The sequence below is a fragment of the Streptomyces thermocarboxydovorans genome, from assembly GCF_039524635.1.
Lineage (GTDB): Bacteria > Actinomycetota > Actinomycetes > Streptomycetales > Streptomycetaceae > Streptomyces > Streptomyces thermocarboxydovorans.
In genome coordinates, this window is the sequence record NZ_BAAAGU010000022.1 from 1 (window position 1) to 57,055 (window position 57,055).

Below are 57,055 nucleotides of genomic sequence, written 5' to 3' on the forward strand. Positions count from 1 at the left end.
CCGGGCAGCCGATCAAGCGGTCACTGACCGCCTACGATCACTGACCGCAACGACACCCCTTGGACTCATTCATCTAGTCCTCGAAGAGCGCCTGCTGCTCGCCCTCCTTGGCCTTGCGCAGCCGCTTGGTGCGGGCGCCGATCACCAGCGCCGTGGCCGCCGCCGTCACTCCGAAGGCCGCCGGGAGCATCCAGTTGCGGTCCAGGACGTGGCCGAGGGCGTGGTCCAGGGAGAGGCGGCCCGCGCCGGTGATGGCGAGACCGGCCGCGGTCAGGCCGAGGGTCGCGGCGTACTCGTAGCCGCCCTCCTGGGCGAAGAAGCCGTTCGGGGTGTGCACGGCCGCCGCGCCCGCCATCGCCCCGGCCGCCGCCGCGCCCGCCGCGGGGGTGGCCAGACCGAGCGCCAGCAGCGCGCCGCCGCCCGTCTCCGCCAGGCCCGCGGCGGTCGCGCTCGCCTTGCCCGGTGAGTAGCCGACGGTCTCCATGAACTGGCCGGTGCCCTCGATGCCGTGCCCGCCGAACCAGCCGAACAGCTTCTGCGTGCCATGGGCCATCAGCACGCCGCCCGCCGCCAGCCGCAGCAGCAACAGGCCCACATCGCGCCGGCCGGGGCCGGAGTCGTCTCGTCGCTCGCAAAAGATCACAGTCGCTCTCCCGGAGGCAGGCGGCCGGCGCACGGCGGCCGGAGCGGTCGCTTCGCCGCGACCACCGTCGCATCACCGCCCCGGTGCGGCCCGTCGCCGGACGCCGTTCGGGTGGCTCCCGGTGGCGGGTCCGGACGGACGGTACGACGCTGCCGGACATGACCATTCAGACCACCCGCCTGAGCAACCCGGCCGTCCGCGCCTTCGTCACCGCCGTCAACAACCACGACCGCGAGGGCTTCATGGCGCTGCTCGCGCCCGGGGCCACCATGGCCGACGACGGCACCGAGCGGGACCTCGCCGACTGGGTCGACCGCGAGATCTTCTCCTCCAACGGCCATATGGACGTCGAACGCGAGTCCGGCAACGGCCGCACGCTGCTCGCCAACTACCGCAACGACACCTGGGGCGAGATGCGCACCCGGTGGTCCTTCGAGGTGACCGACGACGGCCGGATCTCCCGCTTCGAGACCGGCCAGGCCTGACACGGCAGCCGTTCCACGCCCCGGTGCGTACCCGCGGTCCCGCGCGGGTCCACCCCCACCCGATGGCGTGGAACGGCTGCCGCCTCCCCCCTGGACATGGCCTGTGCGGGTCTCCGGCGAAGCCCCATTCTCCAAGTGTGAAGCTTTTGTGGAGAGAAGTTGAGCATACGGCCTTCACCGGGGGCAATGGTGCGGTAACAACTATTCCGCTTGTGCAGAAAGCGCGTGCGGAACGAGCGGTGCCCTGAGAGCGCCGGGCGGCCGGGAGCCCTCAGCCCCGCCCCACGTACGGCATCGTCGTCGCCAGCACCGTCGCGAACTGCACATTCGCCTCCAGCGGCAGCTCCGCCATGTGCCGCACGGTGCGGGCCACATCGGCGACGTCCATCACCGGCTCCGGGACCACCTGCCCGTTGGCCTGCAGCACGCCCGACGCCATCGCCTTCGTCATGTCCGTCGCCGCGTTGCCGATGTCGATCTGGCCCACCGCGATCCGGTACGGCCGCCCGTCCAGCGACAGCGACTTGGTCAGGCCGGTCAGCGCGTGCTTGGTGGCGGTGTAGGCGACCGAGTGCGGGCGCGGCGCGTGCGCCGAGATCGAGCCGTTGTTGATGATCCGGCCGCCCTGCGGGCGCTGCTCCTTCATCTGCCGGTAGGCCGCCTGGGCGCACAGGAACGCGCCGTTGAGGTTGGTGTCCACCACGTGCCGCCAGGCGTCGTAGGACAGGTCCTCCACCGGCACCCCGCCAGGACCGAACGTCCCCGCGTTGTTGAACAGCAGGTCCACCCGTCCGAAGCGCTCCACCGTGGCCGCGAACAGGGCGGCCACGTCGTCCGGTTGCGAGACATCGGTGCGGACGGCGAGCGCGGTGCCCTCCGGGACGAGGGCGGCCGTCTCCTGAAGCGCCTCGCCGCGGCGGCCCGCCAGAGCCACCGACCACCCCGCCCGCAGCAGTTCCACGGACACCGCCCGGCCGATCCCGGAACCCGCGCCGGTCACCACGGCGATCCGCCGCTCCTCGGTCGTGCCACCCGTCATCACGCCCGCCTCTCCTCGCTGCCTCTCACTCCGCTTCCCGCACCGGCTCCGCCGCCGGTTCGCAAGCTGTTCATGACCTCGCAGCGTACGTGCGCGGTCACCGCAGGCCGCTCAAGCCGGCGTGGCCACCGGCCCCTGAGCCTCCTGAGCCCCCTGAGCCTTTTCCGCGGGCTGCTCGCCCGGGTAGCAGGCGTCCGCATCACCGCGAGCGTGCCGTCCAGCGGCACCAGCGGCGACTCGGCCACGTACACCACGTCGACGTCCTCGTCCCGCGCCAGCGCCCCAGTCGCCGTAGGCCCGCCCGATGCCGAACCGCCCGGCGAACGCCCGCGCCGAGTCCTGCGAACGCGAGGCGACCGCCACGACCTCCGCGTCGGGAAGATCGACGAGATCCGCCGTGAACGTCGCGGCCATCCTCCCGGTCGCGAGGATCCCCCAGCGCACCTTCCGCCCTGCCGTCCGTCCCACCCCTGCTGTGTCATCGGCCACGCGTACGAGCTGAGAGCATAGGGACCGGACGATTCGGAGAGGGAGGGGCCACATGCCCGAGGGCGGGGCGTCCACGACCGGCCCGGCAGGGAGACCGGCGGGAGCGGGCGGGGGAGGAGGACCGGGGGCCGCGGCGCGCCGCACCGGACTGTTCGTCACGCTCGTCCTCGGCGGGCTGACCGCCACGCCCCGCTGGCGATGGACATGTACCTCCCGGCGCTCCCGGAGGTCACCCGGTCCCTGCACGCGCCCGCCGCCACCGTCCAGCTCACCCTCACCGCCTGCCTGGCCGGCATGGCGCTCGGGCAGCTGGTCGTCGGCCCGATGAGCGACCGCTGGGGGCGCCGCCGCCCGCTGCTCGCCGGCCTCGCGGTGTACGTCGTCGCCACCGCCCTGTGCGCCGTCGCGCCGACGGTGGAGCTGCTGACGGTCCTCCGGCTGGCGCAGGGACTCGCGGGCGCGGCCGGCATCGTCATCGCCCGCGCCGTGGTCCGCGACCTGTACGACGGCGTGGCCATGGCCCGCTTCTTCTCCACCCTGATGCTGATCTCCGGCATGGCCCCGATCGTGGCGCCGCTGATCGGCGGGCAGATCCTGCGGGTGACCGACTGGCGGGGCGTGTTCGTGGTCCTCGCCGCGGTCGGGGCGCTGCTCGGCCTCGTCGTGTGGGCGAGGCTCCCGGAGACGCTGGCGCCCGGCGACCGGCACGCCGGCGGGGTGGGGGAGGCGCTCGGCGCGATGCGCCGGCTGCTCGCCGACCGCACCTTCACCGGCTATCTGCTCGGCGGCGGCTTCGCCTTCGCCGCCCTCTTCGCCTACGTCGCGGCGTCCCCCTTCGTCGTCCAGGAGATCCACGGCGCCTCCCCGCAGACCTTCAGCCTGCTGTTCGGGCTGAACGCGGTCGGCCTGGTGACCGTGGGCCAGATCAACGGCAGGATCCTGGTCGGCCGGGTCCGCCTGGACCGGGTGCTGGCCGCCGGCCTCACCGTCGTCGTCCTCGCCGCCACGGCGCTGCTGCTGATCTCGCTCGGCGGGTTCGGCAGGACGGGGCTGGTCCCGGTGGCCGCCGCGCTGTTCGTGCTGATGTCCGCGATGGGCATCACCCTGCCCAACACCCAGGCGCTCGCCCTGATGCGGGTGCGGCACGGCGCGGGCTCCGCCTCCGCGCTGCTCGGCACCTCGTCCTTCCTGATCGGCGCGATCGCCTCGCCGCTGGTGGGGATCGCCGGCGAGGACACCGCCGTGCCGATGGCCGTGGTGCAGCTCGGCGCCGCGCTGGCGGCGACCGCCTGCTTCCTGGGCCTGTGCCGCCCCTGGCGCACCCGGCAGGAGGAGACGGGGCACGATGGAGGGCATGACGGCGCGCATGACGGCGTGCGCGAGGAGACCGTGAGGGCAGAACGCTGAGCGCTCCGAGACTGCGCCACGGCTCACCGGAACGGGCCGGGCTCGACCCCGCAGGACTGCGCCGCCTCGCCGGCCACGTACGCGTGCTCACCAGCGGGGACGACCCCTGGGCGGCGGGCGTCGTGGTGGTCGCCGGACGCGGACCGGTGATCGCCCTGGAGGAGGCGGCGGGCTGGGCCGTGCGTTACGCCGCCTGGGACGAGCGCACCGGCACGGCGGTGGAACTCCCGCCGGCCGAGCGCGTCCCGGCCACCGCGGACACCCCGTTCGACCTGGCCTCCGTGACCAAGCTGTTCACCTCGGTCGCCGCCGTGCAGCAGCTCGAACGGGGCACCCTCGGCATCGACGCCCGTGTCGGCGCCTACCTGCCGGACTTCACCGGCGCCGGCCGGCCCGGCATCACCGTGCGGCAGCTGCTCACCCACACCTCCGGGCTCCGCCCCGAACTGCCGCTGTACGACTGCGCCGACGACGCCGAGCGGCTGGCCATGCTGCGCGCGGAGGAACCCGTGGCGGCCCGCGGCACGTACTGCTACTCCGACCTGAACATGCTGCTGCTCCAGCACGTGCTGCAGCGCATCACCGGCCGCACCCTGGACACCCTGATCCACGACGGGATCACCCGCCCCCTCGGCATGACGTCGACCGGCTTCGGCCACTGCCCCGGCGCGGCGGCCACCGAGGACCAGCGCAAGCCGTGGGCCAAGGCCGACCGGGGCATGCTGCGGGGCGAGGTGCACGACGAGAACGCCTGGGCGCTGGGCGGAGTCGCGGGCCACGCCGGGCTGTTCTCCACGGCCCGGGACCTCGCGGTCTTCTGCCGCGCCCTGCTGGCCGGCGGCTCCTACGGCCCCGCCCGCATCCTCGGCCCCGACTTCACGGACCTGCTGTTCACCCCGCCCGGCCTGGGCTTCGCCATGGACCAGCCCTGGTTCATGGGCGAACTCGCCGGCCACGGGGCCGCGGGCCACTGCGGCTTCACCGGAACGTGCCTGATCCTGGACCGCGCCACGGACACCTTCCTCGTCCTGCTGGCCAACACGGTCCACCCCCGCCGCCGCCCCGCGGACAACGCCCCCAGGGCCACCGCGGCGACGGCCCTCGCCAGGGCGGTCCTCCCGGGCCGGGGGAAAGGACCACAGGGGGAGGTCTCCTAGAATCTCCGGGTGAACGCCGCCGACGACCTCCGCTCCGCCCTGGCCGGCCTGCTGGACGGGCTTCCGCCGCGCCAGGCCGCCCAGGCCGTCGAGCGGCTGATCTCCGCCTACCGCGGCGCCACCCCCACCCACGCCCCGATCCTGCGCGACCGCGCCGATGCCGCGGCCTACGCGGCCTACCGGATGCCCGCCACCTTCGAGGCGGTGCACCAGGCGCTGACGGCGTTCGCCGAGGCCGTGCCGGACTGGACGCCGGGCAGCCACACCGACCTCGGCTGCGGCACCCTCGCCTCCGCCTGGGCGGTCACCGCCACCTGGCCCGGCGAACGCCCCGTCACCGTGCTCGACTGGGCCGAACCCGCCCTCGCCCTCGGCCGTGAGCTGGCCGGCGCCAACCCCGCCCTGGGCAGGGCCGAGTGGCGGCGCAGCCGCATCGGCCCGGCGCTCACCCTCGAGCCCGTGGACCTGGTCACCGTCTCCTACGTCCTCAACGAGCTGACCGCCCCCGACCGCGCCGCCCTCGTCGACACCGCCGCCGAGGCCGCCGGGGCCGTCGTGATCGTCGAGCCCGGCACCCCCGACGGCTACGCCCGCGTCATCGAGGCCCGCGACCGGCTGATCGCCGCCGGCTTCCGCATCGCCGCCCCCTGCCCGCACAGCGCCGCCTGCCCCATCGCGCCCGGCACCGACTGGTGCCACTTCTCGGCCAGGGTCAGCCGCTCCTCGCTGCACCGCCAGATCAAGGGCGGCTCGCTCGCGTACGAGGACGAGAAGTTCAGCTACGTCGCCGCCACCCGGCACCCAGCCGAACCGGCCGCCGCCCGGGTCGTCCGCAAGCCGCAGATCCGCAAGGGCCAGGTCCTGCTCGACCTGTGCGAGACCGAGCCGGCCCTGCGCCGCGCCACGATCACCAAGCGCCACGGCGACCTGTACCGCGCGGCCCGGGACACCGACTGGGGCGACCCGTGGCCCCCGGCCGGACACCCACCGCCCGGCGACCACGCGTAGCCCACGCAGCGACCGCCCCGGCGACCACTCGGCGACCACCACTCAGCGACCACTCAGCGACGACTCAGCGACGACTCAGCGACGACTCAGTGACCGCTCACTCCCGCACCTCCTGATCCGTGTCCGTCCGCCCGGCCCGCTGGGCGCGTTCCGCGCGCTGCTGCTGCAGCCTGCGCAGCAGTTCCCGCTTCTGGGCCTGCGGGTCGAGCCCGCCCCCGATGCGGCCGCCGCGCTCTCCTCCGCGCAGTGCCTTGCGTCCGAGGTGCTGCCGCGTGCCCCCGACCCCCAGCAGATTTCCGGCTCCGCCACGCGTCATGGCGTTCTCCCTTCCGCCCGGACTTCCCGGACACTCCGCGGTAACGCAACGAGACGGTTCGTCTCGTTCGCTGTCCCTGTCACTGTCCAGCGAGACGCTCCGTCTTGTCAACCTGATAAATTCGGCTGCATGGCCAGCAAGCAGTCCACGCCCGACGTCTCACGCCGCAGCGAGCGCTCCCGCCGCGCGATCTTCGACGCCGCCCTCGCCCTCGTCGCGGAGGTCGGCTATCCGAAGACCACCGTCGAGGGCATCGCCGCCCGTGCCGGCGTGGGGAAGCAGACCATCTACCGCTGGTGGCCGTCGAAGGCCGACGTACTGCTGGAGGCCTTCCTGGACCTGAGCGAGCAGGCCGCCGAGGCCGCCGGGCAGGTGCCGTACGCGATCCCGGACACCGGCGATCTCGCCGCCGACCTCAAGTACGTCCTGCGGGCCACGGTGGACGAGCTGCAGGACCCCGCCTTCGCCGCACCCTCCCGCGCCCTGGCCGCCGAGGGCGTGGTCAACGAGGAGCTGGGCCGCCGCTTCGTGGCCAAGCTGCTGCTGCCGCAGCTGGAGCTCTACGCCGACCGCCTGCGCTCCGCCCAGCGGGCCGGGCAGGTCCGCGCCGACGTCGATCCGCGCATCGCCCTGGAGCTGTTCGTCTCCCCGCTCGCCCAGCGCTGGCTGCAGCACACCGGCCCCATCAGCCACGAGTACACCGACACCCTCGTCGACTACGCCCTGAACGGTCTGGCCCCCCGCTGAGGAACCGGAACGGTCCGGCCCCCGCTGAGGAATGATCCCCCCTCGTCCCACCTGGGCGGATTGTGGGCTCCGGGCCCCCGATGCGCACGATGGTGGGACCATAGGGCATGCTGGACCGCACGACGGCGAGGGGACAGAGGCGAGGGGATAGATGAGCGCGGACTTCCATGGCCGGACCGGCCGGCAGGGCAAACTCTCCCGGTGGCTGCGAGGACGCCGCCCGAAGCAGGCCGCCGACGACGGCGGCCGTGAGGCCCTGCTGCTCGCCGCCGCCGCCGTGGGTCTGCCGCTCGCACCCGCCGCCCACCCCGTCGGATACCGCTGCTCCTGCGACCGCGTGGGCTGTCCCACCCCGGCCCGGCACCCGGTGTCCTTCGCCTGGCAGACGCAGTCGACCACCGACCGCGCCCAGATCGAACGCTGGGCCCGCCATCAGCCGCAGGCCAACTTCATCACCGCGACCGGCATGGTGCACGACGTCCTCGACGTGCCCCACGTGGCCGGTCGCGAGGCTTTGGAGCACCTGTTCGCCGCCGGGGTCGAGGCCGGCCCGGTCGCCGAGAGCGACGACGGGCGGATGTTCTTCTTCACCCTCACCCGGGGCACCCCCGAGGACGAGGACGAGTGGTGGCCCTGCGAGCTGGACTGCCACCCGGAGACCATGGACGAGCATCCGGGCCTGCGCTGGCACTGCCGGGGCTCCTACGTCCTGGTCCCCCCGGCCCGCCTCCCCGGCGACGACGGCCCCTCGGTCCGCTGGATCCGCGGCCCGGAGCACAAGCTGCCGGACCCGCTGACCATCCTGGAATTCCTCACCGACTCCTGCGCCCGGCACGCCGAGGCCGTCCCCGACTCCGCGGGCACGACCTGGCCCCTGCGCCACCACTGACGGCACCCGGCACCCCGGGCGCGCCCCCGCCGACGCTCACCGGCCGACCTGCCCGCAGGCCGACGGGCGAGAGCTGACCTGTGCCCGAGCGACGTGCCCCCGAGGCGCCCTACTCGCCCTTCGCGGACACCAGCCCCTGGATGCGCCCCAGGACCTCCACCTCGCCGTCCCCCGCCGGGTCCAGCGCGACCTCGTTCGAGATGAACTGCATCGTCAGCGACTGCCGTATCTCCCCGGTGGTCAGCGCCAGCACGTCCTTGTTGGGCGTGGGCACCGTCGCCCCCGCGGCGGCCGTCTGCTTCTCGAAGTGCCGCGTGGTGAAGAACACCAGCGCGCCCCCGTCCTCGGTGCGCAGCGCCAGCGGCCGGTAGTCGCCGTTCGTCACCGGCTCGTCGACGTACTGGGTGGCCAGCCCCGGCCGCTCCGACCTCTTCTTCCGCAGTGCCCGCCAGGCACTGGTGTGCGGCCCCACCGCGAACGCGTCCCCGCCGTCCTTCAGGTACGTGGCGTACTTCTGGCTCAGCTCGCCCGGCGCCACCGTCACATCGGTGGCGTTCGCCGGCACCGCCTCCGCCCAGCCGTCCTTGTCCGTCTTGAACCGCGGTATCTCGTCCGGGTCGACCAGCGTCAGATAGGCGACCTGCCACGGCTCGTCCAGGGAGTCGCGGGTGAACACCAGCAGCCAGCGGGCCTCGCCGCCCTTGTTCCCGGCCGCGTCGGCGAGGAACCAGCGGGGCCAGCCGGCCTTCTTCGGGATGGTGAACTTCGCGTCGCTCAGCCTCAGCGGGGTGTGCGAGGGATTGCCCTCGGGGTTGTTGGCCTTCCCCGCGGTCAGCCGCGCCTTGTCGATGTCGCCGAGCGGCCCGGTGGTGTACTTGGCGTCCAGGGAACTGTCGTACGCCTCATCCGCCTTGTTGTACGCGGTGGTGAACTGCTGGAGCGCCTTCGCGGCTTCGCCGCGGGTGGTCGCCGGAAGCACCTCGCGTTCGCCGTGCACCACCACACAACCGCTGGTGGCCACCGACAAGGCGGCCACCAGCAGCACGCACTTCTCAAGCCTGCGGTGCCTGCGGAGCCTTCGAAGGCCGAGATCCCTGCTCATCCGGTTCCTTCACCTTCCCCTTCCCGGAGGCGAACCCTACCGGGGCGAGGAAAAGGGCGAGCGTCGGGATCAGGTAGAGCAGCCACACCGTGACCTGGAGCACGGTCGGGTCGGGCTGGAAGTTGAACACGCCCTTCAGCAGCGTGCCGTACCAGCTGTCCGGCGGGACGGCGCCGCTGATGTCGAAGGCACGGTTCGTCAGGCCGGGCAGCAGGTCGGCCTCCTGCAGGTCGTGGAAGCCGTAGGCCAGGACGCCCGCCGCCACGACGACCAGCATGGCGCCGGTCCAGGTGAAGAACCGGGCCAGGTTGATCCTCAGCGCCCCCCGGTAGAACAGCCAGCCCAGCAGCACCGCCGTGGCCAGACCCAGCGCCACGCCGATCAGCGGGCGCGGGCTGCCGTCCCCGGCCGCGTGCACCGACGCCCACACGAACAGCGCCGTCTCCAGGCCCTCCCGGCCCACCGCGAGGAACGCGGTGGCGACCAGCGCACCCGTGCCCATCGCCAGCGCGGCCTCCAGCTTGCCGTGCAGCTCCGCCTTCAGATGGCGGGCGGTGCGCCGCATCCAGAACACCATCCACGTCACCAGGCACACCGCGAGGACCGACAGCGAACCGCCGAGCGCCTCCTGCGCCTCGAACGTCAGCTCCTGCGAGCCGAACTCCAGCACGCAGCCGAAGCCGAGGGCCAGGGCGACCGCCACGCCGATGCCCGCCCACACCGGCCGCAGCGCCTCCCGCCGGTCCGTCTTGACCAGGTAGGCGATCAGGATGCAGACGACGAGGCTGGCCTCCAGGCCCTCGCGCAGACCGATCAGATAGTTGGAGAACACCTCTCATGCCTCCTCGGAGAACAGCGACCGGCCCCACCAGTCGTCCTTGTCCCGCACCCCGGGCGGAATCGCGAACACCGCCGAACCGACGTGCTGGATGTACTCGTTGAGCGCGTCGGCCACCAGGCTGCGCTGGATCGGGATGAAACCGGTGCGCGGGTCGCGCTGGTAGGCGAGGAAGAACAGGCCCGCGTCCAGGCGGCCCAGCCCGTCGGTGCCGTCGGTGAAGGAGTAGCCGCGGCGCAGGATCGTCGCCCCGTTGTTGCTGTCCGGGTGGGCGAGCCGGACGTGCGCGTCGGGCTTCATCGCCTTCAGGAACGGCTCGTCGTGCTCCTTGGCCTTGCCGACCGGCGCGCCCTCGCGCTTGTCCCGGCCGAAGATGTCCTCCTGCTCCTGCAGGGAGGTCCGGTCCCAGGTCTCGATGTGCATCCGGATGCGCCGGGCCACCAGATAGGACCCGCCGGTCATCCAGGCGGGGCCGTCCTTCTCGCCGACCCAGACGAACTTCCTCAGCCGGTCGGTCTCGTGGCCGGCGATATTGCGGGTGCCGTCCTTGAAGCCGAACAGATTGCGCGGGGTCTGCGCCTCGGGCGTCGTGGACGAGGTCTTGCCGAAGCCGAGCTGGGACCAGCGCACCACGACCTTGCCGAACCCGATGCGGGCGAGGTTGCGGATCGCGTGCACGGCGACCTGCGGGTCGTCCGCACAGGCCTGCACGCACAGATCCCCGCCGCTGCGGTTCGGGTCGAGGTTGTCCCCGGGGAACTTCGGCAGGTCCACCAGCGCGTCGGGACGCCGGTCCGCGAGGCCGAACCGGCCGAACAGCGACGGACCGAAGCCGATCGTCAGCGTCAGCCGGGACGGCTTGAGCCCCAGGGCCTCCCCGGTGTCGTCCGGCGGCGCCTCGGGCAGACCCCCGTACGCCCCTTCACCGACCGCCCGGCCCGCCGTCATCCGGCGTGCCGCCTCGGTCCATTCCTTCAGCAGCGCGATCAGCTCGGCGCGGTCCTCGGTCTTCACGTCGAACGCGGCGAAGTGCAGCCGGTCCTGCACCGGCGTGGCGATGCCCGCCTGGTGCGGGCCGTGGAACTCCACCGCCTCGCCGGAGACGGCGGCCGGCACCTCGTCGGCGGTGCGCGCCATCGCCACCGCTCCGCCGGCCGCTGCGGCGCCCAGCGCCAGTCCGGCACCGCCCCAGCTGAGCAGCGCCCGCCGTGAGGGCGCAGGCGCCCTGCGTTCCGTGTCGCTCACGAGGTCCTCCCTCCGCCCGTCGCTGCCCGTCTCGTCCGTCTGGCTCATCTCGCCTCTCGCGCCGGTCACTCGACCACGGCCGCGGCGAGCCGGGACAGGGGCTCGGCCAGGGCGTTCACCGCGTCCGAGAGTTCCTTCCGCTCGGCCTTGCCGACCTTGTCGTAGGGGGTGAAGTCGTACGAGTCCTTGCCCGGCCGGTACTTGTCCAGCAGCGCGTTCAGCGCCGCGAACTGCTTGTCGAGCTCCTTCACCAGCCGGGCGTCGTTCTCCTGCGCGACCGGCTTCAGCAGCGCGTACGACTTCTCCGCGCCCTCGACGTTGGCCTTGAAGTCGACCAGGTCGGTGTGCGAGTAGCGCTCCTCCTCGCCGGTGACCTTGCCGGTGGCGACCTCGTCGAGGAGCTCCTTGGCGCCGTTGGCCATGGACGTCGGGGTGATCTCCGCCCTGCCGACCCGCTTCTGCCAGTCCTTCAGGTCCTTGATGAGCAGACCGGCGAGCTCCTTCTCCTTCTCGCCGATCTTCCCGTCCTGCCACAGCGCCTTCTCCAGGCGGTGCCAGCCGGTCCAGTCGGTGGCCGGGTCCTGGCCGTCCTCCAGACCGTCCTCGCGGACGTCGACCTTCGGGTCGATGTCGCCGAAGGACTCGGCGACCGGCTCGGTGCGCTCCCAGCCGATCCGGGACGGGGCGTAGGCCTTCTTCGCGGCCTCCAGGTCGCCGTCCTGGACCGCCTTGGCGAACTCCTCCGCCTTCGGCAGGGTCTCGTCCGCCTGGGTCTGGACGTACTCGCGGTAGGCGGCCACCGCCTTGTCCAGGCGCGGGTCGCGGCGCACCGCCTTGCCGCCGGTGGCCTTGACGGCCTGGCGGATGCCCTTGCCGCGCATGCCCGGCTTGCAGGCGATCTGGTAGTCGCCGGCCTTCACCTCGGCGGTGACGCGCTGCTTGGTGCCGGGGCCGATGTTCTCCCGCTCGGTGACCACCCGGTCGTCCGGGAAGAGGAGGTAGACCTCGGTGACCTTCGACCCCTTGTTCTCGATGGCGAGCTCGACGTGCCCGGCCGGGAACTCCTTCTCGGACACCTCGCACTTGTCGTCGGTGGCCGTCACCTCGACGACTCCCTCGCCGTCGCCGCCGGCGCCCTTCTCGGTGCATCCGGTGACGGCGGCGAGGGCTGCCACGGTGGCTGCGGCGGTGACGACGGAGAGTCTGGCGGGGCGCATACGGGCTCCTGGACGTGGCCGGATAGTGGTGTGACGTACCCCACTTAAGGAAGGTGAGGCTCACCTAACATATCGAGGGAATTCCCGGTTGATACCCGGGCGTTCTGTGATCCCTCTCTCATGGGCGGTGTATGGACACGATCCGATCACGGTGTCTTAAAACGTACGCCATGTGTAGGTCAAGGCGAGGTCAGCTCGGGTCAAGGAGGCGTCAAGCCGCCCCACGGGCGGCCTCCGGCCGATCTCGTCACCCCGGCCCGCGCGCACGATGCTTGAATGCCCCCGTGACTGACTACGACGTGCTCCGCGTCTTCTGCGGGCCCCTGGGCGGCTACGGCAATGAACTCGGCGTCGTGCGCGACGGTTCCGTCCTGCCCGAGCGGGCCGCGCGGCAGGAGTTCGCGGCGAAGCTCGGCTTCAGCGAGACCGTGTTCGTCGACGACCCCGAGCGCGGGATCATCGACATCTACACCCCCACCCGGCGGCTGCCCTTCGCCGGACACCCCTGCGTCGGCACCGCCTGGCTGATCGACGTGCCCGAACTCGTCACACCCGCCGGGGTGGTGGGCGCCCGGCAGGACGGGGAGTTCTGCTGGATCGAGGCCCGCGCGGAGTGGGTGCCGCCGCGCACGCTGCGCCAGTACGCCACCGCGGCCGAGGTCGACGACCTGCCGGTGCCGCCCAAGGGGGAGTGGATCTACGCCTGGGCGTGGGAGGACGAACCGGCCGGCCGCATCCGGGCCCGGGCCTTCCCGGGCCGCGACGACGGCATCGACGAGGACGAGGCGACCGGCGCGGCGGCGCTGCTGCTCACCCACCAGCTCGGCCGGGCCCTCAACATCACCCAGGGCTCCGGTTCGCAGATCCTCACCGCGCCGCAGCCGGAGGGGTGGGTGGAGGTCGGCGGACGCGTCGTCCTCGAGAAGTAGCGGAGTCGTCCTCGAGAAGTAGCGGAGTCGTCCTCGAGAAGTAGCGGTGCCCGCCGCTCACGCCGAGAGCGGGAACTCCTCGCCCAGTGCCCGGAACACCCCGGTGTTCAGCGCGAACGCGGCCTTGCACTCGGCGACGATCCGCTGCTTCTCCAGGTCGTCCGCCGGCACCGCGTCCAGCAGCCCCCGGTACATCCGCTTGAAGGCGGCCGGGTTCGGGATGCCCTCGAAGACGTAGAAGCGGACTCCGTCGCCCTTCCTGGCAAAGCCCCAGGTCCTCTCCGCCTTGTCGCGGATGATCTGGCCGCCGGACAGATCGCCCAGGTAGCGCGTGTAATGGTGGGCGACATAGCCGCCGGGCCAGCGCTCGGCGCACTCGCGCACCCGGTCCGCGTACGCCCGGGTCGCCGGAAGGGCGGACAGCGACGCCCGCCAGCCGGGGCCGCGCAGATGCTCCAGGTCCCGCTCCAGCGAGGCCAGGCGCATCAGCTCCGGCCGGATGAAGGGGCCCGCCACCGGATCCGCCGCCAGCCGCTCCGCAGCCGTCTCCAGCGCCTCGTACACGAACCACAGCTGCTCGGTGTAACGGGCGAACGCGTCGACGCCGAGCCGCCCGCCCAGCATGTCGCTCATGAACGTCGAGGTCTCGGCCTCCACGTGCTCTTCATGAGACGCGGTGCGGATGAGCGTCGAGAAGGAGTCCATACGCCGATCTTCTGTGGTTAGGCTTACCTAAGTCAATAGGGTTTGCCGACGGCTTGTCGGCAAGAGCCTACCCGCGCGGCACACCGGCGGCACATGGATCAGGGCAGGGTCAGGATCTCCGCGCCCGTGTCCGTGACCACCAGCGTGTGCTCGAACTGCGCCGTCCGCTTGCGGTCCTTGGTCACCACCGTCCAGCCGTCGTCCCAGATGTCGTACTCATGGGTGCCCAGCGTGAGCATCGGCTCGATGGTGAAGGTCATCCCCGGCTGCATCACCGTGGTGGCGTGCGGGCTGTCGTAGTGCGGGATGATCAGGCCCGAGTGGAACGAGCTGTTGATGCCGTGGCCGGTGAAGTCCCGCACCACTCCGTAGCCGAAGCGCTTGGCGTACGACTCGATGACCCGGCCGATCACATTGATCTGCCGGCCCGGCTTGACCGCCTTGATCGCCCGGTTCAGCGCCTCCCGGGTGCGCTCCACCAGCAGCCGGCTCTCCTCGTCCACGTCGCCCACCAGGTAGGTGGCGTTGTTGTCGCCGTGCACCCCGCCGATGTACGCGGTCACGTCCAGGTTCACGATGTCGCCGTCCCGCAGCACCGTGGAGTCCGGGATGCCGTGGCAGATCACCTCGTTGATCGAGGTGCACAGCGACTTCGGGAACCCGCGGTAGCCCAGGGTGGAGGGGTAGGCGCCGTGGTCGCACAGGAACTCGTGCGTCACCCGGTCCAGTTCGTCGGTGGTCACCCCCGGCGCGATGTGCTTCGCCGCCTCCTCCATCGCCTGCGCCGCGATCCGGCCGGCGATCCGCATCGCCTCGATGGTCTCCGGGGTCTGCACCTCCGGACCCGTGTACGGCGTCGGGGCGGGCTTGCCGACGTACTCGGGACGGCGGATGTTTCCCGGCACGGAACGGGTGGGAGACAGCTCCCCTGGGACGAGCAGCGACTGGCCAGACATGCCAGCGAGTCTAAGTCAGCGGCGATGGGGGACCATCTTCGTGGTGAGAGGAGCCGGTCATGCCCCTGTTCAAGAAGCGCACGGTCGGAAAACCGGGCGAGTGGTACTACTGCCTGGAGCACAAGAAGGTCGAGGAGGGCCCCGAGTGCCCCGGCAAGGACCGCTTCGGCCCGTACGCCAGCCGCAGCGAGGCCGAGCGCGCGATGGAGACCGCGCGGGAGCGCAACCTGCAGTGGGAGAACGACCCGCGCTGGCACGACGCCCCCGCCTCCGAGCGCGACGACTGATCCCGCCCGGCACCACGCCGTAGCCGCCCGGCGCTGCGTCCCTACGGCGTGGCCGGGTCAATACACCTAGGGCGATGGGGGTCCCCCCGCTCGAGCGAAGTCGAGAGTGGGGGAGGCACCCTGTCAGCACCGGCAAGCGCGACCCACCCCCGGCCCGCACCAGCACAGGCCGGTCACCACCGCGGCGGAGGCGGCGCCATCAGCAGATCCGCCACATGAGAAAGCCGCTCCCGGAACCTCCGCCGACCCCGCCGGGAGGCACCCGAACCCGGGACCGCATTCTCCCCAGCCGCCGCACTCACCAGATGCTGCACCGTATCCAGATCCAGCTCACCCCCCTCCGGCACCGCCAACGTCTCATGCGCCAACCCCGGCAACTCCCCCTCCTCCGGTCCCAGCGCCAACAACACCGCCCCCGCCCGCCGCGCATCCGACACCCGCTCCAGCAACCCCTCACCCGGCTCCCCCGGAGCAACCACCAGCAGCGTCTCTCCCCGCCGCACCGCCTCCAGCCGCCCCAGCCCCACCGCCAGATGCGCCGGATCCGACGGCCGCGCATCATGCCGCACCAGCGTCGGCGCCAGCTCCGGCGTCCCCGACCACGCCGCCTCGTCCACCAGATGCGCCGCCAGATGCCACGGCTCGTACTCCCGCGTCCCCACCAGCAGCAGTCCGCCCCCGTGCGACACCACCGACCCCCGCAGCGCCCCCGCGAACCTCCGGGTGGCCCCCAGCCACTCCGTCCCGGCGAGCACTTCCCGCAGCAGCGCGACCCGTACCGCATCCATGCGGCGCATCCTGCCCCAACCGGTTCGCGGCGGCCCGGCGTTCGCCCGGGAATCGCCCGTCCGTGGACGGGTCGTAGAGTCGGGCCATGACCTCTACCGACAGTGCAAAGCCGCCCGCCAAGGACCCCTGGGACCTCCCCGACGTCTCCGGGTACGTCGTCGGCGTACTCGGCGGCACCGGCCCGCAGGGCAAGGGCCTCGCCTACCGCCTCGCCCAGGCCGGCCAGAAGGTGATCATCGGTTCCCGCGCCGCCGAGCGCGCCCGGGCCGCCGCCGAGGAGCTCGGCCACGGCATCGAGGGCGCCGACAACGCCGAGTGCGCCCGCCGCAGCGACATCGTGATCGTCGCCGTGCCGTGGGACGGGCACGGCGCCACGCTCGAGGCGCTGCGCGAGGAACTGGCGGGCAAGCTCGTCGTCGACTGCGTCAACCCGCTCGGCTTCGACAAGAAGGGCGCCTACGCGCTCAAGCCCGAGGAGGGCAGCGCCGCCGAGCAGGCCGCCGCACTGCTGCCGGACTCCCGGGTCACCGCCGCCTTCCACCACCTGTCGGCCGTGCTGCTCAGCGACCCGGAGATCGAGCGGATCGAGACCGATGTGATGGTGCTCGGCGAGGTGCGGGCCGACGTGGAGATCGTGCAGGCGCTGGCCGGGCGCATCCCCGGCATGCGCGGCGTCTACGCGGGCCGGCTGCGCAACGCGCACCAGGTGGAGGCGCTGGTCGCCAACCTGATCTCGGTCAACCGGCGCTACAAGGCACACGCCGGGCTCCGCGTCACGGACGTATGACCCGATGGGGGACACTGGGGGTGAAGCACCGACCGTCCGTGTCCCCCGACAGGAGCAGCCCCATGCCCCGCCTCGCCGTCTACGCACTCGTCGTCTGCCTGCTCGCCGTCGCCGCGGCCGTCGTCTCCTTCGTGCAGGGCATGGTGCTGATGGGCGTGGTCTGGGTCCTGCTGGCGGGGCTGTCGTCCAACATGGGCTGGTACTACGTCAAGCGCGGGCGCGACGCCCGCCGCTCCTCCTCCACCACCGGCTGACGGCCTCCACCCCGGACACCGCGCCCGTCACCGGGTGATCGTGGCGCCCGTCACCGGGTGATCGTGCACAGCTCGTCCGTCTGCCAGAAGCGGTACAGCTCGAAGCCGCAGTACGACTCCACGTCCCCGATGCCGAGGCCGCGCAGCACCGCGTCCACCGCGTCGAAGAAGGCGCCGTTGAGCGCCGGCACCCACAGCAGCGCGAAGACGAAGAGCAGTCCGAACGGGGCGAACGGCTCCGCCTGGCGCCGGACGCTGTGCGACAGCCAGGGCTCGATCACGCCGTAGCCGTCCAGTCCCGGCACCGGCAGGAAGTTCAGGATGGCCGCCGTCACCTGCAGCAGCGCCAGGAAGGCGAGCGCGTAGCGGAAGTCGGTGGGCACGCCCTCCAGCGCGTCCAGCCAGAACGGGGCGGTGCACACCGCCGCGAACAGCACGTTGGTCAGCGGGCCCGCCGCCGAGATCAGGCTGTGCCGCCAGCGGCCCCGGATGCGGCCCCGGTCGATGAACACGGCACCGCCGGGCAGACCGATCCCGCCCATGATCACGAACAGCACGGGCAGCACGATGCTGAGCAGGGCGTGCGTGTACTTCACCGGGTTCAGCGTGAGGTAGCCCTTCGCGCCGACCGAGATGTCCCCGCTGTGCAGGGCGGTGCGCGCGTGCGCGTACTCGTGCAGGCACAGCGACACGACCCATGCGGCCGTCACGAACAGGAACACGGCGAGGCCCGGCTGATCCGCGAAGCCCGTCCAGGTGGCCCAGCCGGTGGCCGCCATGACGGCCACGATCCCCAGGAAGACGGGGCTGATCCTCCGGTCGCTGTGGCGGGTGGCGGCGGTGGTCATGGGACTCCCTGGACTGTCGGGCACGCACGGGACGGGCGGTGGGACTGCCCGACCGTACCGGGCGCAACGGGAAAACGTCTCGCGCGGGCCGCCGGTTCCGTCGGAGAGCGGGGCCGGCCCTACGCCCTGCGCCGGGGCCGCGGCCTGCCCCCGGCCGCCGCCGGGACGGAGACCGAGGGGCTGCCCCCGGCCGCTGACACAGCTGCTGCACTTCCTGAGCACCGTGCGCGGGCCGCGGTGACCGGCCCCGGAGCACCGGCGACAATGGACCCCGTGCGATATCGCGTCCTCGGCACCACCCAGGCCCTGCGCCCCGACGGCACCGCCCTCCCCGTGGGCGGTGCGCGGCTGCGTGCCCTGCTGACCGTGCTCGCCCTGCGCCCCGGGCGGGTCGTGCCGGTGCGCGTCCTGGTCGACGAGGTGTGGGACGGCGAGCCCCCGGCCGACGCCACCGGAGCGCTGCAGGCCCTGGTCGGCCGGCTGCGCCGGGTGCTCGGCGCCGACGCGGTCGCCTCCGACGGCGGCGGCTACCGGCTCACCGCCGCGGCCGACGACATCGACCTGCACCGCTTCGAGCGGCTGACCGGCGAGGGCCTGCGCGCCCTGGCCGACGGCGACCCGCAGAAGGCGGCCGTGGTGCTCGACGACGCCCTGGCGCTGTGGCGCGGGCCCGCCCTCGCCGACCTCCCCGACTCCACCGCCGAGGCCGCCCGCGCCGAGACCCGGCGGCTGGAGGCGCTGCGCGCCCGGCACACCGCCGCCCTCGCCCTCGGGCAGGCCGAGCAGTCGCTGCCCGAGCTGACCGCCCTGTGCGACACCCATCCGCTCGACGAACCCCTCCAGGCGCTGCGCCTGCGCGCGCTGCGCGACACTGGCCGCACCGCCGAGGCCCTCGCCGCCTACGAGGACGTGCGGCGCCTGCTCGCCGACCGGCTCGGCTCCGACCCGGGCGCCGAACTGCGGGCCCTGCACGCCGAACTGCTCCGCCCGCAGCCCGCCCCCCGGGCCACACCCGGACCCGCGCCGGCGGGGACGGCACCGCGGCGGGGCAACCTGCGGGCCCGGCTGACCTCCTTCGTCGGCCGGGAGAGAGACATCGAGACCATCCGCGCCGACCTGTCCGCCGCCCGCCTGGTCACCTTGCTCGGACCCGGCGGCGCCGGCAAGACCCGGCTGTCGCAGGAGGCCGCCGAGACCGTACGGGACACCCTGCCGGACGGGGTGTGGCTGGCCGAGCTGGCCCCCGTCGACGACCCCGCCGCCGTCCCCGAGGCCGTGCTCACCGCCGTCGGCGCCCGCGAGACCGTGCTGTACGGCGCCGGCGCCGAGAGCATGCGGGCCGTCGCCGAACGCCACGACGACCCCGTCGACCGCCTCGCCGAGCACTGCGGCCGGCGCCGCATGCTGCTGATCCTCGACAACTGCGAGCACGTCGTCGACGCCGCCGCCCGGCTGGCGCAGACGCTGCTGGAGCGCTGCCCCCGCCTCACCGTCCTCGCCACCAGCCGCGAACCCCTCGGCGTGCAGGGCGAGTTGCTGCGCCCGGTGGAGCCGCTGCCCGAGCCGGTGGCCCTGCAGCTGCTCGCCGACCGCGGCGCGGCCGCCCGGCCCGGATTCCGCGTCGAGGACGATCCGGAGGCCTGCGCCGAGATCTGCCGCCGGCTCGACGGACTGCCCCTCGCCATCGAACTCGCCGCCGCCCGGCTGCGGATGCTCACCCCGCGCCAGATCGCCGACCGCCTCGACGACCGCTTCCGCCTGCTCACCTCCGGCAGCCGCACCGCCCTGCCCCGCCAGCAGACCCTGCGGGCCGTGGTCGACTGGTCCTGGGAGCTGCTCGACGCGGACGAACGCGAGGTGCTGTGCCGCCTGTCGGTCTTCGCCGGCGGCTGCGACCTCGCCGCCGCCGAGGCGGTGTGCGGGCCCCCGGCGCTGGACGCGCTCGCCTCGCTCGTCGACAAGTCACTGGTGGTGGCCGCGCCCTCCGGCGACGGCGAGATGCGCTACCGGCTGCTGGAGACCGTCGCCGAGTACGCGGCCGAACGCCTCGACGAGACCGGCCGGCGCACCGAGGCGATCCGCGCCCACCTCATCCACTACCGGGAACTCGCCCGCACCACCGACCCGTTGCTGCGCGGCGGGCAGCAGCGCACCGCCATCGAACGGCTGGAGCGCGAGTACGACAACCTGCGCACCGCCCTGCGCCACGCGCTCGCCCTGCGCGACGAGCAGGAGGCGCTGTGCCTGACGCTGTCGCTCGCCTTCTTCTGGCAGATGCGCGACCTCAGGATCGAAGCCCGCAACTGGTGCCGCGAGGTCATGGCCCTCGGCCCCGACCCGTTCGCCGAGGTCCGTCCGGCCGCCCCCGTGTGGCAGCGCTGCACCGAGAACCCGCCCCCGATGACCGGCGAGGTGCTCGCCGAGGCCCGCCGCGGGGTGCACCTGGCGCACCTCGCCTGCATGGACACCGAGCTGGACAACTGGCAGACGCCCGAGGCGCAGGACCGGCTGCGGGTCATCGCCGCAACGTACGAGCCCGGCCTGCCGCAGACCTGCCGGTCGCCCGGACTGCTGTGGATCTTCTCGCTGATGCTGACCGCCGACATGAAGCGGCTGCGTCGCGCCCTGGACGCCGCCGTCGACGTCGCCCGGCGCACCCCCGGATACGAGTGGGAGCTGGCCGGCTGCCTGCAGATCCGCGCCAATGTGCTCGCCAACCGCTCGGACCTGGCCGGCGGCGCCGCCCGTGACGCGGACGAGGCCCTGGAGATCTACCGGCGCCTGGACGACGCCTGGGGCACCGCGGAGGCGCTGGCCGCGCGCGGCGAGGCGCACGAGCGCCGGGGCCGCTACGACGCCGCGGCCGCCGACTTCGCCGCCGCGATCGAGCACGCCGAACGGCTGGGCGCCCGCGCCCAGATCGCCGTGCTGTCCGCCCGGCTGGGCAGCGCCCTGCTGGAGGCGGGGGACGCCGAACGCGGGGAGCGGATGCTGCGGGAGATCATCGAGACCACCCGGTGCGGCCACAACGAGGCCATGCCGTTCGCCCGGCTCTTCCTGGCCGGCTGGCTCGGCATGACCGGGCGCACCGCCGAGGCGCGGGAGCAACTGGAGCGGCTGCGCGAGGAGTTCCGCATCGCGCAGTACATCGTGTTCGACGCGTTCATCCTCGGCGCCGAGGGGTGGCTGGACGTGTTCGACGGGGACGACGTCAAGGCGCTGAGCACGTTCCGGCAGGCGTTCGAACGGGCGCAGGACCCGGTGTGCGAGACCGTCGCCCCGCAGATGCGCAGCGGTCATATGACCGGGGCCGCGATGGCCCTCGCCGGAGTCGACGGCGGGCGGCGCGCCGGGGACGCGGCCCGCCTGCTGGGCGCCGCCGACTCCTGGCTGCTGCCGGGCCATGTGCCGGGGAAGGTGGAGGCCACCTGCCGGGCACGCACCGAGCAGCGGATCAGGGCCGCCCTCGGCGACGACGAGGCGTACGAGGCCGCCTACGCGCAGGGCGGCGGCCTCACCCCCGAGGAAGCCGCCGCCCTGCTCTGATCTTCGCCAGTCCTCCTGAGCCTTCGTCAGTCCTTGGTGCGGAACTTGTGGATCGCGACCGGTGCCATCACCGCCGTGATCGCCACCGTCCAGCCCAGGGTCAGCCACAGGTCGTGCGCCACCGGCCCGCCCACCATCAGCCCGCGCGCGGCGTCGGCCAGCGAGGACAGCGGGTTGTACTCGGTGAAGCTCTCCAGCCAGCCCGGCATCGACTGGGGCGGCGCGAAGATCGACGAGCCGAACTGCAGCGGCATCAGCACCAGGAAGCCCATCGCCTGCACCGACTGCGCGTTCTTCATGGTCACGCCCAGCGTGAGGAAGATCCACATCAGGGCCGAGCCGAACACCGCGGACAGGCCCACGGCCGCCAGCAGCCCAGGCCAGTTGGTGATGTCGAAGCCGACCAGCACGCCGACGACCATCAGGATGGTGGTGGCGATCAGCATGCGCGCCAGCTCGACGGCGATCTTGGCGAACAGCACCGAGCCGCGGCCGATCGGCAGCGAACGGAAGCGGTCCATCACACCGGAGTTGAAGTCCTGGTTGAAGCCGGTGCCCACGCCCTGGGCCATGTTCATGCCCATCATGGCCATCAGGCCGGGCACGATGTACTGCACATACGCCTCCTGCCCGCCGCCCAGGGCCTGCCCGATCGAGCCGCCGAAGACGTACACGAACAGCAGGGTGAACACGATCGGGAACAGCACGGCGTCGAACATCGACTCCGGGTCCTGACGGATCCACAGCAGGTTGCGGCGCACCAGGGCGCCGGTGTGCCGCAGATGCCCGCGCAGCGTGATCCGCGCGTCCTGGCCGGCCCGGGCAGGGGTCAGTGCGGTGGCGCTCATACGGCTACCTCCTCGCGGGGCCCGGCGGAACCGGCGGGCTCGGTGTCCTGCAGCTCACCGGCACGGTGGCCGGTGAGCGAGAGGAACACCTCGTCCAGGCTGGGCAGTTCGGTGCTGATGGAGGCCAGGGTGACGTCCCGCGCGGTGACCGCGCCGACCACGGCCGTCAGCTGCTCGTCGCTCAGAATGGGCACGAGCAGCGCCTCGCGCTCGGCGTCCACGGTGACCGGGGCGAGGCCGGTGATGCCCAGCTCGTCCAGGGCCGCGGCCAGCGGGCGCAGCTGCAGCGGGTCCGCCGGGCGGATCCGCAGCGTGCGGCCGCCGACCTTGGCCTTCAGCTCCTCGATGCCGCCCTTCGCGATGACCCTCCCGCGGTCCACGACGGTCAGCTCGGAGGCGAGCTGCTCGGCCTCCTCCATGTACTGGGTGGTCAGCAGCACGGTCACGCCCTCGCCGACCAGCCGCTTGACCTCGTCCCACACCTCGTTGCGGGTGCGCGGGTCCAGGCCGGTGGTCGGCTCGTCCAGGAACAGCACGGCCGGGCGGCCGGTCATCGAGGCGGCCAGGTCCAGCCGGCGGCGCATGCCGCCCGAGTACGTGCCCGCCGGGCGCCGGGCGGCGTCCGTGAGCGAGAAGCGCTCCAGCAGCTCGTCGGCGCGGGCGCGGGCCTCCTTGCGGGACAGGTCGAGCAGCCGGCCGATCAGGTACAGGTTCTCCCAGCCCGGCAGCTTCTCGTCCACCGAGGCGTACTGGCCGGTCAGGCCGATCACCCGGCGCAGCTGCCGGGGCTGGCGGACGACGTCGTAGCCGGCGACGGTCGCCCGGCCGGCGGTGGGGGCGAGCAGGGTGGACAGGATGCGGACGAGGGTGGTCTTGCCGGCGCCGTTCGGACCGAGCACGCCCATCACGGTGCCCTCGCGCACGTCCAGGTCGACGCCGGCCAGCGCCTTGGTCTCCCCGTAGTGCTTGACCAGCCCCCGCACGGTCACCGCGCCTCCGGCGCCCCCGGTGTATGTCCCATTTCGACTCATGCCCCCGACGGTGGCAGCCCCCACCGACAGATCACCGACATCCCACCGACACCCACCGACAGATTTCTTGTCGGCTGCCGTCGGCAGGTACGTGGACCTACGTGCGGCAGCCCGCCGACGGGGGAGGATCGGCGGGCTGCCCGGTGGTACCGCAGTGGCTTCAGTGGACGGAGTGTTCCTCCTGGGGGAACGTTCCGGCGACGACCTCGTCAGCGAACGCCTTCACCGCTCCCGTCATGACGGACCGGAGATCGGCGTACTGCTTCACGAACCGCGGCACCCGCCCCTGCGTGAGCCCGAGCATGTCGGTCCACACCAGCACCTGCGCATCCGTCTCCGGCCCGGCGCCGATCCCGACCGTCGGGATGTGCAGCACCCGCGTCACCTCGGCCGCCAGCTCCGCCGGCACCAGCTCGAGGACCACCGCGAACGCCCCCGCGTCCTGCACGGCCTTGGCGTCCCGCAGCAGCTGCTGCGCCGCCTCCTCGCCGCGCCCCTGCACGCGGTAGCCCATCGTGTTCACGGACTGCGGGGTCAGCCCGATGTGGGCCATCACGGGGATCCCGGACTCCACCAGCAGCTCGATCTGCCGGTGCGAGCGCTCCCCGCCCTCCAGCTTCACCGCACCGACCCCGGCCTCCTTCACCAGCCGGGTCGCCGAGCGCAGCGCCTGCACCGGGCCCTCCTGGTACGAGCCGAAGGGCAGGTCGCCGACGATCAGGGCACGCGAGGTGCCCCGTACGACGGCCGCCGAGAGCATGACCATCTCGTCGAGGGTGACGGGCACGGTGGTGTCGTACCCGAGGTGGCAGTTGCCGGCCGAGTCGCCCACCAGCATGACCGGGATCCCGGCCTCGTCGAATACGGACGCGGTCATCGCGTCGTAGGCGGTGAGCATGGGCCACTTCTCGCCCCGCTCCTTGGCGAGGGCGATGTCGCGGACGGTGATACGGCGAGTGCCCTTGCCCCCGTACAGCGCCTTGCTGCCGTCGGAGGATGCTGACTTCGCAGGCTGCGCGGTCCGCGCAGAAGTCTGGGCAGCCGAAAGCTGCGTCATTGCAACGGCTCCTAACACGTCATCTCGAGGCGCCCTCACGGCGTCCCCGGACCACGTCCATGGTTGCACCTCGAACGGCCGAGGGCCAGAGGTCCCCCCGACGTCCCCCTGTGACGTCCACCGGCCGCCCGTGACGTCCACCCGCCGCCCTTCGGGGGACGGGCGTTCCGATACGAGACGGTGCCGTATCGGAATTCGTGAGACGCTGGCCGTATGAGTACTCCCGCCGCTCCCGCCCGCCGCGTCCCCGAGTCGGTGCACCGGCGCCGCTGGGCGATCCTCGGCGTGCTGATGCTGAGCCTGCTGATCGTCGTGCTGGACAACTCGATCCTGAACGTCGCCATCAGGACGATCTCCACCCCGGCCCCCACCGGCCTCGGCGCCACCCAGAGCGAACTCGAATGGGCCATCAACGCCTACACGCTCGTCTTCGCCGGCCTGCTGTTCACCGCCGGCCTGGTCGGCGACCGCCTCGGCCGCAAGAAGGTGCTGCTCGGCGGCCTCACCGTGTTCGGCCTCGGCTCGGCGCTCGCCGCCTTCTCCGCCTCGCCCGGGCAGCTGATCGGCTGGCGCGCGCTGATGGGCCTGGGCGCGGCCTTCGTGATGCCGGCCACCCTGGCCGTGCTGATGAACGTCTTCGAGCGCGACGAGCAGCCCAAGGCCATCGGCGTCTGGGCGGGCGGCGTGGGGCTGGCCATCGCCATCGGCCCGATCACCGGCGGCCTGCTGCTGGACCACTTCTGGTGGGGCTCGGTCTTCCTGGTCAATGTGCCGATCGTGCTGCTGGCCCTGGCCCTGATGCTGTGGCTGGTGCCCGACTCGCGCGATCCGCACCCCGGCCGGCTCGACCCGGTCGGCGTCCTGCTCTCCGTGGTCGGCCTGGTCCTGCTGGTCTACGGGATCATCAAGGGCGGCCAGCTCGCCGACCTCACCGACCCCACCGTGCTGACCACGGCCGGCGCCGGGCTCGCCGTGCTGGTGGCCTTCGTGGTGTTCGAGGCGCGCAGTGAACACCCGTCCCTCGACGTGCGGTACTTCCGCAACAAGGTGTTCTCCGCGTCGATCGGTGCCGTCGCGCTGGTCTTCTTCGCGCTCATGGGCGTGATGTTCTTCGCGGTCTTCTACACCCAGAGCGTGCGCGGCTACTCGCCGCTGGAGACCGGCCTGCTGATGCTGCCGATCGCCGTCGCGCAGATGTTCTTCGCGCCGCGGGCCCGGCTGCTGGTCGACCGCTTCGGCAACCGCGCCACCACCACCGGCGGCCTGCTGCTGCTCGCCTCGATGCTCGCCGCCTTCACCCTCCTGGACCGCGACACCCCCATCTGGCTGCTGGAGGTCGTCTTCTTCCTCATGGGCGCCGGGATGGCGCATGTGATGACCCCGGTCAGCGTCCTGATCATGCAGGCGCTGCCCCGGGAGAAGGCGGGCCGGGCCTCCGCGCTCAGCAACACCTTCCGCCAGGTCGGCGGAGCCCTCGGCGTCGCCGTGCTGGGCTCGGTGCTCTCCGCGGCGTACCGCAACAGCATCGAGGACGAGCTGGCCGTGCTGCCGCCCGGCGTCCGCCACGCGGCCGGCGAGTCCATCGAGGCCACCCTGGCCGCCGCGGACCGGCTCGGCGCCTCGGGTCAGGCCCTGGCCGGCCAGGCCGGTGAGGCGTTCGTGCACGCCATGCATGTCACGGCGCTGTGGGGCGCGGGCGTCGCCCTCGCCGGCGCCGTCGTCACCGCCCTGTTCCTGCCCGGACACAACCCCGCGCCGCCCGAAAACGGGGAGCGGGGGCAGGAGTTGGTGAAGGCGGCAGACTGAAGCGCCCGACGCGGCCCAGGGAAGGGAACGACGACGTGAGCCTCGCCGACACCGGCACCGGCACGTACGACAGCACGCACACCGGCACCGGCACCGGCAACGGCACCGCCGCCGCCCCGCACACCGGCACCGCCGCCGCCCCGCACACCGGCACCGACGCCGCCCCGCACACCGGCACCGCCGCCGCCCCGCACACCGGCACCGAAGAGGCGAACGGCACCCGGCAGGACGGCGGCCCCGCCCGTGGACGTCCCCGCAGCGAGGCGGCCGAACGCGCCATCATCGACGGTGTGATGAAGCTTCTGGAGGCGGGCGTGCCGCTCGCGGAGCTGTCCATCGAGCGGATCGCCCGCACCGCCGGCGTCGGCAAGGCCACCATCTACCGCCGCTGGAGCGGCAAGGAGGAACTCTTCGTCGACGTGGTCCGCGCCGCCGAGCCCCCGGACCCCGAACTCCCCGGCACCTCCCTGCGCGACGACCTCGTCGTGCTGCTGGAGTCCCTGCGCCGGCGCGGACTCGCCAGCAGGACCTCGGCGATCCTGCACAACGTGCACGCCCAGATGAAGAGCAGCCCGAAGATCTGGGCGGCCTACCAGGCCATCGCCATCGAGCCGCGCCGCCGCCTCGGCCTTCAGGTGCTGCGCCGGGGCCAGGAGAACGGCGAACTGCGCACCGACGTCGACCTGGAACTGCTCAACGACATAGTGGTCGGCCCCATCCTGCTGCGCACCGTGATGCGCCCCGACGCCGACCTCCCCGAGGACCTCGCCGCGAAGGTCGTCGACACCCTTCTGGAGGGCCTGCGCCCCGGCCGTTGAACCCCGGCATGTGCGCATTTCGTCACAGACGGAACTCGTGCCCCGCCATGGCACGTCATCGCCCCCGTACGGCCGTCGAGGGACGGCAGGAAGGGCACCGATCATCCCCTAGGGTCTTTACGGACACGGGAGAGACGGTGTGCACGGCAAGGTGTGAGGCGACGGTATGGCGCAGCAGGCGTACATGACGCAGACGGACAACGGCGGCTCGGACCCCGAGCCCCGGACATCCCGGCTTCAGCGCCTGATCGACGCCCTGACCAGAGGCTGGCGGGACGACCGCCGCATCTGGCGCCGGGGCCTGGTGCTGGCGGCCTTCGCGGTGATGCTCGCCGTGGTGATGCTGGCCCACGCGCACATCCCGAACCAGGTCGGCAACCTGGGCAGCCTGGTGGAGACGTTCCTGCCCTGGCTGGGCGTGTTCATCCCGGTGCTGCTCCTGCTGGCCCTGCTGCGCAAGTCGGCCACGGCGCTCATCGCGACGCTGCTGCCCGTGGTGGTCTGGCTGAACCTCTTCGGCGGTCTGCTCACCGACAAGACCAGCGGCGGCGGCGAGCTGACGGTGGCCACGCACAACGTCAACGCGGAGAATCCCGACCCGGCGGGCACCGCCCGTGAGGTGGCCGCCTCCGGCGCCGATGTGCTCGCGCTGGAGGAGCTCAAGGCGTCCGCGGTCCCGGCCTACCGGGACGCGCTGCGGTCCACCTACCGCCACCACGCCGTGGTGGGCACGGTCGGCCTGTGGAGCAAGTACCCGCTCAGCGATGTCGAGGCGGTCGACATCCGCCTCGGCTGGAAGCGCGCCATGCGCGCCACGGTGAGCGCGCCCGGCGGCCAGGTCGCGGTGTACGTGGCGCATCTGCCGTCGGTCCGGGTGAAGCTGGAGGCCGGTTTCACGGCCCGTCAGCGCGACAAGAGCGCCGACGCGCTCGGCGAGGCCATCGCCGCCGAGCCGCTGCGCAACGTCGTCCTGCTGGGCGACCTCAACGGGACCATGAACGACCGCTCCCTGAACGCGGTCACCTCCCAGATGCGCTCCACCCAGGGCGCGGTGGGCAGCGGCTTCGGCTTCAGCTGGCCGGCGTCGTTCCCGATGGCGCGGATCGACCAGATCATGGTCAAGGGCGCGGAGCCGACCAGTTCCTGGACCCTCCCGCAGACCCCGAGCGACCATCTGCCGATCGCGGCGCGTGTGAAGCTGACCACAGGCGATTCGTAGGCCGGCCGCTCCGCCGGTGTAGCGGGGCCGGTCGCTCCGCCGGTGATCCGGGTCCGACCGCCCCGCCGTTCCGGCGCCCTCGCCCCGGCGCATGCCCGAAGGGGCGCCGGGGCGAGGGCGCCGGGGCGAGGGGGCGCCGCTCACCGCCCCTCGCCTCATCGGCAGCCGGCCGGCGTCAGTCCTGCCGGGCCAGCCACAGGTCCGGGCCGAACACCTCGTAGTGGATGTCGGCCGGCACCACGCCCTTGCCGATCAGCTGCTCCCGCACCGACCGCATGAACGGCAGCGGGCCGCACAGATAGGCGCGCGTGCCGGAGGCCACCGGCACCTCCGCGAGATCCACGTAGCCGGTGTGCGCGCCGGCCGGGGCGTCCTGCTCGTACCACAGGTGCACCGCGGCGTCCGGCAGCTTGGCCGCGTACGCCAGGTGGTCGTTGCACAGCGCGTGATCGGCGGGGGAGCGGTCGCCGTGCACCACGGTGACCGGGGCGCGGTGCCCGCTCTCGGCGAGGTGCGCCAGCATGGCGATCATCGGGGTCACCCCGATCCCGGCGGAGGCCAGCAGCAGCGGCGTGCCGGGGTCCGCGTCCAGCACCAGGTCGCCGTACGCCTCGGACAGCTCCAGCAGGTCACCGGGGTGCACCCGGGCGTGCAGGTGGTTGGAGACCTCGCCGTCCGGCGCGCCGTCGCCGTGCACCCGCTTGACCGCGAACTGCCGCTCCTCGGGGCCGGGCGCGCCGGTCAGGCTGTACTGCCGTATCTGCCGGGCGCCGTCGGGGAGGGCGACCCGGACGGACACGTACTGGCCGGGGCGGAAGTCGCGCACCGGGCCCCCGTCGGCCGGGCGGAGCCGGAAGGTCACCACGTCGGCGGTCTCGGGGATGCGCTCGACGACCCGCCAGGTGCGCCAGCCGTGCCCGCCGCGCTCCTCGTAGAGCCGCTTCTCCAGGGCGATCAGGGCGTTCCCCATCAGCCAGTAGACCTCGTCCCAGGCGGCCGCGACCTCGGGCGTGACGGCCTCGCCGAGCACCTCGGCGATGGCGGCGAAGAGGTGCCGGTGGACGATCTCGTACTGGTCCGCGGTGATGCCGAGGGAGGCGTGCTTGTGGGCGATCCGCTGGAGCATCGCGTCCGGCCGCTGGTCCGGGTGGTCCAGCAGGTGGGTCGCGAAGGCGGCGATGGATCCGGCGAGGGCCTGCCGCTGGGTGCCGGCGGCCTGGTTGCCGCGGTTGAACAGATCGCGCAGCAACTCGGGGTGGGCGGCGAACATCCCGGCGTAGAACCGCTCGGTGATCTTGTCGAGGGACGCGCCGACCGCGGGAAGCGTGGCACGCACGACGGCAGCGGACTGCTCGGACAGCATCAGGTCTCCTCCGACTCGGCACAGCCCGGCGGGGCGCCGGACCGGCTCGGCTGCTTGCCCCCTCATTAAAACTTGCATCTGAGATTCCAATTAAAGCGGGGGTGGGGTTCCGGCCACCTGCGGCCCTGACCTGCAGCTGACCCCGGTGGGTTCCGGAGGCGCATGCGGAGCCGGGCGGCCCCGGCTGTTACGGACGTGGCCACGAACGGGCAAGATGGGCGACAGGGTGGTCGGCAACGCACATGAAACGCTGGTGTGGTGGGATGACCCCGAGCGCCCGACCGTCTCCCGTGGCCCGGGACGACAGGTGGCCTGACCGGCAAGGATGGGGAAGCGGAAGATGGACAAGCAGCAGGAGTTCGTGCTCCGGACCTTGGAGGAGCGCGACATCCGGTTCGTACGCCTGTGGTTCACGGACGTGCTGGGCTTCCTGAAGTCCGTGGCCGTGGCTCCGGCCGAGCTGGAGCAGGCGTTCGACGAGGGCATCGGCTTCGACGGCTCCGCCATCGAGGGATTCGCCCGGGTCTACGAGTCCGACATGATCGCCAAGCCGGACCCGTCCACCTTCCAGATCCTCCCCTGGCGCGCCGAGGCCCCCGGCACGGCCCGGATGTTCTGCGACATCCTGATGCCGGACGGCTCCCCGTCCTTCGCGGACCCGCGCTACGTCCTCAAGCGCGCCCTGGCCCGCGCCTCCGACCAGGGCTTCACCTTCTACACCCACCCGGAGATCGAGTTCTTCCTGCTGAAGGACAAGCCGGTCGACGGCAGCCGCCCGACCCCGGCCGACAACTCCGGCTACTTCGACCACACCCCGCAGAACGTCGGCATGGACTTCCGCCGCCAGGCGATCACCATGCTGGAGTCCATGGGCATCTCGGTGGAGTTCTCCCACCACGAGGGCGCCCCCGGCCAGCAGGAGATCGACCTGCGCTACGCCGACGCGCTGTCCACCGCGGACAACGTCATGACCTTCCGCCTGGTCATGAAGCAGGTGGCGCTCGAGCAGGGCGTCCAGGCGACCTTCATGCCGAAGCCGTTCTCCGAGCACCCCGGCTCCGGCATGCACACCCACCTCTCCCTCTTCGAGGGCGACCGGAACGCCTTCTACGAGTCCGGGGCCGAGTACCAGCTCTCCAAGGTCGGCCGCTCCTTCATCGCCGGCCTGCTGCGGCACGCGGCGGAGATCTCCGCGGTCACCAACCAGTGGGTCAACAGCTACAAGCGCATCTGGGGCGGCGCCGAGCGCACCGCCGGCGCGGGCGGCGAGGCCCCCTCCTACATCTGCTGGGGCCACAACAACCGCTCCGCCCTGGTCCGCGTCCCCATGTACAAGCCCGGCAAGACCGGCTCGGCCCGCGTCGAGGTCCGCTCCCTGGACTCCGGGGCCAACCCCTACCTGGCCTACGCCGTCCTCCTCGCCGCCGGCCTCAAGGGCGTCGAGGAGGGCTACGAACTCCCGCCGGGCGCCGAGGACGACGTCTGGGCCCTCTCCGACGCGGAACGCCGAGCCCTCGGCATCGAGCCCCTGCCGCAGAACCTCGGCGAGGCCCTCACCCTGATGGAACGCAGCGACCTGGTCGCCGAGACCCTCGGCGAACACGTCTTCGACTTCTTCCTCCGCAACAAGAAGCAGGAGTGGGAGGAGTACCGCTCCGAGGTCACGGCCTTCGAGCTGCGGAAGAACCTGCCGGTGCTGTAGCGGTCCGCTGCGGGCAGCGAGCCTACGGCCGCTTCGAGATGGTCAGGAGGAGCGGGCCCGTCGGGGCCGTGGTGAGGTCGGTGATGGTGAGGCGGTCCAGGGAGGCGTAGAAGGCCTCCTGGGCCTGGCGGAGGGCGCCGCGGAGGCGGCAGGCGGGGCTCAGGGGGCAGGCGGCCGTGGTGGCGGTGCCCTCGCAGTCGACGACGTCGCCCTCGCCCTCGAAGGCGCGGACCAGCTCGCCCACGGACGCGGTGCGGCCCTTCTCGGTCAGCGCGAGCCCGCCGCCCCGGCCGCGGCGGGCCGTGAGCAGACCCATGTGCTGGAGTTCGGCGACGACCTTCGCGGCGTGGGTGTAGGGCACGTCCATCGCCGCCGCGACATCACGGGTCGTGGGGTTCGGATCGGGCGTCGCGGCGAGGCGCATCAGCAGGCGCAGGGCCAGGTCGGTGGAGCGCAGCAGCCGCATACCGGGAGCGTAGGTTAATGCTCATCCGGGGTTCAAATTTCTGGCCCCCTACGACGGGCCCCGCCTTCCCCATTACGATCAGCTCACCCGATCGTCCCATCCCTCACCCCCGAAGGGCGCACCCATGGGCTCCGCCAAGAAGAGCAGCGCGGCACGCAAGGCACGCATAGAGGAGATGCGGCGCGCAGAGCAGGCCCGCGAGCGCCGCGCGCGGATCCTCACCATCGGCGCCAGCGTGGTGATCGTCGGCGCGCTCGTGGTGGGCGGTGTGTTCCTCGTCCGCTCCCAGAAGGACGACTCGGACAGCGCCGCGAGCGACAAGAGCTCCGGCAAGTTCGTCACCGGCAAGGACGGCGTGAAGAAGTGGGAGGGCACGCTCGCCCGCAACCACGTCACCAAGTCGGTCAGCTACCCGGTGACGCCCCCCGTCGGCGGCGACCACCACCCGGTCTGGATGAACTGCAACGGCGACGTCTACACCAAGGAGATCAACAACACCAACGCCGTGCACTCGATGGAGCACGGCGCGGTGTGGGTGACGTACAACTCCAAGGCCGACAAGAAGGACGTCGACGCCCTGGCCGCCAAGGTGAAGAAGACGCCGTACACCCTGATGAGCCCGGTCGAGGGGCAGAAGGACCCGATCATGCTGTCCGCCTGGGGGCACCAGCGGACGGTGAAGGGCGCCGACGACCCTGCCGTCGACAAGTTCTTCGCGAAGTTCGTGCAGGGGCAGCAGACCCCCGAGCCGGGGGCCGCCTGCACCAACGGTCTGGCTCAGTGAGGCAGCCGGGTCCATGAAGCACTTCGGGTTGATCGCGGGGGCCGCGGCGCTGGTGCTGGTCGCCGGCGGTGCGCTCGGCTACGCGGCCGTCGCGGGGGACGACGACGGCGGGGGCGCGGGCACGCCTTCGGCGGAGTCGGCGGACGCCGGGTTCGCCCGGGACATGGCCGTGCACCATCAGCAGGCCGTGGAGATGTCCTACATCGTCCGGGACCGGACGAAGAACGAGCAGGTGCGCCGGCTCGCGTACGACATCGCCCAGACGCAGGCGAACCAGCGGGGCATGCTGCTCGGCTGGCTCGATCTGTGGGAGCTGCCGAAGGTGTCGGCCGATCCGCCGATGACCTGGATGGGCATGGGCGGCGAGGGCGCTGCCGGCGAGGACGCCGGCGGTGCGCTGATGCCGGGGATGGCGACCAACGCCGAGATGAAGCGGCTGGGTGAGCTGAACGGCAAGCAGGCCGAGATCTTCTACCTGCAGCTGATGACGGACCATCACAAGGGCGGGGTGCACATGGCCCAGGGGTGCCTCAGCAAGTGCGAGGTCGGGGTGGAGAAGCGGCTGGCCCGGACGATGGTCGAGGGGCAGCAGTCGGAGATCGAGCTGATGGCCGGGATGCTGCGGGAGCGGGGGGCTCGGGCGCGGTGAGGGGCGCCAGGCGCGGGTGAGGGCCCGGCCCGGGCGCGGTGAGGGTGGCTCGGGTGTGATCCGGCGGTTGCCCCCGCGTATTGCGTCGCTTTGACGATTACACTGGGCGCGTGCCTCAACTTCGCCTCGCCCTGAATCAGATCGACACCCGCGTCGGTGACATCACCGGCAACGCTGAAACGATTGTCCGCTGGACCCGGCGCTCCGCCGAGCAGGGAGCGCACCTCGTGGCGTTCCCGGAGATGGCGCTGACCGGATATCCGGTGGAGGACCTGGCCCTCCGGTCGTCCTTCGTGGAGGCCTCCCGCGCCGCCCTGCGCTCACTGGCCGCGCGGCTCGCCGACGAGGGCTTCGGTGAGCTGCCGGTCGTCGTCGGCTACCTCGACCGCAGCGAGACCGCCCAACCGAAGTACGGGCAGCCGGCGGGAGCACCGCGGAACGCCGCAGCCGTGCTGTACGGCGGTGACGTGGTGCTCAGCTTCGCCAAGCACCACCTGCCCAACTACGGCGTCTTCGACGAGTTCCGGTACTTCGTGCCCGGGGACACCATGCCGGTGGTGCGGGTGCGGGGTGTCGATGTCGCGCTCGCCATCTGCGAGGACCTGTGGCAGGACGGCGGCCGGGTGCCGGCGGCGCGCTCCGCCCGGGCCGGGCTGCTGCTGTCGGTCAACGCCTCGCCGTACGAGCGGGACAAGGACGACACCCGTCTCGAACTGGTCCGCAAGCGGGCCCAGGAGGCCGGGGTCACCACGGCCTACCTCGCCATGATGGGCGGGCAGGACGACCTCGTCTTCGACGGGGACTCCATCGTCGTGGACCCGAGGGGCGAGGTTCTCGCACGGGCGCCGCAGTTCGCCGAGGAGTGCCTGGTGGTGGACCTGGAGCTGCCGGCGGCGGTCGAGGACGCGCCCACCGGGGTGGTGGACGACGGGCTGCGGATCGAGCGGGTGGTGATCTCTCAGGAGCCGGTGCCGGCGTACGAGCCGGAGCGGACCGGTGGTTACGCGGAGCGGCTCGACGACGACGAGGAGATCTACTCCGCGCTGGTCGTGGGGCTGCGGGCATATGTGGAGAAGAACGGCTTCCGTTCGGTGCTGATCGGGCTGTCGGGCGGTATCGACTCGTCGCTGGTGGCCGCGATCGCGTGTGACGCGGTGGGGCCGGAGAATGTGTACGGCGTGTCCATGCCGTCGAAGTACTCCTCCGAGCACTCCAAGGACGATGCGGCGGAGCTGGCGCGGCGGACCGGGCTGAACTACCGGACCGTGCCGATCGAGCCGATGTTCGACGCGTACATGGGGTCGCTCGAGCTGACCGGGCTGGCGGAGGAGAACCTGCAGTCGCGGCTGCGGGGTGTGCTGCTGATGGCGATCTCCAACCAGGAGGGGCACATCGTGCTGGCGCCGGGCAACAAGTCCGAGCTGGCGGTGGGCTATTCGACGCTGTACGGGGACTCGGTGGGTGCGTACGGGCCCATCAAGGACGTGTACAAGACGTCCGTGTTCCGGCTGGCCGAGTGGCGCAACCGGGCGGCGGTGGAACGCGGGGAGACGCCGCCGATCCCGGAGAACTCGATCTCCAAGCCGCCGAGCGCGGAGCTGCGGCCGGGGCAGGTCGACACGGACTCCCTGCCGGACTATCCGGTGCTGGACGCGATCCTTGAGCTGTACGTGGACCGGGACAAGGGGGCGGACGAGATCGTCGCGGCCGGGTTCGATCCGGAGCTGGTGGCGAAGACGCTGCGGATGGTGGACCGGGCGGAGTACAAGCGGCGCCAGTACCCGCCGGGCACGAAGATCTCCCCGAAGGGCTTCGGCAAGGACCGCCGGCTGCCCATCACCAACGGCTGGAGCGAACGGGTACCTCCGGCGGTCTGACGGCGATCCGATCCGTGCGTGGGGGTGCGCGTGGCCATGCCTGCGGCGCAACTGCGGCTCCGGTGGGGGTGCGCGTAGCGCCCACGCTGGGTGGGTGAGTCGGGGCCGGGGTGGTGGTATCCGTCCTCGGTCTGGCGCGAAATGGGTTTCCTTTTGACTCCTGCGGTTGACGCGCCGGCCGCTGCGGGCGGACACCACCACCCCGACCCCTCCCGCCCGCGCGCGTCTGCGGCCGCCTAAGACCCGGCCCGCACCCACGCCGGGTGCCCAATCAGGGCGCGCGGGCCCGGCGTTCAGGCCGGCGTGCCGAACCAGCGGGACAAAGGCGCCCGGAGGGACTCCTGTTCCGCGCCGGTCCAGATGACGTGGCCGTCGGGGCGCAGGAGGACTGCGGGGACGTCGAGTTCATCGGTCGTGTCGATCACGTGGTCCACACGGTCCGCCCAGCCGTCGACGGAGAGACGGCCCGTCTGGTCGAGCAGCAGCCCACGACCGGTGTGCATCAGGTCGTACAGGCGGTTCTGCTTGAGGGCGAGGTCGCGCAGACGGCGGCCGAGCAGGGGGTGCCCCTCGCCGACGTCGTAGCGGACGTCGAGTGCGGTGATCTTCTCGACGAGGCGGCGGTTCACCTCGTCGATGTCCATGAGTTCGGAGAACAGACGGCGCACTGCTTGGGGCCCCGGCTCGGTGGAGACCAGTACGGACATGGCGCGGGTGTTGTCCAGCACGGCGGCGGCCACCGGGTGGCGTTCGGACTCGTAGGTGTCCAGGAGCCCGGCCGGAGCCCACCCCCGCACCTCCGCTGCCAGCTTCCACCCGAGGTTGAACGCGTCCTGGATGCCGAGGTTGAGGCCCTGCCCCCCGAGGGGCGGGTGGATGTGGGCGGCGTCGCCCGCGAGCAGGACCCGGCCGCAACGGTAGCGCTCGGCCTGCCGGGTGGCGTCGCCGAAGCGGGAGAGCCAGCGGGGGGAGTGGACGCCGAAGTCGGTGCCCGCGGTGGCCCGCAGTTGGTTCTTGAAGTCCTCGAGGGTGGGGGTGAGGGAGCGGTCCTCTACGACGTCGGCGGCGGGGACGACGACGCGGTGGACGCCGTCGCCGACGGGGGCGAGGCCGAAGCGCTTCTGGGTCTTGCGGACCTCGGCGACCGTGGCTGCCACCGTCTCCGGTGGTGCGTCGACCTGCATCTCACCGAGCAGGGTGTCGCTGGTGCTGGGCTCGCCGGGGAAGGCCACGCCGAGCAGCTTGCGGACGGTGCTGCGGCCGCCGTCGCAGCCGACCAGGTAGCGGGAGCGCAGCCGCGTGCCGTCGGCCAGCTCGGCGGTGACGCCGTCGGCGTCCTGGCTCAGGCCGGTCAGCTCGCAGCCGCGCCGGATGCCGGCGCCGGCCTCGGCGGCGTGCTCCTCCAGCAGGCGGTCGGTGACGGTCTGCGGGATGCCGAGGACATAGCCGTGGGCGGTGTCCAGGTCGTCCGGCCAGGGCGCCTCGATGCCGGCGAAGAAGCCGCCGGTCCGGTACTGCTTCCCGTGGGCCAGGAACCGGTCGAGCAGGCCGCGCTGGGCCATGATCTCGATGCTGCGGACGTGCAGACCGAGGGCGCGGACGACCGGGGTGCGCTCGGTGGCCCGGTCGAGAACCACCACGTCCACGCCGTGCAGGCGCAGTTCGGCGGCGAGCATCAGGCCGATCGGGCCGGCTCCGGTGATGATGACGTCGATCACGGCATTCCCCCAGTTTTGGGCGCAGAGTGGCGCAGAGTGGAGCAGAAGCGGGAGTAGGCCGGTCATTCTGCGCGACGGAGGGGGCCTTGCCGCAAGGCCCCCTCTGCGCTATACGTTGAGAGTGGCGAGGAGTGGTCTCCTCGCCGTTGTCGTGTCGTCAGGCGTTGCGTGCCGCCAGGGCGGCCAGGAGCTTGTGCAGCGGCTCCGTGGTGCGGCGGCGGTACTCCTGGACCGCCCAGCCGTTGCCGTCCGGGTCCTTGAAGTGCATGAAGGTTGCGCCGTCGTCGGGGGAGTACTGGACCGGCTCGGACACGTCCAGGCCGCGCGCGGTCAGCTCCGCGTGGGCGGCCTTGATGTCGGCGACGCAGAGCTGCAGGCCCTGGTAGGAGCCCGGGGCCGGCGTGGGGCCGGGGGTCATCTCCCAGATGCTGTCGCCCAGCGCGATCGAGCAGCCGGAACCGGGCGGGGTCAGCTGGACGATGCGCATGCCCGGCATGACCTCCTGGTCGATGTCCACGTGAAAGCCGACCTTGTCCCGGTAGAAGTCCCTGGCCCGGTCGATGTCGCTGACGGGCAGCGGGATCACTTCGAGGGTCATGTCCATGTGCGCGACTCTTTCGTCAGGTGAACCGCCACCTCGTCTGGCTGAACGGCTCTCCCTTACGGAATCCGAAAACGCACCGGGGCGCCACCGAAAACACCAGGGCGCGTCCGTCGCCGTGGTCGAAGCAGCCGTCGCGCACCTCGAAGTGCCAGACGCTGCCGTACTTCGCCTCCCAGGCCGCGGCCAGCTCCCTCAGCCGGGCGTCGTCGGTGACCCGCACGGCCGCGCCCTCCACCACCAGGTCGAAGCCCTTGTCCCAGGTGCTGGTGCCGGTCGTCAGCACGACGTGCGGGTTGGCGGCCAGGTTGCGGGCCTTGCGCTCGTCGGGTCCGGTGCAGAAGTGCAGCGCTCCGTCCGACCAGACCGCGATCAGCGGGGTCACATGCGGGCGGCCGTCCGGGCGGACCGTCGAGATCCAGAAGTGTTCCGCCTTGTTCAGCAGTGCCTCGGCCTCGGACCAGGGGGTCGCGGCCGCGGTGGGGTCGCTGTAGCGGGGGTCGAGGCTGGTCTCGGGTGTGGGCATGGCCTTCCCTTCCTTTCTGCAGTGAGGACTCTGCACGGCCGGGGAACTCATCGCGCGGGGCCGCGGGCCGGCACTGGGGCTAGGCTCATGGCCGTACGACCCTGATCCGAGGCATGAGGGAGGCCGGGGATGACGTCGGCGCCGGGGCGCAGGAGCAGTACCTTCACTCGGCTGCTGCGGCACGGCTTCACCGATCCCTCGGCCGCCGAGCGGCTGCTGGACGCGCCCGAACTGGCGCCCGTGCGCAACGACCCGGTGCTGCTGCCCGCGCTCGGCGCCACCGCCGACCCGGATCTGGCGCTGCTCCATCTGGTGCGGCTGCTGGAGGCGCAGCCGGGGCCGACCGACCGGCAGGAGCTGCTGGACACCCTGATCGCGGCGAAGCCGCTGCGGGACCGGCTGCTGGGGGTGCTCGGCGCCTCGGCCGCCCTCGGTGACCATCTCGCCCGGCACAGCGGGGACTGGCGGGCGCTGGTCACCTACGAACCGAGCGACCTGCACCCCGGCATCGAGGAGTTCGAGCGGGGGCTGGCCGAGGCGACCGACCCGGTGTCGCTGCGGATCGCCTACCGGCGCTGTCTGCTGTCCATCGCCGCCCGGGACGTGTGCGGCACCATCGACGTCGCCGACACCGCCGCCGAGCTCGCCGACCTCGCCACGGCCACGCTGCGCAGGGCGCTCGCCCTCGCCGAGGCCGACGCGCCGGAGGACGCCGCGCTGTGCCGGCTGGCCGTGATCGCCATGGGGAAGTGCGGCGGGCACGAGCTGAACTACGTCTCCGACGTCGACGTGGTCTTCGTCGGGGAGCCGGTGGAGGGAGCCGACGAGCGGAAGGCGCTGCAGGCGGCCACCCGGCTCGCCTCGCACATGATGCGGATCTGCTCGGAGACCACGGTCGAGGGCACCATCTGGCCGGTGGACGCCAATCTGCGGCCCGAGGGACGCAACGGGCCGCTGGTGCGCACCCTGGCCTCCCATGTCACGTACTACCAGCGCTGGGCCAAGACCTGGGAGTTCCAGGCGCTGCTCAAGGCCCGCCCGGTCGCCGGGGACCTCGGGCTCGGGCAGGAGTACACCGACGCGCTGCAGCCGCTGGTGTGGCAGGCGGCCGAGCGGGAGAACTTCGTCGCCGATGTGCAGAAGATGCGGCGGCGCGTGGTGGAGAACATCCCCGCCGCCGAGATAGACCGGCAGCTGAAGCTGGGGCCCGGGGGCCTCAGGGACGTGGAGTTCGCGGTGCAGCTGCTGCAGCTGGTGCACGGGCGGACCGATGCCTCGCTGCGCAGCGGCAAGACACTGGACGCGCTGAAGGCGCTGGCCGCCGGCGGGTACGTGGGACGGGCCGACGCCGCGCAGCTCGACGAGGCGTACCGCTTCCTGCGGTCCATGGAGCACCGCATCCAGCTGTACCGGCTGCGGCGGACCCATCTGGTGCCGGAGGACGAGGCCGATCTGCGGCGGCTGGGACGCTCGCTGGGCCTGCGCACCGATCCGGTGGCCGAGCTGAGGCGGGAGTGGCGGCGGCACGCCTCCGTGGTGCGGCGGCTGCACGAGAAGCTGTTCTACCGGCCGCTGCTCGACGCGGTGGCGGCGCTGGCCCCCGGCGAGGCCCGGCTCAGCCCGGAGGCCGCGCGGGAGCGGCTGGTCGCCCTGGGGTACGCCGATCCCGCGGCGGCGCTGCGGCACCTGGAGGCGCTGGCGTCCGGGGTGACGCGCAAGGCGGCGATCCAGCGGACGCTGCTGCCGGTGCTGCTGGGCTGGTTCGCGGACTCGGCGGACCCGGACGCGGGGCTGCTGAACTTCCGCAAGGTCTCCGACGCGCTGGGCAAGACGCCCTGGTACCTGCGGCTGCTGCGGGACGAGGGCGCGGCGGCCGAGAACCTCGCCCGGGTGCTGTCCGCCGGGCGGCTCGCCCCCGACCTGCTGATGCGGGCGCCCGAGGCGGTCGCCCTGCTGGGCAACGGCAACGGCGGTGGGCTGAGGCCCCGCACCCGGACCCATCTGGAGCAGGAGATCCTCGCCGCCGTGGGGCGGGCCGTCGACGCCGTGCAGGCGGTCAACGCGGCCCGCGGGGTGCGGCGGCGCGAGCTGTTCCGTACCGCCGCCGCGGACATCGTGGGCTCCTACGGCACCGAGTCGCAGCCCGCCGAGGCGGACGCGGGCGCCCTGGTCGACCTGGTGGGCGGCGCGGTGTCGGACCTGACCGCCGCCACGCTCGCGGGGACGCTGCGGGCCGTGGTGCGGGAGGGGTGGGGCGATACCCTGCCCACCCGGTTCACGATCATCGGCGTGGGCCGCTTCGGCGGCCATGAGCTGGGCTACGGCTCCGACGCCGATGTGCTGTTCGTGCACGAGCCGCGGGAGGGTGTGGACGAGGGGGAGGCGGCGCGGGCCGCGAACCGGGTGGTCGAGGAGATGCGGCGGCTGCTGCAGCTGCCCAGCTCCGATCCGCCGCTGCTGATCGACGCCGACCTGCGGCCGGAGGGCAAGTCCGGCCCGCTGGTGCGCACGCTGAAGTCGTACGAGGCGTACTACCGGCGCTGGGCGCTGGTGTGGGAGCGGCACGCGCTGCTGCGGGCCGAGTACGTGACGGGCGACGAGGACCTCGGGCGCCGCTTCATCGAGATGATCGATCCGCTGCGGTACCCGGCCGGCGGGCTGGGCGACGAGGAGGTGCGGGAGATCCGGCGGCTGAAGGCCCGTATGGAGGCCGAGCGGCTGCCCCGCGGTGCCGACCCGAAGCTGCACGCGAAGCTGGGGCCGGGTGGGCTGTCGGACGTGGAGTGGACCGTGCAGCTGATGCAGCTGCGGCACGGCGCCCGGGTGGAGGGGCTGCGGACCACGCGGACCCGGGCGGCGCTGGCGGCGGCCGCCGAGGCGGGGCTGGTGTCCGAGGAGGACGCCGGGACCCTGGACGAGGCGTGGGTGCTGGCCACCCGGGTGCGCAACGCGGTGATGCTGGTCCGCGGGCGGGCGGGGGACACCTTCCCCACCGATCCGCGGGAGCTGGCCGCCGTGGGACGCTACCTGGGGTACGGGCCCGGACACGCGGGGGACATGCTCGACGCCTACCGGCGCACGGCGCGCCGGGCGCGCACGGTCGTCGAGGAGCTGTTCTACACGGACTGACGCCGTCTGGTCGGACTCCGACGCCGTCTACACGGACGGGGAGGGCTGCTCAGCGGCCGGCTGCTCCGGGGCGGTGCGGGGCCGGGCGGGCAGGGGAGGGGCGGGAACGGTGTCCGGCGCGGCGCCGTCGGCCGGGGGACCGGGTGGTGTCGTGGGCGCCTTCCGCGGCGGATGCGGCACGCGCCGGGGCAGGTGGTGGGGGAGTGCGCCGTACCAGAGGCGGGCGAAGGCGTAGCCGAAGGCCAGGCAGAGCACGCCGCCCACCGCGTCCAGCCAGAAGTGGTTGGCGGTGGCGACGATGACCACCAGGGTCGCCGCGGGGTAGACCAGGCCGAGCACGCGGACCCAGGGGACGGTGGTCAGGGCGAAGATCGTCAGCCCGCACCACAGGGACCAGCCGATGTGCATCGAGGGCATCGCGGCGTACTGGTTGGACATGTTCTTCAGGTCGCCGGACGCCATGGAGCCCCAGGTCTCATGGACCATCACGGTGTCGATGAACGCCTCACCGTTCATCAGACGGGGCGGGGCCAGGGGGTAGAGGTAGTAGCCGGCCAGGGCGACCGCGGTGGTGGAGAACAGAACCATGCGGGTGGCCGCATAGCGACCCGGGTGGCTGCGGAAGAGCCACACCAGGACACCCAGGGTCACCACGAAGTGCAGCGTGGCGTAGTAGTAGTTCATGCCGACGATCAGCCAAGTCACCGAGTTCACGGCATGGTTGACCGACTTTTCGAAGGCGATGCCGAGGGTCTGCTCCAGTTGCCAGATCCAGTCGGCGTTGCGCAGCGCCTCGGACCTCTGCTCGGGGACCGCGTTGCGGATCAGTGAGTACGTCCAGTAACTCACCGCGATGAGCAGGATCTCGAACCACAGGCGGGGCCGGCGCGGAGAGCGCCTCGCCCGCGGTGACAGGTCCGTGACGGGGTGTGAGACGGCCTGCTGCCGACCCTCCAGTGTGGTCACCGTCATGTCACCCATGGGCACAAAGTCTGCCAGAAAAGGCCTCCTCCTCAGATCATCCTCTGGTCGGGGGCGACCCGCATGTTGTCCTCCGGGTGCCCGGCGAGGAGACCCGGAGGAGACCTCCGGGGTGACGTCAGGGAGGGCGTCCAGAAACGTCAGGGAGGGCGTCCAGAAGGAGCCGGGAGGCACCTAGGAGGAGCCGGGAGGCGTCTAGGAGGAGCGGCCCGCCGCGGGTGCCGAGGCCGTCGAGCCGCGGACCACCAGCTCCGGCATGAAGACGAACTCGCTGTGCGGGGCGGGCGTTCCGCCGATCTCCTCGAGGAGGGTGCGGACCGCTGCCTGGCCCATCGCCGGGACCGGCTTGCGGATGGTGGTCAGCGGCGGGTCGGTGAAGGCGATCAGCGGGGAGTCGTCGAAGCCGACGACGGAGATGTCGTCGGGGACCTCGAGGTTCTGCTGGCGGGCCGCGCGTATCGCGCCCAGGGCCATCATGTCGCTGGCGCAGACGACGGCCGTGCAGTCGCGCTCGATCAGCGCCGCGGCGGCGGCCTGACCGCCCTCCAGGCTGTACAGCGAGTGCTGGATCAGCTCGGTCTCGATCGTCTCCGCGGACAGACCCAGCTGCTCCTGCATGGTGCGTGTAAAACCCTCGATCTTGCGCTGCACGGGGACGAAGCGCTTGGGGCCGAGGGCCAGGCCGATCCGGGTGTGACCCAAGGAGACGAGGTGGGTCACCGCGAGGGTCATCGCGGCGCGGTCGTCGGGGGAGATGAACGGCGCCTGCACCTTGGGGGAGAAGCCGTCGACCAGCACGAAGGGCACGCCCCGGGCGCGCAGGCGCTCGTAGCGCTGCATGTCGGCGGTGGTGTCGGCGTGCAGGCCGGAGACGTAGATGATGCCGGCCACGCCGCGGTCCACCAGCATCTCGGTGAGCTCGTCCTCGGTGGAGCCGCCCGGGGTCTGGGTGGCCAGGACCGGGGTGTAGCCCTGGCGGGTCAGCGCCTGGCCGATGACCTGGGCGAGTGCCGGGAAGATCGGGTTCTCCAGCTCCGGGGTGATCAGGCCCACCAGGCCCTCGCTGCGCTGGCGGAGCCGTACCGGGCGTTCGTAGCCCAGGACGTCGAGGGCGGCGAGCACGGACTGGCGGGTGGTGGCGGCGACGCCCGGCTTGCCGTTCAGGACGCGGCTGACGGTCGCCTCGCTCACCCCCGCCTGAGCAGCGATATCGGCAAGCCGTGTGGTCACAGGACTCGACTGTAGCTGGCGTGCCTCTCCCTGCACACCGAACGGACGCCTGGTGCGCGCCGTCGAACGGGCCGTAGCGGGCTGCTGGCTCATCGCGGTCCCTCACGTGGTGGTCGGCGTCCGTTCCGCAACGGATGATTCACCCGGCGGAAAGGCATGGCAAGTGCTTGCAAAGTCTTGCACAACTGTCCGAGTCCCTGCTGAGCCCCGGAAAATCACCATCGCGGAGCGGTCGAGAGGAGGTCACGGCGGGATAACTCTCGCGGCTTCTTGCAAAAGTTTTCAGCAAGGTCTTTCGAATCGCTTACATGGCTGTTACGTTCACCTCGCCCGACGGCCTCCCCCACTCTCGGCCTCACCCGAGCGATGGGAACCCCCCAGCGGCGCAGTCGGCAAGCGGCAGGACGGCAGACGGGGCCGTCTCCTGCTCCACTCGGGCTTTCACCCTCAAGGAGAACTCATGCGGCGTGGCATAGCGGCCACCGCGCTGGTGGCGTCCCTCGCCCTCGCGGCGACGGCCTGCGGTTCGGACGGCGACAGCGGAGACAAGGCCGGCGGCCCGGTCACCATCACCTGGTGGGACACCTCCAACGCGACCAACGAGGCGCCGACGTACAAGGCCCTGGTCAAGGAGTTCGAGGCCGCCAACAAGGACATCAAGGTCAAGTACGTCAACGTCCCCTTCGACCAGGCGCAGAACAAGTTCGACACCGCCGCCGGTTCCAAGGGCGCCCCCGACGTGCTGCGCTCCGAGGTCGGCTGGACCCCCGCCTTCGCCAAGAAGGGCTACTTCCTCCCGCTGGACGGCACCGAGGCCCTGAAGGAGCAGGACAAGTTCAAGTCCAACCTGCTCGAGCAGGCCAAGTACGAGGGCAAGACCTACGGTGTTCCGTTCACCACGGACACCCTCGCCCTGGTCTACAACAAGGAGCTGTTCGAGAAGGCCGGCGTGAAGCCGCCCAAGACCTGGGACGACCTGAAGAAGGCCGCCGCCACCATCAAGGACAAGACCGGCGTCGACGGCTACTGGGGCTCCACCGCCGGTTACTACGCGCAGACCTTCCTCTACGGCGAGGGCACCGACACCGTCGACGTCGACGCCAAGAAGATCACCGTCAAGTCGCCCGCGGCCAAGAAGGCCTACGGCACCTGGCTGAGCCTGTTCAAGGGCAAGGGCCTGCACAAGGCCGACACCACGGCCGAGGCGTACGCCCACATCCAGGACGCGTTCGTCAACGGCAAGGTCGCCGCGATCATCCAGGGCCCGTGGGAGATCACCAACTTCCACAAGGGCTCGGCGTTCAAGGACAAGAACAACCTCGGCATCGCCACCGTCCCGGCCGGCTCCACCGGCAAGGCCGGCGCCCCGACCGGCGGCCACAACCTGTCCGTCTACGCCGGCTCCACCAAGGAGAAGCAGGAGGCCGCGCTGAAGTTCGTGAAATTCATGACCTCGGCCAAGGCGCAGGAGACCATCGCGCTGAAGAACTCCACGCTGCCCACGCGGGACGACGCCTACACCGACAAGGTCAAGGCCGACCCGGGCATCGCCGGCTTCCAGACGGTCCTCGCCGCCGCCCAGCCGCGGCCGGCGCTGCCCGAGTACAGCTCCATCTGGGGTCCGCTCGACGACGAGCTGCCGCAGATCGCCGGCGGCAAGAAGTCCCTGGACAAGGGCCTGACCGACGCCGAGACCTCGATCGCCAAGCTGGTGCCGGACTTCAGCAAGTGACGCCCGTGTGGCCGCCGGACCTCCCCGAGGGGGAGGTCCGGCGGCCGCCGGCCTGTGTGCCGTACTCCTTGATCATCCAGAAGGTGCCGAACCATGACAGTCGCCATCGACCGCGCGACCGGCAAGCGCCGCGGTGACCGCGCGCCCCGGCCCGGCCCGGTCACCCGCCTGAAGCGGTCATTCGCCAAGCACTGGTACGCCTACGCCATGATCGCGCCGGTGGCCGTCGTGCTCGGCGTCATCGTGCTGTACCCCCTGGCCTACGGCTTCTATCTGACGCTGACCGACGCCGACAGCCTCAACTCTGCCCGCACCATCGGCGTCAACAAGATCGAGGCCACCTACAAGTTCATCGGCCTGGACAACTACGCCGGGATCCTGTGGGGCGAGACGGCCTACGACCGCTTCTGGTCGCACTTCATCTGGACGATCGTGTGGACCGCGGCCTGTGTCGCCCTCCACTACGGCATCGGCCTCGGCCTCGCGCTGCTGCTCAACCAGAAGCTGCGCGGGCGCACGCTGTACCGGCTGATCCTCATCCTGCCCTGGGCGGTGCCGACCTTCGTCACCGTCTTCGGCTGGCGGTTCATGCTCGCCGACACCGGCATCATCAACTCCGGCCTCGGCTCCCTCGGCCTGCCCACGCCGCCCTGGCTGGAGGACCCCTTCTGGCAGCGGTTCGCCGCGATCATGGTCAACACCTGGTGCGGTGTGCCGTTCATGATGGTCTCGCTGCTCGGCGGACTGCAGTCGATCGACTCCACGCTGTACGAGGCGGCCGAGATGGACGGCGCCAACGCCTGGCAGCGCTTCCGCAACGTCACCCTGCCGGGGCTTCGCTCGGTCAGCTCCACCGTGGTGCTGCTCGGCATCATCTGGACCTTCAACCAGTTCGCGATCATCTTCCTGCTGTTCGGCAACACCGCGCCGGACGCGCAGATCCTGGTGACCTGGGCCTACTACCTCGGCTTCGGACAGCAGCCGCGCGAGTTCGCCGAGTCGGCGGCCTACGGCATGCTGCTGCTGGCCATCCTGGTCGTCTTCACCTCCTTCTACCGCCGCTGGCTGAACCGCAACGAGCAGCAGCTCGCGATCTGAGGCAGGAGTTCTCATGAGCACCACGACTGTCGAGAAGGCTGCTCCGGCCCATCCGGCCGGCGGTGGGACGACCGTGAAGCGCCCGGTGCGCCGGCGCGGCGAACTCAGCCTGCCGGCCCGCCTGACCTCCCACGGCGTCCTGATCGCGGCGAGCCTGATCGCGCTGTTCCCGGTCGCCTGGCTGGTCTTTCTGTCCCTCGGCCCGGACAAGGACGACTATCTGCACCCCGGCCGCATCTGGGGCAAGATGACGCTGGACAACTACTCGTTCGTCCTGGAGCACACGGCCTTCTTCCACTGGCTGAAGAGCTCCCTGATCGTCTCCCTCGGGACGACGCTCATCGGTGTGCTCGTCGCCGCCACCACCGGCTACGCGGTCTCCCGCATGCGCTTCCCGGGCTACAAGAAGTTCATGTGGGTGCTGCTGGTCACCCAGATGTTCCCGGTGGCCGTCCTGATGGTGCCGATGTACCAGATCCTGTCCGAGCTGCAGCTGATCGACAGCTACCTCGGCCTGATCCTGGTGTACTGCACCACGGCCGTGCCGTACTGCGCCTGGCTGATGAAGGGCTACTTCGACACCATCCCGTTCGAGATCGACGAGGCGGGCCGGGTCGACGGGCTGACCCCCTTCGGGACCTTCGCGCGGCTGATCCTGCCGCTCGCCAAGCCGGGCCTTGCGGTCGCCGCGTTCTACAGTTTCATCACGGCGTTCGGCGAGGTGGCCTTCGCCACGACATTCATGCTGGACGACGAGAAATACACCCTCGCCGTCGGTCTGCAGAGCTTCATCAGCGAGCACGACGCCCAGCGCAACCTCATGGCCGCCACCGCGGTCCTGATCGCGATACCCGTCTCCGGGTTCTTCTACCTGGTGCAGAAGAACCTGGTGGCCGGCCTCACCGCCGGCGGCACGAAGGGCTGACCCCCTCCGTCCGGAGACTCCCGCGCGCCTGACCGCGCGGGTAGGCGGCCCGCGGTGCCCATCCGACCCCGCTGACACCGCGGGCCGCCTCGTCCGGTCCCCGCCCGCACCCACGCCTCACACGACCGACTGACGCAACGCAAGGACGACATGAGTCAGCAGCACTCCGCCGCCCAGGTCCCGACCTCCCCGACCGAACCGACGCCCTCCACCGACTCGGCCGTCGCCACCGTCACCAGGCGCCACGACTGGTGGCGGGAAGCGGTGATCTACCAGGTGTACCCGCGCAGCTTCGCCGACAGCAACGGCGACGGCATGGGCGACCTGGAGGGCATCCGCTCCCGTCTGCCCTACCTGCGCGACCTCGGTGTGGACGCGGTGTGGCTCAGCCCCTTCTACGCCTCCCCGCAGGCGGACGCCGGATACGACGTCTCCGACTACCGTGCCGTCGACCCCATGTTCGGCACGCTGCTGGACGCGGACGCGCTGATCCGCGACGCCCATGCGCTGGGCCTGCGGATCATCGTCGATCTGGTGCCCAACCACTCCTCCGATCAGCACGAGTGGTTCAAGCGGGCCATCGCCGAGGGTCCCGGCTCGCCGCTGAGGGAGCGCTACCACTTCCGGCCCGGCAAGGGGAAGAACGGCGAACTCCCGCCCAACGACTGGGAGTCGATCTTCGGCGGCCCCGCCTGGACCCGGGTCACCGAGCCCGACGGCACGCCCGGCGAGTGGTACCTGCACCTCTTCGCCCCCGAGCAGCCCGACTTCAACTGGGAGCACCCGGCGGTCGGCGACGAGTTCCGCTCCATCCTGCGCTTCTGGCTGGACATGGGCGTCGACGGCTTCCGTATCGACGTCGCCCACGGCATGGTGAAGGCCGAGGGCCTTCCCGACCTTGGAAGCCATGAGCAACTGAAGCTGCTGGGCAACGATGTCATGCCGTTCTTCGACCAGGACGGGGTGCACGAGATCTACCGGCAGTGGCGGAAGATCCTGGACGAGTACTCGGGCGAGCGCATCTTCGTCGCCGAGGCGTGGACGCCGACCGTGGAGCGCACCGCCAACTACGTACGCCCCGACGAACTGCACCAGGCGTTCAACTTCCAGTACCTGGGCACCTACTGGGACGCGGCCGAGCTGCGCGAGGTCATCGACCGCACCCTGGACGCCATGCGCCCGGTCGGCGCCCCCGCCACCTGGGTGCTGTCCAACCACGACGTCACCCGGCACGCCACCCGCTTCGCCAACCCACCCGGGCTCGGCACCCAGATCCGGCTGGCCGGCGACCGCGAGCTGGGCCTGCGCCGCGCCCGCGCCGCCACGCTGCTGATGCTGGCGCTGCCCGGTTCGGCCTACGTCTACCAGGGCGAGGAGCTGGGCCTGCCGGACGTCGTGGACCTGCCCGACGAGGTGCGCCAGGACCCGGCGTACTTCCGGGGCGCCGGCCAGGACGGCTTCCGCGACGGGTGCCGGGTGCCGATCCCGTGGACCCGCGAGGGCTCCTCCTACGGCTTCGGCGACGGCGGCAGCTGGCTGCCGCAGCCCGAGTGGTGGGGCGAGCTGAGCGTGGAGGCGCAGACCGGGGTGCCCGGCTCGACGCTGGAGATGTACCGGGCGGCGCTCGCGGTGCGCCGGGAGCAGCCCGACCTGGGCGCGGGCGACTCGGTGGAGTGGCTGCGGGCGCCCGAGGGCGTGCTCGCCTTCCGCCGCGGGGACTTCGTGTGCGTCGCCAACACCACCGGCGAGTCGGTGACCGTGCCCGCGTACGGGCGGGTGCTGATCTCCAGCAGCGAGGTGGCGGAGACGGGCGGCGAGGCGAAGGTGCCGGGCGACACCACCGTGTGGTGGACCACCGCCTGACGCGCCCCGCAACTTTTTGGTTCAAGTTCGTACGGCCCGCTGCCCTTTCGGATGGCGGGCCTTTAACATCTGCGTTGCCGCAAGTTTGCTGAATGTTTCAGCAAGCACCTTCAACGAAGAAGGAAACCCCACACATGGCACGCAGAACCCTCGCCGGGGCGGCCGCGCTCATCGCCGCCTCGCTTGTCATGGCCCCGACCAGTGCGGAGGCCTCCCCACCCGGCTCGAAGGACGTCACCGCCGTCCTCTTCGAGTGGAACTTCGCCTCCGTCGCCCGTGAGTGCACCACCACCCTGGGCCCCGCCGGCTACGGCTACGTGCAGGTCTCCCCGCCCGCCGAGCACATACAGGGCGGGCAGTGGTGGACCTCCTACCAGCCCGTCAGCTACCGGATCGCGGGCCGCCTCGGCGACCGTACCGCCTTCAGGAACATGGTCGACACGTGTCACGCGGCCGGGGTGAAGGTCGTCGTCGACACCGTCATCAACCACATGTCCGCGGGCAGCGGCACCGGCACCGGCGGCTCGTCGTACACGAAGTACGACTACCCCGGCCTGTACTCGGTGTCCGACTTCGACAACTGCACCTCCCAGATCACCGACTACCGGGACCGCTGGAACGTCCAGAACTGCGAACTCGTCGGGCTCGCCGACCTGGACACCGGCGAGGAGTACGTGCGCGGCGCGATCGCCGGGTACATGAACGACCTGCTCTCCCTGGGCGTGGACGGCTTCCGCATCGACGCCGCCAAGCACATCCCGGCCGCCGACCTCGCCGCCGTCAAGTCCCGGCTGAGCAACCCGTCGGCGTACTGGAAGCAGGAGGTCATCTACGGCGCCGGCGAGGCCGTCCAGCCGGACGAGTACACCGGCAACGGCGACGTCCAGGAGTTCCGCTACGCGTACGACCTCAAGCGCGTCTTCAACAACGAGAACCTCGCCTACCTGAAGAACTACGGCGAGGGCTGGGGCTACCTCAAGAGCGGCGTCGCCGGTGTCTTCGTCGACAACCACGACACCGAGCGCAACGGCTCCACGCTCAGCTACAAGGACAACGCCAACTACACCCTGGCCACCGTCTTCATGCTGGCCTGGCCCTACGGCGCCCCCGACATCAACTCCGGCTACGAGTTCTCCGACCACGACGCCGGACCCCCCAACGGCGGCCGGGTCGACGCCTGCTGGCAGAACGGCTGGAAGTGCCAGCACGCCTGGCCGGAGATCAAGTCCATGGTCGCCTTCCGTAACGCAACCCGCGGCCAGGCGGTGACCAACTGGTGGGACAACGGCGGTGACGCGATCGCGTTCGGCCGCGGCAACAAGGGCTTCGTGGCCGTCAACCACGAGTCCGGCTCGCTGACCCGCACCTACCAGACCTCCCTGCCGGCCGGCACCTACTGCGACGTGCAGAGCAACAAGCAGGTGACGGTGGACGGTTCGGGCCGGCTCACGGCCACCCTCGGCAGCAACACCGCCCTCGCCGTGTACGCGGGGAAGAGCACCTGCTGAGGCGAGAGCACCCGCTGCAGCAAACCTGTGACGTCCGGCGGCCAGTTCTGTAGCCGCCGGACGCTAGCGTAAGCGCGGGATAAAGAACTCCCCCGCGGGGATGAGGAGGTGCGGCGCGGTCCCTCCCCGCGCCGCTCGTTCGCGCCGCAAGGGGGAGCCATCCGCATGGCTGTGAACAACACTCAGCGTCCCCGCGGACGCGTGGCGGGATGCCTGCAGGCCGTGCTGGTGCCGCTGATCATCATCGGCATCATCACCGCGTGGAACTACTTCAAGGACGACGACTCCCCGTCGTCCCCGTCGTCCTCGTCGTCCTCGTCGTCCTCCTCGGACGACAAGGGCGGCGACTCCGACGGCTGGAAGGCCGGCGACTGCGGCGGCCCGGACCCGGACAAGGGGTCCGACAGCTACCAGAAGCTCGACTGCGACGACTCCGGCGCCACCTTCAAGGCCCTGAAGATCCTGGACGGCGCCATCCTGGACGACTCCATCCAGTGCCCGGCGGGCACCGACATCATCATCAAGGTGTCCATCAGCTTCGGCTCGTCCAGCGGCGGCGGCATCCCCTCCAGCACCGTCTGCGGCCGCAACCTCTCCGGCGACCACCCCGGTGACGCGGGCGCCGGCGGCGGCCAGCTGGTGAAGGGCGACTGCATCGACTCCACGGCCAAGGAGATCCCCTGCGCGTCGGCCGGCCCCGACGACTACAAGGTCCTCGACCTGGTCAAGACCGAGTCCGAGTGCCCCGCCAAGACCACCGACCCGCTGAAGCTGACCCTCGGGATCGGTCGTCCCTACGACGTGATCTGCGGCCGCAAGGCGGCCTGAGGCCGCCCTGGCGGTCCGTCACACGGCACTTTCGCGCCGCCGGTTCCCCTCGGGGAGCCGGCGGCGCGCCGTTGTCCGGGCCGGTGCGTGCCCAACTCGTCCGCCCCTGCCGGAAAGCTCCTCCTGGAAGTTCTTGCCGCCGCTTTCACAAGTCTTGCTGTAAAGCTTTCAACAGCGGTACGGTCGCGCGGGCGCCCCGGTGACGTGGCCGAAACGGTCGTCCCCAGGGCGTGGGGTCGGACCCGTATGAGCCGTCATCGCAAGGAGTGCACCCTGTGATACCCAGTTGGCCCGCGCCCCCGGGGCGCCGATCCGCGCGTGGCAGACGGGTCGCCGCCGTCACCGTCGCCGCGCTGGCCGCCGCACTTGTGCAGCCGCTCGCCGCCCGCGCCGACGCCCCGCCCGCGCCGCCGTCGGACGCCCGGCTCGCCAAGGAGCCCGCGCGGCACGACCTGACCCGCGAGCAGTTCTACTTCGTCCTGCCGGACCGTTTCGCCAACGGTGACACCGGCAACGACCGCGGCGGTCTGACCGGGTCCCGGCTCACCACCGGGTACGACCCCACCGACAAGGGCTTCTACCAGGGCGGCGACCTCAAGGGCCTGATCAAGAAGCTCGACTACATCAGGGGCCTCGGCACCACCGCCATCTGGATGGCCCCCATCTTCAGGAACCAGCCCGTGCAGGGCACCGGCAAGGACGCCTCGGCCGGCTACCACGGCTACTGGATCACCGACTTCACCCAGGTCGACCCGCACTTCGGCACCAACAAGGACCTCGAGAAGCTCATCGACAAGGCCCACGACAAGGGCATGAAGGTCTTCTTCGACGTCATCACCAACCACACCGCCGACGTCGTCGACTACGACGAGAAGTCCTACAGCTACCTCTCCAAGGGCGCCTTCCCGTACCTCACCAAGGACGGCAGGCCCTTCGACGACGCCGACTACGCCGACGGGAGGAAGAAGTTCCCGCGCACCGGCGCCGGCACCTTCCCGCGCACCCCCGTCGTCCCGGCCGCCAAGAAGAACCTCAAGGTCCCCTCCTGGCTCAACGACCCGGCGATGTACCACAACCGGGGCGACTCCACCTGGGCCGGCGAGTCCACCACCTACGGCGACTTCTCCGGCCTGGACGACCTGTGGACCGAGCGTCCCGAGGTCGTCGAGGGCATGAAGAAGATCTACCAGCGCTGGGTGAAGGACTTCGGCATCGACGGCTTCCGGATCGACACCGTGAAGCACGTCAACATGGAGTTCTGGACCCAGTGGGCCACCGCCCTGGACGCCTACGCCGCCAAGCAGGGCCGGGACGACTTCTTCATGTTCGGCGAGGTGTTCTCCGCCGACACGGACATCACCTCCCCGTACGTCACCCAGGGCCGGCTGGACTCCACCCTGGACTTCCCCTTCCAGGATGCGGCCCGCCGGTACGCCTCCCAGGGCGGCAGCGCGGCCGCGCTCTCCTCCGTCTTCGGCGACGACTACAAGTACACCTCCGGCACGGCCAACGCGTACGAGCAGGTCACCTTCCTCGGCAATCACGACATGGGCCGCATCGGGACGTTCCTCAAGCAGGACAACCCCAAGGCCTCCGACGCCGAGCTGCTGAAGAAGGACGTCTTCGCCCACGAACTGATGTTCCTCAGCCGCGGCAACCCCGTCGTCTACTACGGCGACGAGCAGGGCTTCACCGGCGCCGGCGGCGACAAGGACGCCCGCCAGACCCTGTTCGCCTCGCGCACCGCCGACTACCTCGACGACGACCTCATCGGCACCGACCGCACCCACGCCGAGGACACCTACGACACCCGCTCGCCCCTCTACCGCCGGATCGGCGAGCTCGCCGAGCTCCGCAAGGCCCACCCGGCACTCGCCGACGGCGTGCAGCAGGAGCGGTACGCCGCCGACGGCCCGGGCGTCTACGCCTTCTCCCGCACCGACGCGAAGACCCGCACCGAGTACGTCGTCGCCTTCAACAACGCCGGCAGCGAGAAGCAGGCGACCTTCGCGACGGGCTCGGCCGGCATGACCTTCAAGGGCGTGTACGGCACCGACGCCACCGTGCGGACCGGCGCCGACAAGAAGATCACCGTCACCGTCCCGGCCCAGTCGGCGATCGTCCTCAAGGCGGCCGGACCGCTCGCCCGGCCCGCCACCGCACCCACCATCACCCTGAAGGCACCCGAGGCCGGAGCCACGGGCACCATCGAGCTGACCGCCGACGTCGACGGCGGCGGCCTCAACCGGGTCGTCTTCGCCGCCCAGACCGGCAACGGCGCCTGGCGGACCCTCGGCTCCGCCGACCACGCCCCCTACAAGGTCACCCACACCATCGGCGAGGACGTGCCCGCCGGCACCGCCCTGCGCTACAAGGCCATGGTGATCGACTCGGCCGGTCGCACCGACAGCGCCATGGCCGCCTCCACCACCGGCACCCCGCCCGTGGAGACCCCGCCCACCGCGTCCGCCCGCGACTACGCGATCGTCCACTACAAGCGCGCCGACGGGAACTACGACGACTGGGGCCTGTACGCCTGGGGCGACCTGGCCGAGGGCGAGGCCACCGAGTGGCCCAAGAGCCACCCCTTCACCGGCCGGGACGCCTACGGCGCCTTCGCCTGGGTCAAGCTCAAGCCCGGCGCCTCCGACGTCGGCTTCCTGGTGATCGACAAGGACGGCAACAAGGACGTCGCCGCCGACCGCACCATCGACGTCACCCGGCACGGCGAGATCTGGATCGAGCAGGGCAAGGAGACCGTCACCACCGAACGGCCCGACTACCCCGAGCAGGACAGGAGCAAGGCCGTCCTGCACTACCACCGCGCGGACGGCGACTACGACGGCTGGGGCCTGCACGTGTGGGCCGGCGCCGCCGACCCCACCGACTGGGCGAACCCGCTGAAGCCGGTGAAGACTGACTCCTATGGCGCGGTCTTCGAGGTGCCGCTCGCCGAGGGTGCCACCAGCCTCAGCTACATCGTCCACAAGGGCGACGAGAAGGACCTGCCCACCGACCAGGCCCTCGACCTCACGGCAAACGGTCATGAGGTGTGGCTGTTGAGCGGGCAGGAGAAGTACCTGCTGCCGCAGGCCGCCGGGTCCTCGGCGGCCCTCGACCTGACCACCTCCAAGGCGGTCTGGATCGACCGCGACACCGTGGTCTGGAACGGCTCCGACGGCGCCGCCTCCACCCAGCTGCTCGCCTCCCGCACCGGCTCCATCAAGGTGCAGGACGGCACCCTGACCGACACCGACGCACGCTGGCTGCGGCTGCGCAGGACCGGCCTCACCGACGCCCAGCAGAAGAAGTTCCCGCATCTGAAGGACCTCACCGCCTGGTCCGTCGACCCGCGCGACCGCGGCGCCGTGCGCGAGGCCCTGCGCGGCCAGGTCGTCGCCACCCAGCGGACCGCCGACGGCGCCGTGCTCGCCGCGACCGGCGTGCAGATCGCCGGCGTCCTGGACGACCTGTACGCCGGTGACGCCACCAAGTCCCGGCTCGGCCCGGTGTTCCGGCACGGCCGGCCCACCCTGTCGGTGTGGGCGCCGACCGCACAGCGGGTGTCGCTGGAGATCGACGGCCGCACCGTGCGCATGAACCGCGACGACGGCTCCGGCGTCTGGTCCGTCACCGGTCCCCGCTCCTGGAAGGGCAAGCCCTACCGGTACGCGGTGACCGTATGGGCGCCCGACGCGGGCCGGATCGTCACCAACGAGGTCACCGACCCCTACTCGGTCGCCCTGACCACCGACTCCGAGCGCAGCCTCGCCGTCGACCTGGCCGACACGTCCCTCAAGCCGCGCGGCTGGGACGGCTACGCCAAGCCCAAGGCCGTGCCGCTGAAGGACGCCCAGATCCAGGAGCTGCACATCCGCGACTTCTCCGTCGCCGACCGCACGGCGAAGCACCGGGGCACCTACCTCGCCTTCACCGACAAGGACAGCGACGGCAGCAAGCACCTGCGCAAGCTGGCGAAGGCCGGTACCTCGTACGTGCACCTGCTGCCCGCCTTCGACATCACCACCATCCCCGAGCGGAAGTCCGACCAGGCGGTGCCCGACTGCGACCTGGCCTCCTACCCGGCCGACAGCGACCAGCAGCAGGAGTGCGTCGCGAAGGCCGCCGCCAAGGACGCCTACAACTGGGGCTACGACCCGTACCACTACACGGTCCCCGAGGGCTCCTACGCCACCGACCCGGACGGCACCGCCCGCACGGTGGAGTTCCGCAAGATGGTCAAGGCGCTCAACGAGGACGGCCTGCGCGTGGTGATGGACGTGGTCTACAACCACACCGCGGCCGCCGGCCAGGCGAAGACGTCCGTGCTGGACCGGATCGTGCCCGGCTACTACCAGCGGCTGCTCGCCGACGGCTCCGTCGCCGACAGCACCTGCTGCGCAAACACCGCCCCCGAGAACGCGATGATGGGCAAGCTGGTCGTCGACTCGGTCGTCACCTGGGCCAAGGAGTACAAGGTCGACGGCTTCCGCTTCGACCTCATGGGCCACCACCCCAAGGCGAACATGCTCGCCGTCCGCAAGGCCCTCGACGCGCTCACCCTGGAGAAGGACGGCGTCGACGGCAAGAAGATCATCCTGTACGGGGAGGGCTGGAACTTCGGCGAGATCGCCGACGACGCCCGCTTCGAGCAGGCCACCCAGAAGAACATGGCCGGCACCGGCATCGCCACCTTCTCCGACCGGGCCCGTGACGCCGTGCGCGGCGGCGGCCCCTTCGACGAGGACCCCGGCGTGCAGGGCTTCGCCTCCGGCCTCTACACCGACCCCAACTCCTCGAAGAGCAACGGCGCCGAGGCCGAGCAGAAGGCCAGGCTGCTGCACTACCAGGACCTCATCAAGGTGGGCCTGAGCGGCAACCTCGCCGACTACACCTTCACCGACACCAGCGGCAAGCAGGTCAAGGGCTCCCAGGTCGACTACAACGGCTCACCCGCCGGCTACGCGGCCGCACCCGGCGACGCCCTCGCCTACGCCGACGCGCACGACAACGAGTCCCTGTTCGACGCGCTCGCCTTCAAGCTGCCGAAGGACACCCCGGCCGCGGACCGGGCGCGCATGCAGGTCCTCGCCATGGCGACCGCCACCCTCTCGCAGGGCCCGGCGCTCTCCCAGGCGGGCACCGACCTGCTGCGCTCCAAGTCCCTGGACCGCAACTCCTACGACAGCGGCGACTGGTTCAACGCCATCCACTGGAACTGCGCCGACGGCAACGGCTTCGGCCGCGGGCTGCCGCCGGCCGCCGACAACAAGGACAAGTGGCCCTACGCCAAGCCGCTGCTCGGTGTGATCAAGGTCGGCTGCCCGCAGATCGAGGGCGCCTCGGCCGCCTACCGGGACCTGCTGAGGATCCGCGCCACCGAGAAGGTGTTCTCCCTGGACACCGCCGAGCAGGTGCAGTCCCGCCTGTCGTTCCCGCTCTCCGGGAAGGACGAGACGCCCGGCGTGATCACCATGCAGCTCGGTGACCTGGTGGTCGTCTTCAACGCCACCCCCGAGCGGCAGGAGCAGCGCGTCGCCTCCCTCGCCGGGACGGGCTACCGCCTGCACCCGGTGCAGGCGGCGGGCGGCGACGCGGTGGTGAAGACCTCGT

General features: G+C 71.6%; 46 protein-coding genes and 2 pseudogenes (1 of these 48 cut by a window edge). 26 read left to right on the plus strand and 22 right to left on the minus strand.

The annotated features are described in order from the left end of the window. Positions 1–73: 73 nt before the first annotated feature. Entirely contained in the window at positions 74–643 is a 570-nt protein-coding gene (locus tag ABD198_RS12335) for a DoxX family protein (protein WP_344000325.1), read from the minus strand. A gap of 158 nt (positions 644–801) precedes the next feature. Here ABD198_RS12335 and ABD198_RS12340 point away from each other — a divergent pair, with 158 nt between their 5' ends. Then, positions 802–1,128, plus strand: coding sequence for a nuclear transport factor 2 family protein (locus ABD198_RS12340; RefSeq protein WP_344000327.1), 327 nt, complete (start codon positions 802–804; stop codon positions 1,126–1,128). 271 nt (positions 1,129–1,399) lie between these two features. Here ABD198_RS12340 and ABD198_RS12345 read toward each other — a convergent pair whose 3' ends face one another. Next, a complete protein-coding gene (locus tag ABD198_RS12345; RefSeq protein WP_344000329.1) occupies positions 1,400–2,167 on the minus strand; it encodes an SDR family oxidoreductase in 768 nt (255 codons plus the stop codon). 239 nt (positions 2,168–2,406) lie between these two features. Further along, positions 2,407–2,581: pseudogene (locus ABD198_RS12350) on the minus strand (Gfo/Idh/MocA family oxidoreductase); the annotation flags it as partial. Positions 2,582–2,708: 127 nt separating this feature from the next. Between ABD198_RS12350 and ABD198_RS12355 the strand changes: the two are divergent. From ABD198_RS12355 to ABD198_RS12365, 3 genes and pseudogenes are all read left to right on the plus strand, one after another. Continuing rightward, a pseudogene (locus tag ABD198_RS12355) lies at positions 2,709–4,063 on the plus strand (multidrug effflux MFS transporter). After that, entirely contained in the window at positions 4,060–5,220 is a 1,161-nt protein-coding gene (locus tag ABD198_RS12360; protein ID WP_425580470.1) for a serine hydrolase domain-containing protein, read from the plus strand. The pseudogene ABD198_RS12355 and the gene ABD198_RS12360 overlap by 4 nt, the downstream one beginning before the upstream one ends. 9 nt (positions 5,221–5,229) lie before the next feature. Then, positions 5,230–6,228 (plus strand): small ribosomal subunit Rsm22 family protein, encoded by a 999-nt coding sequence (locus ABD198_RS12365; protein ID WP_344000331.1) that lies wholly within the window; start codon positions 5,230–5,232, stop codon positions 6,226–6,228. Positions 6,229–6,325: 97 nt separating this feature from the next. Here ABD198_RS12365 and ABD198_RS12370 read toward each other — a convergent pair whose 3' ends face one another. Continuing rightward, positions 6,326–6,544, minus strand: a complete 219-nt coding sequence (locus ABD198_RS12370) for a DUF6243 family protein (RefSeq protein ID WP_344000333.1) — start codon at positions 6,542–6,544, stop codon at positions 6,326–6,328. A gap of 129 nt (positions 6,545–6,673) precedes the next feature. Between ABD198_RS12370 and ABD198_RS12375 the strand changes: the two genes are divergently transcribed. Both ABD198_RS12375 and ABD198_RS12380 read left to right on the plus strand, forming a co-directional pair. Next, complete coding sequence (locus ABD198_RS12375) at positions 6,674–7,291, plus strand: TetR/AcrR family transcriptional regulator (RefSeq protein WP_344000335.1); 618 nt, start codon at positions 6,674–6,676, stop codon at positions 7,289–7,291. A 151-nt stretch (positions 7,292–7,442) separates the two neighbouring features. After that, positions 7,443–8,180, plus strand: a complete 738-nt coding sequence (locus ABD198_RS12380) for a bifunctional DNA primase/polymerase (RefSeq protein ID WP_344000337.1) — start codon at positions 7,443–7,445, stop codon at positions 8,178–8,180. Between the two features lie 109 nt (positions 8,181–8,289). On the opposite strand, the gene ABD198_RS12385 is transcribed toward ABD198_RS12380, so the two are convergent. From ABD198_RS12385 to efeO, 4 genes are read right to left on the minus strand one after another with little or no spacing between them, the layout of a single operon-like run. Next, positions 8,290–9,282: an SCO2278 family lipoprotein gene (locus ABD198_RS12385; protein ID WP_344000338.1), complete on the minus strand. Its 993-nt coding sequence runs from the start codon at positions 9,280–9,282 to the stop codon at positions 8,290–8,292. Continuing rightward, on the minus strand, positions 9,233–10,114 hold the full coding sequence (gene efeU / locus ABD198_RS12390) for an iron uptake transporter permease EfeU (protein ID WP_344000340.1): 882 nt from the start codon (positions 10,112–10,114) through the stop codon (positions 9,233–9,235). The genes ABD198_RS12385 and efeU overlap by 50 nt, the downstream gene beginning before the upstream one ends. A 3-nt stretch (positions 10,115–10,117) precedes the next feature. Beyond that, positions 10,118–11,413, minus strand: coding sequence for an iron uptake transporter deferrochelatase/peroxidase subunit (gene efeB, locus ABD198_RS12395; protein WP_425580468.1), 1,296 nt, complete (start codon positions 11,411–11,413; stop codon positions 10,118–10,120). Between the two features lie 17 nt (positions 11,414–11,430). Further along, positions 11,431–12,582, minus strand: coding sequence for an iron uptake system protein EfeO (gene efeO / locus ABD198_RS12400; RefSeq protein WP_344000346.1), 1,152 nt, complete (start codon positions 12,580–12,582; stop codon positions 11,431–11,433). Between the two features lie 284 nt (positions 12,583–12,866). Here efeO and ABD198_RS12405 point away from each other — a divergent pair, with 284 nt between their 5' ends. Continuing rightward, a complete protein-coding gene (locus tag ABD198_RS12405) occupies positions 12,867–13,511 on the plus strand; it encodes a PhzF family phenazine biosynthesis protein (RefSeq protein WP_344000348.1) in 645 nt (214 codons plus the stop codon). A gap of 57 nt (positions 13,512–13,568) precedes the next feature. Here ABD198_RS12405 and ABD198_RS12410 read toward each other — a convergent pair whose 3' ends face one another. Both ABD198_RS12410 and map read right to left on the minus strand, forming a co-directional pair. After that, positions 13,569–14,216 carry a biliverdin-producing heme oxygenase gene (locus tag ABD198_RS12410; protein WP_344000350.1) on the minus strand — a complete coding sequence of 216 codons (648 nt, stop codon included), beginning with the start codon at positions 14,214–14,216 and terminating at the stop codon, positions 13,569–13,571. Positions 14,217–14,314: 98 nt separating this feature from the next. Next, complete coding sequence (gene map, locus ABD198_RS12415) at positions 14,315–15,172, minus strand: type I methionyl aminopeptidase (RefSeq protein WP_344000351.1); 858 nt, start codon at positions 15,170–15,172, stop codon at positions 14,315–14,317. Between the two features lie 59 nt (positions 15,173–15,231). Between map and ABD198_RS12420 the strand changes: the two genes are divergently transcribed. Beyond that, positions 15,232–15,459, plus strand: a complete 228-nt coding sequence (locus ABD198_RS12420) for a hypothetical protein (RefSeq protein WP_344000353.1) — start codon at positions 15,232–15,234, stop codon at positions 15,457–15,459. A gap of 173 nt (positions 15,460–15,632) precedes the next feature. On the opposite strand, the gene ABD198_RS12425 is transcribed toward ABD198_RS12420, so the two are convergent. Further along, positions 15,633–16,247: a hypothetical protein gene (locus ABD198_RS12425; RefSeq protein WP_344000355.1), complete on the minus strand. Its 615-nt coding sequence runs from the start codon at positions 16,245–16,247 to the stop codon at positions 15,633–15,635. 86 nt (positions 16,248–16,333) lie between these two features. On the opposite strand from ABD198_RS12425, the gene npdG reads away from it, so the two are divergent. Both npdG and ABD198_RS12435 read left to right on the plus strand, forming a co-directional pair. Beyond that, a complete protein-coding gene (gene npdG, locus ABD198_RS12430; RefSeq protein WP_344000357.1) occupies positions 16,334–17,035 on the plus strand; it encodes an NADPH-dependent F420 reductase in 702 nt (233 codons plus the stop codon). A 62-nt stretch (positions 17,036–17,097) separates the two neighbouring features. Beyond that, the gene (locus ABD198_RS12435; RefSeq protein WP_344000358.1) at positions 17,098–17,289 is read left to right on the plus strand and encodes a hypothetical protein; all 192 of its coding nucleotides are present in this window, start codon (positions 17,098–17,100) and stop codon (positions 17,287–17,289) included. Positions 17,290–17,339: 50 nt separating this feature from the next. Here ABD198_RS12435 and ABD198_RS12440 read toward each other — a convergent pair whose 3' ends face one another. After that, positions 17,340–18,137, minus strand: a complete 798-nt coding sequence (locus ABD198_RS12440) for a site-2 protease family protein (protein ID WP_344000360.1) — start codon at positions 18,135–18,137, stop codon at positions 17,340–17,342. A 264-nt stretch (positions 18,138–18,401) separates the two neighbouring features. Between ABD198_RS12440 and ABD198_RS12445 the strand changes: the two genes are divergently transcribed. After that, positions 18,402–21,683 (plus strand): AfsR/SARP family transcriptional regulator, encoded by a 3,282-nt coding sequence (locus ABD198_RS12445; RefSeq protein ID WP_344000362.1) that lies wholly within the window; start codon positions 18,402–18,404, stop codon positions 21,681–21,683. 26 nt (positions 21,684–21,709) lie between these two features. Here ABD198_RS12445 and ABD198_RS12450 read toward each other — a convergent pair whose 3' ends face one another. The 3 genes from ABD198_RS12450 to panB form a co-directional block, all read right to left on the minus strand. Beyond that, a complete protein-coding gene (locus tag ABD198_RS12450; RefSeq protein ID WP_344000364.1) occupies positions 21,710–22,531 on the minus strand; it encodes an ABC transporter permease in 822 nt (273 codons plus the stop codon). After that, positions 22,528–23,562 carry an ATP-binding cassette domain-containing protein gene (locus ABD198_RS12455; protein WP_344000366.1) on the minus strand — a complete coding sequence of 345 codons (1,035 nt, stop codon included), beginning with the start codon at positions 23,560–23,562 and terminating at the stop codon, positions 22,528–22,530. The genes ABD198_RS12450 and ABD198_RS12455 overlap by 4 nt, the downstream gene beginning before the upstream one ends. A gap of 160 nt (positions 23,563–23,722) precedes the next feature. Beyond that, positions 23,723–24,619, minus strand: a complete 897-nt coding sequence (gene panB, locus ABD198_RS12460) for a 3-methyl-2-oxobutanoate hydroxymethyltransferase (protein ID WP_344000368.1) — start codon at positions 24,617–24,619, stop codon at positions 23,723–23,725. 213 nt (positions 24,620–24,832) lie between these two features. On the opposite strand from panB, the gene ABD198_RS12465 reads away from it, so the two are divergent. From ABD198_RS12465 to ABD198_RS12475, 3 genes are all read left to right on the plus strand, one after another. Next, a complete protein-coding gene (locus ABD198_RS12465) occupies positions 24,833–26,425 on the plus strand; it encodes an MFS transporter (RefSeq protein ID WP_344000370.1) in 1,593 nt (530 codons plus the stop codon). Between the two features lie 35 nt (positions 26,426–26,460). After that, complete coding sequence (locus ABD198_RS12470; RefSeq protein WP_344000372.1) at positions 26,461–27,243, plus strand: TetR/AcrR family transcriptional regulator; 783 nt, start codon at positions 26,461–26,463, stop codon at positions 27,241–27,243. Positions 27,244–27,409: 166 nt separating this feature from the next. After that, a complete protein-coding gene (locus ABD198_RS12475; protein ID WP_344000373.1) occupies positions 27,410–28,462 on the plus strand; it encodes an endonuclease/exonuclease/phosphatase family protein in 1,053 nt (350 codons plus the stop codon). A gap of 175 nt (positions 28,463–28,637) precedes the next feature. Here ABD198_RS12475 and ABD198_RS12480 read toward each other — a convergent pair whose 3' ends face one another. Further along, on the minus strand, positions 28,638–29,825 hold the full coding sequence (locus ABD198_RS12480; RefSeq protein ID WP_344000376.1) for a globin domain-containing protein: 1,188 nt from the start codon (positions 29,823–29,825) through the stop codon (positions 28,638–28,640). A gap of 340 nt (positions 29,826–30,165) precedes the next feature. On the opposite strand from ABD198_RS12480, the gene glnA reads away from it, so the two are divergent. Further along, entirely contained in the window at positions 30,166–31,527 is a 1,362-nt protein-coding gene (glnA, locus tag ABD198_RS12485) for a type I glutamate--ammonia ligase (RefSeq protein ID WP_344000378.1), read from the plus strand. A gap of 22 nt (positions 31,528–31,549) precedes the next feature. On the opposite strand, the gene ABD198_RS12490 is transcribed toward glnA, so the two are convergent. Then, positions 31,550–31,993: an RrF2 family transcriptional regulator gene (locus ABD198_RS12490; RefSeq protein ID WP_344000380.1), complete on the minus strand. Its 444-nt coding sequence runs from the start codon at positions 31,991–31,993 to the stop codon at positions 31,550–31,552. A gap of 124 nt (positions 31,994–32,117) precedes the next feature. Between ABD198_RS12490 and ABD198_RS12495 the strand changes: the two genes are divergently transcribed. From ABD198_RS12495 to ABD198_RS12505, 3 genes are all read left to right on the plus strand, one after another. Further along, on the plus strand, positions 32,118–32,777 hold the full coding sequence (locus ABD198_RS12495) for a thioredoxin-like domain-containing protein (RefSeq protein ID WP_344000382.1): 660 nt from the start codon (positions 32,118–32,120) through the stop codon (positions 32,775–32,777). A 13-nt stretch (positions 32,778–32,790) separates the two neighbouring features. After that, positions 32,791–33,426: a DUF305 domain-containing protein gene (locus ABD198_RS12500; protein ID WP_344000384.1), complete on the plus strand. Its 636-nt coding sequence runs from the start codon at positions 32,791–32,793 to the stop codon at positions 33,424–33,426. 110 nt (positions 33,427–33,536) lie between these two features. After that, entirely contained in the window at positions 33,537–35,303 is a 1,767-nt protein-coding gene (locus tag ABD198_RS12505; RefSeq protein ID WP_344000386.1) for an NAD+ synthase, read from the plus strand. A 293-nt stretch (positions 35,304–35,596) separates the two neighbouring features. On the opposite strand, the gene rox is transcribed toward ABD198_RS12505, so the two are convergent. The 3 genes from rox to ABD198_RS12520 all read right to left on the minus strand — a co-directional run bounded on the left by rox (position 35,597) and on the right by ABD198_RS12520 (position 38,148). Then, entirely contained in the window at positions 35,597–37,021 is a 1,425-nt protein-coding gene (rox, locus tag ABD198_RS12510; protein WP_344000388.1) for a rifampin monooxygenase, read from the minus strand. Positions 37,022–37,178: 157 nt separating this feature from the next. Continuing rightward, entirely contained in the window at positions 37,179–37,625 is a 447-nt protein-coding gene (locus ABD198_RS12515; RefSeq protein ID WP_344000391.1) for a VOC family protein, read from the minus strand. Between the two features lie 16 nt (positions 37,626–37,641). Further along, complete coding sequence (locus ABD198_RS12520) at positions 37,642–38,148, minus strand: pyridoxamine 5'-phosphate oxidase family protein (RefSeq protein WP_344000393.1); 507 nt, start codon at positions 38,146–38,148, stop codon at positions 37,642–37,644. 129 nt (positions 38,149–38,277) lie between these two features. Here ABD198_RS12520 and ABD198_RS12525 point away from each other — a divergent pair, with 129 nt between their 5' ends. Further along, a complete protein-coding gene (locus ABD198_RS12525) occupies positions 38,278–41,277 on the plus strand; it encodes a bifunctional [glutamine synthetase] adenylyltransferase/[glutamine synthetase]-adenylyl-L-tyrosine phosphorylase (protein ID WP_344000395.1) in 3,000 nt (999 codons plus the stop codon). A 27-nt stretch (positions 41,278–41,304) separates the two neighbouring features. Here the strand turns inward: ABD198_RS12525 and ABD198_RS12530 are convergent, their stop codons facing one another. Then, entirely contained in the window at positions 41,305–42,258 is a 954-nt protein-coding gene (locus tag ABD198_RS12530; RefSeq protein WP_344000397.1) for a phosphatase PAP2 family protein, read from the minus strand. A 195-nt stretch (positions 42,259–42,453) separates the two neighbouring features. After that, the gene (locus ABD198_RS12535) at positions 42,454–43,488 is read right to left on the minus strand and encodes a LacI family DNA-binding transcriptional regulator (protein WP_344000399.1); all 1,035 of its coding nucleotides are present in this window, start codon (positions 43,486–43,488) and stop codon (positions 42,454–42,456) included. A 460-nt stretch (positions 43,489–43,948) separates the two neighbouring features. Between ABD198_RS12535 and ABD198_RS12540 the strand changes: the two genes are divergently transcribed. From ABD198_RS12540 to pulA, 7 genes are all read left to right on the plus strand, one after another. After that, on the plus strand, positions 43,949–45,220 hold the full coding sequence (locus tag ABD198_RS12540) for an extracellular solute-binding protein (protein ID WP_344000401.1): 1,272 nt from the start codon (positions 43,949–43,951) through the stop codon (positions 45,218–45,220). Positions 45,221–45,313: 93 nt separating this feature from the next. Next, positions 45,314–46,318 (plus strand): carbohydrate ABC transporter permease, encoded by a 1,005-nt coding sequence (locus ABD198_RS12545; protein ID WP_344000403.1) that lies wholly within the window; start codon positions 45,314–45,316, stop codon positions 46,316–46,318. A gap of 13 nt (positions 46,319–46,331) precedes the next feature. Next, positions 46,332–47,243, plus strand: coding sequence for a sugar ABC transporter permease (locus ABD198_RS12550; RefSeq protein WP_344000405.1), 912 nt, complete (start codon positions 46,332–46,334; stop codon positions 47,241–47,243). 150 nt (positions 47,244–47,393) lie between these two features. Beyond that, a complete protein-coding gene (locus ABD198_RS12555) occupies positions 47,394–49,106 on the plus strand; it encodes a glycoside hydrolase family 13 protein (RefSeq protein ID WP_344000407.1) in 1,713 nt (570 codons plus the stop codon). 134 nt (positions 49,107–49,240) lie between these two features. Further along, the gene (locus ABD198_RS12560; RefSeq protein ID WP_344000409.1) at positions 49,241–50,614 is read left to right on the plus strand and encodes an alpha-amylase; all 1,374 of its coding nucleotides are present in this window, start codon (positions 49,241–49,243) and stop codon (positions 50,612–50,614) included. Positions 50,615–50,779: 165 nt separating this feature from the next. Beyond that, positions 50,780–51,442: an LppU/SCO3897 family protein gene (locus ABD198_RS12565; protein ID WP_344000411.1), complete on the plus strand. Its 663-nt coding sequence runs from the start codon at positions 50,780–50,782 to the stop codon at positions 51,440–51,442. 275 nt (positions 51,443–51,717) lie between these two features. Beyond that, positions 51,718–57,055, plus strand: the 5' portion of a protein-coding gene (gene pulA, locus ABD198_RS12570; RefSeq protein ID WP_344000413.1) for a pullulanase-type alpha-1,6-glucosidase. 65 nt of this gene lie beyond the right edge of the window; only the first 5,338 of its 5,403 coding nucleotides appear in the window; it begins with the start codon at positions 51,718–51,720; the stop codon falls past the right edge of the window.

Bases quoted from the DNA above. Each gene is read 5' to 3' on its own strand.
- ABD198_RS12565 (WP_344000411.1), top strand. From the start codon at position 50,780: ATGGCTGTGAACAACACTCAGCGTCCCCGCGGACGCGTGGCGGGATGC.
- ABD198_RS12525 (WP_344000395.1), top strand. From the start codon at position 38,278: ATGACGTCGGCGCCGGGGCGCAGGAGCAGTACCTTCACTCGGCTGCTG.
- ABD198_RS12500 (WP_344000384.1), top strand. From the start codon at position 32,791: ATGAAGCACTTCGGGTTGATCGCGGGGGCCGCGGCGCTGGTGCTGGTC.
- ABD198_RS12540 (WP_344000401.1), top strand. From the start codon at position 43,949: ATGCGGCGTGGCATAGCGGCCACCGCGCTGGTGGCGTCCCTCGCCCTC.
- ABD198_RS12380 (WP_344000337.1), top strand. From the start codon at position 7,443: ATGAGCGCGGACTTCCATGGCCGGACCGGCCGGCAGGGCAAACTCTCC.
- efeO (WP_344000346.1), bottom strand. From the start codon at position 12,582: ATGCGCCCCGCCAGACTCTCCGTCGTCACCGCCGCAGCCACCGTGGCA.
- ABD198_RS12555 (WP_344000407.1), top strand. From the start codon at position 47,394: ATGAGTCAGCAGCACTCCGCCGCCCAGGTCCCGACCTCCCCGACCGAA.
- ABD198_RS12465 (WP_344000370.1), top strand. From the start codon at position 24,833: ATGAGTACTCCCGCCGCTCCCGCCCGCCGCGTCCCCGAGTCGGTGCAC.
- map (WP_344000351.1), bottom strand. From the start codon at position 15,172: ATGTCTGGCCAGTCGCTGCTCGTCCCAGGGGAGCTGTCTCCCACCCGT.
- npdG (WP_344000357.1), top strand. From the start codon at position 16,334: ATGACCTCTACCGACAGTGCAAAGCCGCCCGCCAAGGACCCCTGGGAC.
- panB (WP_344000368.1), bottom strand. From the start codon at position 24,619: ATGACGCAGCTTTCGGCTGCCCAGACTTCTGCGCGGACCGCGCAGCCT.
- ABD198_RS12475 (WP_344000373.1), top strand. From the start codon at position 27,410: ATGGCGCAGCAGGCGTACATGACGCAGACGGACAACGGCGGCTCGGAC.
- efeB (WP_425580468.1), bottom strand. From the start codon at position 11,413: ATGAGCCAGACGGACGAGACGGGCAGCGACGGGCGGAGGGAGGACCTC.
- ABD198_RS12440 (WP_344000360.1), bottom strand. From the start codon at position 18,137: ATGACCACCGCCGCCACCCGCCACAGCGACCGGAGGATCAGCCCCGTC.
- ABD198_RS12435 (WP_344000358.1), top strand. From the start codon at position 17,098: ATGCCCCGCCTCGCCGTCTACGCACTCGTCGTCTGCCTGCTCGCCGTC.
- ABD198_RS12410 (WP_344000350.1), bottom strand. From the start codon at position 14,216: ATGGACTCCTTCTCGACGCTCATCCGCACCGCGTCTCATGAAGAGCAC.
- ABD198_RS12550 (WP_344000405.1), top strand. From the start codon at position 46,332: ATGAGCACCACGACTGTCGAGAAGGCTGCTCCGGCCCATCCGGCCGGC.
- ABD198_RS12490 (WP_344000380.1), bottom strand. From the start codon at position 31,993: ATGCGGCTGCTGCGCTCCACCGACCTGGCCCTGCGCCTGCTGATGCGC.
- ABD198_RS12515 (WP_344000391.1), bottom strand. From the start codon at position 37,625: ATGGACATGACCCTCGAAGTGATCCCGCTGCCCGTCAGCGACATCGAC.
- ABD198_RS12530 (WP_344000397.1), bottom strand. From the start codon at position 42,258: ATGGGTGACATGACGGTGACCACACTGGAGGGTCGGCAGCAGGCCGTC.
- ABD198_RS12560 (WP_344000409.1), top strand. From the start codon at position 49,241: ATGGCACGCAGAACCCTCGCCGGGGCGGCCGCGCTCATCGCCGCCTCG.
- ABD198_RS12420 (WP_344000353.1), top strand. From the start codon at position 15,232: ATGCCCCTGTTCAAGAAGCGCACGGTCGGAAAACCGGGCGAGTGGTAC.
- ABD198_RS12375 (WP_344000335.1), top strand. From the start codon at position 6,674: ATGGCCAGCAAGCAGTCCACGCCCGACGTCTCACGCCGCAGCGAGCGC.
- ABD198_RS12545 (WP_344000403.1), top strand. From the start codon at position 45,314: ATGACAGTCGCCATCGACCGCGCGACCGGCAAGCGCCGCGGTGACCGC.
- ABD198_RS12345 (WP_344000329.1), bottom strand. From the start codon at position 2,167: ATGACGGGTGGCACGACCGAGGAGCGGCGGATCGCCGTGGTGACCGGC.
- ABD198_RS12495 (WP_344000382.1), top strand. From the start codon at position 32,118: ATGGGCTCCGCCAAGAAGAGCAGCGCGGCACGCAAGGCACGCATAGAG.
- ABD198_RS12385 (WP_344000338.1), bottom strand. From the start codon at position 9,282: ATGAGCAGGGATCTCGGCCTTCGAAGGCTCCGCAGGCACCGCAGGCTT.
- ABD198_RS12445 (WP_344000362.1), top strand. From the start codon at position 18,402: ATGGACCCCGTGCGATATCGCGTCCTCGGCACCACCCAGGCCCTGCGC.
- ABD198_RS12370 (WP_344000333.1), bottom strand. From the start codon at position 6,544: ATGACGCGTGGCGGAGCCGGAAATCTGCTGGGGGTCGGGGGCACGCGG.
- ABD198_RS12455 (WP_344000366.1), bottom strand. From the start codon at position 23,562: ATGAGTCGAAATGGGACATACACCGGGGGCGCCGGAGGCGCGGTGACC.
- ABD198_RS12450 (WP_344000364.1), bottom strand. From the start codon at position 22,531: ATGAGCGCCACCGCACTGACCCCTGCCCGGGCCGGCCAGGACGCGCGG.
- ABD198_RS12425 (WP_344000355.1), bottom strand. From the start codon at position 16,247: ATGGATGCGGTACGGGTCGCGCTGCTGCGGGAAGTGCTCGCCGGGACG.
- ABD198_RS12340 (WP_344000327.1), top strand. From the start codon at position 802: ATGACCATTCAGACCACCCGCCTGAGCAACCCGGCCGTCCGCGCCTTC.
- glnA (WP_344000378.1), top strand. From the start codon at position 30,166: ATGGACAAGCAGCAGGAGTTCGTGCTCCGGACCTTGGAGGAGCGCGAC.
- ABD198_RS12520 (WP_344000393.1), bottom strand. From the start codon at position 38,148: ATGCCCACACCCGAGACCAGCCTCGACCCCCGCTACAGCGACCCCACC.
- ABD198_RS12480 (WP_344000376.1), bottom strand. From the start codon at position 29,825: ATGCTGTCCGAGCAGTCCGCTGCCGTCGTGCGTGCCACGCTTCCCGCG.